General features: G+C 62.5%; 62 protein-coding genes and 1 pseudogene (1 of these 63 only partly in view). 30 read left to right on the forward strand and 33 right to left on the reverse strand.

Annotation, left to right across the window (positions count from 1 at the left end):
* Window positions 1-93 precede the first annotated feature (93 nt).
* Window positions 94-420, reverse strand: coding sequence for a LysR family transcriptional regulator (locus tag AB4136_RS28640; RefSeq protein WP_441931938.1), 327 nt, complete (start codon window positions 418-420; stop codon window positions 94-96).
* A gap of 375 nt (window positions 421-795) precedes the next feature.
* Between AB4136_RS28640 and AB4136_RS28645 the strand changes: the two genes are divergently transcribed.
* Window positions 796-1137, forward strand: coding sequence for a PepSY domain-containing protein (locus tag AB4136_RS28645; protein ID WP_137901515.1), 342 nt, complete (start codon window positions 796-798; stop codon window positions 1135-1137).
* A gap of 34 nt (window positions 1138-1171) precedes the next feature.
* Here AB4136_RS28645 and AB4136_RS28650 read toward each other — a convergent pair whose 3' ends face one another.
* A complete protein-coding gene (locus AB4136_RS28650; protein ID WP_137901514.1) occupies window positions 1172-1672 on the reverse strand; it encodes an SRPBCC family protein in 501 nt (166 codons plus the stop codon).
* Between the two features lie 228 nt (window positions 1673-1900).
* Here AB4136_RS28650 and AB4136_RS28655 point away from each other — a divergent pair, with 228 nt between their 5' ends.
* The gene (locus AB4136_RS28655) at window positions 1901-2302 is read left to right on the forward strand and encodes a c-type cytochrome (RefSeq protein WP_137901513.1); all 402 of its coding nucleotides are present in this window, start codon (window positions 1901-1903) and stop codon (window positions 2300-2302) included.
* Window positions 2303-2459: 157 nt separating this feature from the next.
* On the opposite strand, the gene AB4136_RS28660 is transcribed toward AB4136_RS28655, so the two are convergent.
* Window positions 2460-2795 (reverse strand): Rap1a/Tai family immunity protein, encoded by a 336-nt coding sequence (locus AB4136_RS28660; RefSeq protein ID WP_137901512.1) that lies wholly within the window; start codon window positions 2793-2795, stop codon window positions 2460-2462.
* 263 nt (window positions 2796-3058) lie between these two features.
* On the opposite strand from AB4136_RS28660, the gene AB4136_RS28665 reads away from it, so the two are divergent.
* Both AB4136_RS28665 and AB4136_RS28670 read left to right on the forward strand, forming a co-directional pair.
* Window positions 3059-3745, forward strand: coding sequence for a CBS domain-containing protein (locus AB4136_RS28665; RefSeq protein ID WP_137901511.1), 687 nt, complete (start codon window positions 3059-3061; stop codon window positions 3743-3745).
* A 154-nt stretch (window positions 3746-3899) separates the two neighbouring features.
* Entirely contained in the window at window positions 3900-5207 is a 1308-nt protein-coding gene (locus AB4136_RS28670; RefSeq protein ID WP_171021008.1) for a trypsin-like peptidase domain-containing protein, read from the forward strand.
* 63 nt (window positions 5208-5270) lie between these two features.
* Here the strand turns inward: AB4136_RS28670 and AB4136_RS28675 are convergent, their stop codons facing one another.
* Window positions 5271-6128, reverse strand: a complete 858-nt coding sequence (locus tag AB4136_RS28675; protein ID WP_441931942.1) for a YitT family protein — start codon at window positions 6126-6128, stop codon at window positions 5271-5273.
* Window positions 6129-6219: 91 nt separating this feature from the next.
* Between AB4136_RS28675 and AB4136_RS28680 the strand changes: the two genes are divergently transcribed.
* From AB4136_RS28680 to AB4136_RS28715, 8 genes are all read left to right on the forward strand, one after another.
* Window positions 6220-6666 carry a universal stress protein gene (locus AB4136_RS28680; protein ID WP_137901509.1) on the forward strand — a complete coding sequence of 149 codons (447 nt, stop codon included), beginning with the start codon at window positions 6220-6222 and terminating at the stop codon, window positions 6664-6666.
* 85 nt (window positions 6667-6751) lie between these two features.
* The gene (locus AB4136_RS28685; protein ID WP_137901508.1) at window positions 6752-7201 is read left to right on the forward strand and encodes a universal stress protein; all 450 of its coding nucleotides are present in this window, start codon (window positions 6752-6754) and stop codon (window positions 7199-7201) included.
* A 255-nt stretch (window positions 7202-7456) separates the two neighbouring features.
* Complete coding sequence (locus AB4136_RS28690) at window positions 7457-7861, forward strand: baeRF12 domain-containing protein (RefSeq protein WP_137901507.1); 405 nt, start codon at window positions 7457-7459, stop codon at window positions 7859-7861.
* Window positions 7862-7919: 58 nt separating this feature from the next.
* Window positions 7920-8369, forward strand: coding sequence for a universal stress protein (locus AB4136_RS28695; protein ID WP_137901506.1), 450 nt, complete (start codon window positions 7920-7922; stop codon window positions 8367-8369).
* A 114-nt stretch (window positions 8370-8483) separates the two neighbouring features.
* Window positions 8484-8963 carry an NUDIX domain-containing protein gene (locus tag AB4136_RS28700; protein ID WP_137901505.1) on the forward strand — a complete coding sequence of 160 codons (480 nt, stop codon included), beginning with the start codon at window positions 8484-8486 and terminating at the stop codon, window positions 8961-8963.
* A gap of 177 nt (window positions 8964-9140) precedes the next feature.
* The gene (locus AB4136_RS28705) at window positions 9141-9668 is read left to right on the forward strand and encodes a cytochrome b (RefSeq protein ID WP_137901527.1); all 528 of its coding nucleotides are present in this window, start codon (window positions 9141-9143) and stop codon (window positions 9666-9668) included.
* A gap of 40 nt (window positions 9669-9708) precedes the next feature.
* The gene (gene ric / locus AB4136_RS28710) at window positions 9709-10401 is read left to right on the forward strand and encodes an iron-sulfur cluster repair di-iron protein (RefSeq protein WP_137901504.1); all 693 of its coding nucleotides are present in this window, start codon (window positions 9709-9711) and stop codon (window positions 10399-10401) included.
* 29 nt (window positions 10402-10430) lie between these two features.
* Complete coding sequence (locus tag AB4136_RS28715; protein ID WP_137901503.1) at window positions 10431-10787, forward strand: YbaN family protein; 357 nt, start codon at window positions 10431-10433, stop codon at window positions 10785-10787.
* Window positions 10788-10817: 30 nt separating this feature from the next.
* Here the strand turns inward: AB4136_RS28715 and AB4136_RS28720 are convergent, their stop codons facing one another.
* The 7 genes from AB4136_RS28720 to AB4136_RS28750 form a co-directional block, all read right to left on the reverse strand.
* Entirely contained in the window at window positions 10818-11258 is a 441-nt protein-coding gene (locus AB4136_RS28720; RefSeq protein WP_137901502.1) for a hypothetical protein, read from the reverse strand.
* 14 nt (window positions 11259-11272) lie between these two features.
* Window positions 11273-12946, reverse strand: a complete 1674-nt coding sequence (gene ilvD / locus AB4136_RS28725; protein WP_137901501.1) for a dihydroxy-acid dehydratase — start codon at window positions 12944-12946, stop codon at window positions 11273-11275.
* A gap of 57 nt (window positions 12947-13003) precedes the next feature.
* Complete coding sequence (locus tag AB4136_RS28730) at window positions 13004-13291, reverse strand: DUF6522 family protein (protein ID WP_137901500.1); 288 nt, start codon at window positions 13289-13291, stop codon at window positions 13004-13006.
* Between the two features lie 357 nt (window positions 13292-13648).
* Entirely contained in the window at window positions 13649-13918 is a 270-nt protein-coding gene (locus AB4136_RS28735; protein WP_137901498.1) for a hypothetical protein, read from the reverse strand.
* A 224-nt stretch (window positions 13919-14142) separates the two neighbouring features.
* Window positions 14143-14838 carry a GGDEF domain-containing protein gene (locus AB4136_RS28740; RefSeq protein WP_171021007.1) on the reverse strand — a complete coding sequence of 232 codons (696 nt, stop codon included), beginning with the start codon at window positions 14836-14838 and terminating at the stop codon, window positions 14143-14145.
* Between the two features lie 521 nt (window positions 14839-15359).
* Entirely contained in the window at window positions 15360-15698 is a 339-nt protein-coding gene (locus AB4136_RS28745; protein ID WP_137901496.1) for a metal-sulfur cluster assembly factor, read from the reverse strand.
* 67 nt (window positions 15699-15765) lie between these two features.
* The gene (locus tag AB4136_RS28750) at window positions 15766-16023 is read right to left on the reverse strand and encodes a DUF2249 domain-containing protein (protein WP_137901495.1); all 258 of its coding nucleotides are present in this window, start codon (window positions 16021-16023) and stop codon (window positions 15766-15768) included.
* Between the two features lie 227 nt (window positions 16024-16250).
* Between AB4136_RS28750 and AB4136_RS28755 the strand changes: the two genes are divergently transcribed.
* The 8 genes from AB4136_RS28755 to AB4136_RS28790 all read left to right on the forward strand — a co-directional run bounded on the left by AB4136_RS28755 (window position 16251) and on the right by AB4136_RS28790 (window position 22603).
* A complete protein-coding gene (locus AB4136_RS28755) occupies window positions 16251-16679 on the forward strand; it encodes an RrF2 family transcriptional regulator (protein WP_136359529.1) in 429 nt (142 codons plus the stop codon).
* A 338-nt stretch (window positions 16680-17017) separates the two neighbouring features.
* A complete protein-coding gene (locus tag AB4136_RS28760) occupies window positions 17018-17254 on the forward strand; it encodes a hypothetical protein (RefSeq protein ID WP_137901526.1) in 237 nt (78 codons plus the stop codon).
* A gap of 18 nt (window positions 17255-17272) precedes the next feature.
* Window positions 17273-17614 carry a ferredoxin FdxA gene (gene fdxA, locus AB4136_RS28765; protein ID WP_137901494.1) on the forward strand — a complete coding sequence of 114 codons (342 nt, stop codon included), beginning with the start codon at window positions 17273-17275 and terminating at the stop codon, window positions 17612-17614.
* A 237-nt stretch (window positions 17615-17851) separates the two neighbouring features.
* Window positions 17852-19204 (forward strand): oxygen-independent coproporphyrinogen III oxidase, encoded by a 1353-nt coding sequence (gene hemN, locus AB4136_RS28770; protein ID WP_137901493.1) that lies wholly within the window; start codon window positions 17852-17854, stop codon window positions 19202-19204.
* A gap of 179 nt (window positions 19205-19383) precedes the next feature.
* The gene (locus tag AB4136_RS28775; RefSeq protein ID WP_137901492.1) at window positions 19384-19926 is read left to right on the forward strand and encodes an iron transporter; all 543 of its coding nucleotides are present in this window, start codon (window positions 19384-19386) and stop codon (window positions 19924-19926) included.
* Between the two features lie 51 nt (window positions 19927-19977).
* Window positions 19978-20331: a cupredoxin domain-containing protein gene (locus tag AB4136_RS28780; RefSeq protein WP_137901525.1), complete on the forward strand. Its 354-nt coding sequence runs from the start codon at window positions 19978-19980 to the stop codon at window positions 20329-20331.
* Window positions 20328-21182 carry an FTR1 family protein gene (locus AB4136_RS28785; protein ID WP_137901491.1) on the forward strand — a complete coding sequence of 285 codons (855 nt, stop codon included), beginning with the start codon at window positions 20328-20330 and terminating at the stop codon, window positions 21180-21182. Before AB4136_RS28780 ends, AB4136_RS28785 begins: the two co-directional genes overlap by 4 nt.
* Window positions 21179-22603 carry a 4Fe-4S binding protein gene (locus AB4136_RS28790; protein ID WP_137901490.1) on the forward strand — a complete coding sequence of 475 codons (1425 nt, stop codon included), beginning with the start codon at window positions 21179-21181 and terminating at the stop codon, window positions 22601-22603. Before AB4136_RS28785 ends, AB4136_RS28790 begins: the two co-directional genes overlap by 4 nt.
* 5 nt (window positions 22604-22608) lie before the next feature.
* On the opposite strand, the gene AB4136_RS28795 is transcribed toward AB4136_RS28790, so the two are convergent.
* Entirely contained in the window at window positions 22609-23721 is a 1113-nt protein-coding gene (locus tag AB4136_RS28795; RefSeq protein WP_137901489.1) for an NnrS family protein, read from the reverse strand.
* A 181-nt stretch (window positions 23722-23902) separates the two neighbouring features.
* On the opposite strand from AB4136_RS28795, the gene AB4136_RS28800 reads away from it, so the two are divergent.
* The gene (locus AB4136_RS28800; RefSeq protein WP_441931947.1) at window positions 23903-24340 is read left to right on the forward strand and encodes a hypothetical protein; all 438 of its coding nucleotides are present in this window, start codon (window positions 23903-23905) and stop codon (window positions 24338-24340) included.
* Window positions 24341-24376: 36 nt separating this feature from the next.
* Here AB4136_RS28800 and AB4136_RS28805 read toward each other — a convergent pair whose 3' ends face one another.
* The 4 genes from AB4136_RS28805 to AB4136_RS28820 all read right to left on the reverse strand — a co-directional run bounded on the left by AB4136_RS28805 (window position 24377) and on the right by AB4136_RS28820 (window position 27779).
* The gene (locus AB4136_RS28805; protein WP_171021006.1) at window positions 24377-24625 is read right to left on the reverse strand and encodes a DUF2249 domain-containing protein; all 249 of its coding nucleotides are present in this window, start codon (window positions 24623-24625) and stop codon (window positions 24377-24379) included.
* 649 nt (window positions 24626-25274) lie between these two features.
* The gene (locus AB4136_RS28810) at window positions 25275-25847 is read right to left on the reverse strand and encodes a UbiX family flavin prenyltransferase (RefSeq protein ID WP_137901487.1); all 573 of its coding nucleotides are present in this window, start codon (window positions 25845-25847) and stop codon (window positions 25275-25277) included.
* On the reverse strand, window positions 25832-27352 hold the full coding sequence (locus AB4136_RS28815) for a UbiD family decarboxylase (protein ID WP_137901486.1): 1521 nt from the start codon (window positions 27350-27352) through the stop codon (window positions 25832-25834). Before AB4136_RS28815 ends, AB4136_RS28810 begins: the two co-directional genes overlap by 16 nt.
* A gap of 142 nt (window positions 27353-27494) precedes the next feature.
* Window positions 27495-27779: a hypothetical protein gene (locus AB4136_RS28820; protein WP_171021005.1), complete on the reverse strand. Its 285-nt coding sequence runs from the start codon at window positions 27777-27779 to the stop codon at window positions 27495-27497.
* A 191-nt stretch (window positions 27780-27970) separates the two neighbouring features.
* Here AB4136_RS28820 and ubiT point away from each other — a divergent pair, with 191 nt between their 5' ends.
* From ubiT to mog, 4 genes are read left to right on the forward strand one after another with little or no spacing between them, the layout of a single operon-like run.
* A complete protein-coding gene (ubiT, locus tag AB4136_RS28825) occupies window positions 27971-28519 on the forward strand; it encodes a ubiquinone anaerobic biosynthesis accessory factor UbiT (protein ID WP_137901484.1) in 549 nt (182 codons plus the stop codon).
* Window positions 28520-28527: 8 nt separating this feature from the next.
* On the forward strand, window positions 28528-29511 hold the full coding sequence (gene ubiU / locus AB4136_RS28830) for a ubiquinone anaerobic biosynthesis protein UbiU (protein ID WP_441931978.1): 984 nt from the start codon (window positions 28528-28530) through the stop codon (window positions 29509-29511).
* Between the two features lie 3 nt (window positions 29512-29514).
* Window positions 29515-30414 carry a ubiquinone anaerobic biosynthesis protein UbiV gene (gene ubiV, locus AB4136_RS28835; protein ID WP_137901482.1) on the forward strand — a complete coding sequence of 300 codons (900 nt, stop codon included), beginning with the start codon at window positions 29515-29517 and terminating at the stop codon, window positions 30412-30414.
* Between the two features lie 10 nt (window positions 30415-30424).
* A complete protein-coding gene (mog, locus tag AB4136_RS28840; protein WP_137901481.1) occupies window positions 30425-30961 on the forward strand; it encodes a molybdopterin adenylyltransferase in 537 nt (178 codons plus the stop codon).
* A gap of 12 nt (window positions 30962-30973) precedes the next feature.
* Here the strand turns inward: mog and AB4136_RS28845 are convergent, their stop codons facing one another.
* The 7 genes from AB4136_RS28845 to AB4136_RS28875 are packed head-to-tail and all read right to left on the reverse strand — an operon-like array spanning window position 30974 to window position 39929.
* A complete protein-coding gene (locus AB4136_RS28845) occupies window positions 30974-31969 on the reverse strand; it encodes an FAD:protein FMN transferase (RefSeq protein ID WP_441931951.1) in 996 nt (331 codons plus the stop codon).
* Window position 31970: 1 nt separating this feature from the next.
* A complete protein-coding gene (locus AB4136_RS28850; RefSeq protein WP_441931952.1) occupies window positions 31971-32507 on the reverse strand; it encodes a nitrous oxide reductase accessory protein NosL in 537 nt (178 codons plus the stop codon).
* On the reverse strand, window positions 32504-33337 hold the full coding sequence (locus AB4136_RS28855) for an ABC transporter permease (RefSeq protein ID WP_137901479.1): 834 nt from the start codon (window positions 33335-33337) through the stop codon (window positions 32504-32506). Before AB4136_RS28855 ends, AB4136_RS28850 begins: the two co-directional genes overlap by 4 nt.
* Window positions 33334-34251 (reverse strand): ABC transporter ATP-binding protein, encoded by a 918-nt coding sequence (locus tag AB4136_RS28860; protein ID WP_137901478.1) that lies wholly within the window; start codon window positions 34249-34251, stop codon window positions 33334-33336. Before AB4136_RS28860 ends, AB4136_RS28855 begins: the two co-directional genes overlap by 4 nt.
* A complete protein-coding gene (locus tag AB4136_RS28865; RefSeq protein ID WP_137901522.1) occupies window positions 34248-35606 on the reverse strand; it encodes a right-handed parallel beta-helix repeat-containing protein in 1359 nt (452 codons plus the stop codon). Before AB4136_RS28865 ends, AB4136_RS28860 begins: the two co-directional genes overlap by 4 nt.
* Before the next feature lie 30 nt (window positions 35607-35636).
* Complete coding sequence (gene nosZ, locus AB4136_RS28870) at window positions 35637-37562, reverse strand: TAT-dependent nitrous-oxide reductase (RefSeq protein WP_137901477.1); 1926 nt, start codon at window positions 37560-37562, stop codon at window positions 35637-35639.
* 24 nt (window positions 37563-37586) lie between these two features.
* The gene (locus tag AB4136_RS28875; RefSeq protein WP_441931954.1) at window positions 37587-39929 is read right to left on the reverse strand and encodes a 4Fe-4S binding protein; all 2343 of its coding nucleotides are present in this window, start codon (window positions 39927-39929) and stop codon (window positions 37587-37589) included.
* Window positions 39930-40072: 143 nt separating this feature from the next.
* Here AB4136_RS28875 and AB4136_RS28880 point away from each other — a divergent pair, with 143 nt between their 5' ends.
* The 4 genes and pseudogenes from AB4136_RS28880 to AB4136_RS28895 all read left to right on the forward strand — a co-directional run bounded on the left by AB4136_RS28880 (window position 40073) and on the right by AB4136_RS28895 (window position 43750).
* Window positions 40073-40921, forward strand: a complete 849-nt coding sequence (locus tag AB4136_RS28880; RefSeq protein WP_171021004.1) for a ferritin-like domain-containing protein — start codon at window positions 40073-40075, stop codon at window positions 40919-40921.
* Window positions 40922-41145: 224 nt separating this feature from the next.
* On the forward strand, window positions 41146-41589 hold the full coding sequence (locus AB4136_RS28885) for a pseudoazurin (RefSeq protein ID WP_137901520.1): 444 nt from the start codon (window positions 41146-41148) through the stop codon (window positions 41587-41589).
* A gap of 86 nt (window positions 41590-41675) precedes the next feature.
* Window positions 41676-42908 (forward strand): NnrS family protein, encoded by a 1233-nt coding sequence (locus AB4136_RS28890; RefSeq protein WP_137901475.1) that lies wholly within the window; start codon window positions 41676-41678, stop codon window positions 42906-42908.
* Between the two features lie 170 nt (window positions 42909-43078).
* A pseudogene (locus AB4136_RS28895) lies at window positions 43079-43750 on the forward strand (DUF6544 family protein).
* Window positions 43751-43865: 115 nt separating this feature from the next.
* On the opposite strand, the gene AB4136_RS28900 reads toward AB4136_RS28895, so the two are convergent.
* Together AB4136_RS28900 and nirK are read right to left on the reverse strand one after the other, a co-directional pair.
* Window positions 43866-44741, reverse strand: coding sequence for an SUMF1/EgtB/PvdO family nonheme iron enzyme (locus AB4136_RS28900; protein ID WP_137901473.1), 876 nt, complete (start codon window positions 44739-44741; stop codon window positions 43866-43868).
* Window positions 44742-44814: 73 nt separating this feature from the next.
* Window positions 44815-45933 carry a copper-containing nitrite reductase gene (gene nirK / locus AB4136_RS28905; RefSeq protein ID WP_137901472.1) on the reverse strand — a complete coding sequence of 373 codons (1119 nt, stop codon included), beginning with the start codon at window positions 45931-45933 and terminating at the stop codon, window positions 44815-44817.
* Window positions 45934-46162: 229 nt separating this feature from the next.
* Between nirK and AB4136_RS28910 the strand changes: the two genes are divergently transcribed.
* A complete protein-coding gene (locus AB4136_RS28910; protein ID WP_137901471.1) occupies window positions 46163-46867 on the forward strand; it encodes a Crp/Fnr family transcriptional regulator in 705 nt (234 codons plus the stop codon).
* On the opposite strand, the gene AB4136_RS28915 is transcribed toward AB4136_RS28910, so the two are convergent.
* The 8 genes from AB4136_RS28915 to AB4136_RS28950 form a co-directional block, all read right to left on the reverse strand.
* Entirely contained in the window at window positions 46833-47087 is a 255-nt protein-coding gene (locus AB4136_RS28915; protein ID WP_137901470.1) for a DUF1858 domain-containing protein, read from the reverse strand. The genes AB4136_RS28910 and AB4136_RS28915 overlap by 35 nt on opposite strands.
* Window positions 47088-47176: 89 nt before the next feature.
* Window positions 47177-47701 carry a DUF2249 domain-containing protein gene (locus AB4136_RS28920; protein ID WP_137901469.1) on the reverse strand — a complete coding sequence of 175 codons (525 nt, stop codon included), beginning with the start codon at window positions 47699-47701 and terminating at the stop codon, window positions 47177-47179.
* A gap of 26 nt (window positions 47702-47727) precedes the next feature.
* Window positions 47728-49086: a hypothetical protein gene (locus AB4136_RS28925; RefSeq protein ID WP_441931957.1), complete on the reverse strand. Its 1359-nt coding sequence runs from the start codon at window positions 49084-49086 to the stop codon at window positions 47728-47730.
* A gap of 262 nt (window positions 49087-49348) precedes the next feature.
* Window positions 49349-50068, reverse strand: a complete 720-nt coding sequence (locus AB4136_RS28930; RefSeq protein WP_137901461.1) for a peptidylprolyl isomerase — start codon at window positions 50066-50068, stop codon at window positions 49349-49351.
* Window positions 50065-50784: a respiratory nitrate reductase subunit gamma gene (gene narI, locus AB4136_RS28935; RefSeq protein ID WP_137901460.1), complete on the reverse strand. Its 720-nt coding sequence runs from the start codon at window positions 50782-50784 to the stop codon at window positions 50065-50067. The genes AB4136_RS28930 and narI overlap by 4 nt, the downstream gene beginning before the upstream one ends.
* A gap of 18 nt (window positions 50785-50802) precedes the next feature.
* Window positions 50803-51432, reverse strand: a complete 630-nt coding sequence (gene narJ / locus AB4136_RS28940; protein WP_137901459.1) for a nitrate reductase molybdenum cofactor assembly chaperone — start codon at window positions 51430-51432, stop codon at window positions 50803-50805.
* A gap of 4 nt (window positions 51433-51436) precedes the next feature.
* Window positions 51437-52969 (reverse strand): nitrate reductase subunit beta, encoded by a 1533-nt coding sequence (gene narH / locus AB4136_RS28945; RefSeq protein ID WP_137901458.1) that lies wholly within the window; start codon window positions 52967-52969, stop codon window positions 51437-51439.
* Window positions 52966-54039, reverse strand: the 3' portion of a protein-coding gene (locus AB4136_RS28950; RefSeq protein WP_137901457.1) for a nitrate reductase subunit alpha. Its footprint extends 2706 nt past the window's final position; only the last 1074 of its 3780 coding nucleotides appear in the window; its start codon lies beyond the right edge, outside the window; the stop codon is at window positions 52966-52968. The genes narH and AB4136_RS28950 overlap by 4 nt, the downstream gene beginning before the upstream one ends.

Below are 54039 nucleotides of genomic sequence, written 5' to 3' on the forward strand. Positions count from 1 at the left end.
TCCAGCGGGAGGAATGATCGGCCTCGTGATCCAACACCAGCCGCACCGCACGCTCGCGCACCTCAGGGGAAAACTTGTTCGTCGTTTTGCTCGTCATGGCTCCATCCTATTTGGAAGTTGGAGCCTCCGGCAAACCCGGGGCGGTTCATCCTGCCCAGTGACCTTCAAGGCCAGCGCGGAGATTTCCTCCTCGATGCGGAGGACAGAATCACGCATCTCCTCGCCGGCTGTCGTCAGTGCATAGCCGCCGGACAACCGATCGAACAGCCGCGCACCCAATCGCGCCTCAAAGCCTCCGATGCGACGGAAAACGGTCGAATGGGTCACATCCAGCATGCGAGCCGCACCCGAAAGCGACCCGGCCCGTGCCACGGCCAAGAATATGCGAAGGTCGTCCCAATCCTGGCCCTGTGCGTTCATGCAATGGCTCCCTACTGGTCCCGCCGCGGTCGCCCTATGGATTTCTGGTCAAACCAGCGCGGGCCATCCGTGACGTTATCGCTTCCTTCGGACAGCACCCGCATCGGGATGCAATCCTGGATCGTACATCCAGTCTCGCCGAGGAACTCGATATCGCCAAGGGCGCGCACTCACACAAGAATACGTTTCAAAAAATACCAGAATACCAAGCTTCATGACGTGGTGGGTCTCTTATAGATGCAAACCCACACGTCTCGCTCTTCTATTTCTTCTTTCTGACCGAAAGCTGACGACAATTGTTGGCACGCTTCAGGAGCGCGTCAGCTTTGCGCCGCATCGTTGCTCTATCAACAACGACAGTTCAGGAGCGGAACCATGAAAAAGACGTTAGTGATGCTTGCTTTCCTTGCGGCCCTGCCGGCAACGGCTGCGTTGGCCGGAGAGAAATGCGATGTCATGCCCGAACAGAGGCAATCACTCGAAGCTTTGTCGAAGCTTGCTGGTGACTTCGGGTGGACCATCGACAAGATGAAGATCGACGATGGCTGCTATGGACTTCGCGTTACGGATGATAGCAGGAACATTCTCAAGGTGAAGATCGATCCGGCAACGCTGGACGTTGTCGATGGCAAGGTCATGCGTTTCGGCCATGGCAGCAATTCGCCCGCAACCGGCAACGCAGATGGCGCTGCACCGCACGAGAGTGAGGAAGATTAGCACAACAGATGTCCGGCGGGATAAGGCTGGGCCGCTATCGTGGCAAGATCTCCTGATAGGCGCGCCGTGCGGCGACGTAACGCTCGAAGGGGAACCGGATCGGAACCCCTTCAAGTGCCGCGGCAAGCATGTCGAGATGCGCCTCGAACCCCGCGCAGGCCTTAGCGATGTCCTCTTGCGCCGGCAACAGCACCGTCAGCGTCAGGACCGTGCCGCCGTCGACCGTGCCTAGTTCCCACCGCAACGGCCGCTCCGGTTCATCGCCGCTGCTCCAGGAATAAGCGAGCAGTTGCGGCGGATCGAACGCGAGCACGGTGCTGTCGATCACCACGCCGCTGTCGCCGAAATCGATATGAACCCGCCCCCCGCAGCGCAATTCGAACGAACCTGGCGCAAGCCACTGCACGAATTGCTGCCGTTCGGTCAGCATCCGCCAGACCGCTTCACGATCATGTTCAATCCAGCGTTCAAGGCGTCCTTCCCAGGCATCTGCGAGGCGCCGGATTCGCCCTGATACGATAATGTCATTATTCATAGGAATATCTCCCTCGTCGCTGCCTTCGATCGGCCAAGCGGTTAAGTCTCAGCAATCATGGGACTGGCGATACACCGCAAAACCCTGGCCAGCCAATGCCTTTCTGACGCAAGGGAATCCAACACGGCCTCACGACGGCATGGCACAGGTGACGATTGATTCAGATCAAGGCGGTGCGGCGGCCACAGCCCCAGTCTTTGGCTGTCTGCCGCACGGTCGGATATGGCGATGAAAAGGGTTATAGCTGCGTTGTTTATTAGCTTCAGCATTGCCGGCGCAGTTGCCGGCGAGCGGATGAGCTATGGCGAAGCCGAATATCTGAATTCCTGTGCAACCTGTCACGGTGTCGAAGGCAAGGGTGACGGGCCGCTGAGGGATTTGCTCGTCAAGCGTCCCGCCGATCTCACAAGCATCAGCAAGCGCAATGGAGGCAGGTTTCCATATGCCCGCGTCATCGCCGTGATCGATGGACGATATGACGTGCCGGGTCACGGCAATCGCGACATGCCTGTATGGGGACGTCAGTTCCTTGAGGATGACCAGCGCCTGTATGGTCCAGCCGGCGGAGAAATCGTCACGACCGAGCGCATCAACGAGCTCGCGGGCTACGTCCAGTCATTGCAAAGATAGGCGGCTCTTTCGAGGTCCGATTTCTGCCTGCAACGATCGGGCAGACCGTAGAGGCCGATGCATTCAGGGGCCGCCAATCGGGCGGTTGCGCGAGGCTGCTCTCTTCGACCTGCCGTCGAATCCTGGCATAAGTCAGCGTCCACCGCCGGTGGCAACCCTAGCGGCCAGAGCAGGGATAGGCAGCCATTAATGCAGACGTCGCAACCGACGCGATGTGCTCCTTGCCGGCGGAGGCATTCGCCTGAACGTAACGATCGAGGAACTCACGAAATTCCTCCACGGATGTGAAAAACCCCAGGGTGCAGAAGACAGGATGGCCTGTCTGGGCGAGAGCATTGGTGATCTCGATGCCGTCCATGAGACCTTCCAGATAACTGGTCTCCTCGCTGGTTGCTTTGCTTTTTCGGAACTCAGAAACGGTAAGGTCGGCACGAGCTGGACCAATCCCGCACCATAACAGGCCAGCGCTCAAAGCAAGGATTTCCACTTTCATTTTTCCTCCGAACAATTCGGCAGGAGTTGCAATTATCTTGGCAGGCTCGCGTCGACGGATCGCGGTGGATTTCGAGGCACGGCTCCAGCACTCGCGCCGGTTAGCTACCAATCAAAGGTACACGACCGGATTTTCCGCTGACCTTGATCCAGCGCAATGCGACCGGCTTGTCGCAAGTCAAAATGAACCAGCTTATCAAAAAGCAGACCGGATAGTTGTCGTGCTCGAGCAGGCACGGCTCAGTCTCGCCAGCGGAGTGAAAGATGCGCGTCAAGGATCTGATGAAATCCAATGTCGTCACCGTGAAGCCGGACAACAGCGTGAAACACGCTGCACAGATAATGCTGACCAAGGGAATAAGCGGACTTCCGGTGGTGGACGATCACGATGCGCTGGTAGGCATAATCACAGAAGGTGATCTCCTTGGCAGGAGCGAGATCGCCGCCGCGAGTCATCAGAGCGGGAAAGGAAGCGTCGAGGAAAGGGCGGCGGCTTTCGTCAAGAACCATAGCTGGAAAGTCGCCGATGTCATGACCCGAGGCGTCATCGCGGTCGAGGAAGAAGCTTCGATCGGTCGGGTCGCAGCGCTCATGAATGATTATCGTGTGAAGCGGTTACCGGTGACGCACGACGGGCGGCTCGTCGGTATCGTCAGCCGCGTCGATCTGCTGCATCTGATAGCGACGGCGGAACCGGATGACTGTGCGCCCGGCGATACCGCGATCAGACGCAGTATCCTCAGCCGCCTGGGCGAGATGGCGCTCGACGACTTCGTCAAACTTTCCGTTATCGTTTCGGACGGCGTGGTGCATTTGTGGGGTAACCTCGACTCGATCAGCGAGAGAGAGGCCGCGCGTGTCGTTTCTGAAGGTGTGCACGGCGTTGCCGGCGTTGCCGGCGTCGTCGACCACACCCGCGTTTCCCTTGTCAAAAGCGACGACGAGAAATAGCATTGCTCGGCCGCCCAATGACAACCGATTTCACCTAAGCGCCTGTCAGTGTCGCTATGCGTCGGTAGAACGGTTTTGACACCGGTCAATGCCAATCTTTGTGCGGTGCGCCAAAATAGTTAGTAGAAGAACGTCGTGCTGCGAGCGTCAACTGATGCCGTCGATCCAAGATCTAGTCGTGTTGGGCTGTGCCGTCGCCACGCTTGTCAGCCCGATGCCGGCCGCAGGCGAAAACTCTTTGGCTCCAATGCTCGCCCGGGTGATTCCGGCTGTCGTCAGCATCTCGAGCGAAGGCGCTATGTCGGACGGGCAGTCCATTCTATCTGACGCTCCGGTTTCGCCTTCCGTAGGTTCCGGCTCGATCATCGATGCAGCGAAAGGCCTCATCCTCACCGACTACCACGTCATCCAGGATGCCGAAACGATTTGGGTCACGCTTTCGGATAAACGCAGCTTCGAAGCGCAGACCGTCGGGATAGACACCGATTCCGATATCGCCGTCATCAAGATCGACGCCGCCGGCCTTAAGCAACTGCCCATCGGGGATTCGGATGGCCTTCAGGTGGGGGACTACGTCGTCGCGATTGGTAACCCGTTTGGCCTTTCCCAGACCGTTACGTACGGCATTGTCAGCGCGCTCGGGCGAACCGGCTTCGAGACCGGGGCCTATGAGGGCTACATTCAGACGGATGCCGCCATCAACCCGGGAAATTCCGGTGGTCCGTTGGTGGACCTCGATGGACGCATGGTCGGCGTCAACAGTGCTATCGTTGGTTCGTCGAGCGGCAGTGTCGGCCTCGGTTTTGCTATTCCGTCTGCCGCTGCAAAGCACATTCTTCCCGAACTGATCGCGCATGGAGAGGTCAAGCGCGGGCAACTCGGCATTGTGACGCAAGACTTGACCGAGGATCTCGCGATAGCGCTTCATGCCGGTACCTCAAGGGGCGCCGTCGTCAGTCAGGTGCTTCCGGGTTCCCCGGCTGAGACCGTCGGCTTGACTGCCGGCGACGTGATTGTCGGTATCGATGGTAACAGCGTGGCGGACGCCGGCGAATTGCGCCGCTTGATCGGCAACCTCGCTCCGCAAACGAGAATTCATGTCACTGCACTCAGAGATGGATCGCAAATCGGGCTTAATGCGACGGTGACGCTGAAGATCCGTCAGCCGACCACCTATGATGGAACGGGACTTCTCCGATCGGTCGTGCTGGCCAAAATCGCACCCGGTTCGCCGGCCTATGGGAAGATTCGAGGCGCGGCTGTTTTGTCTGTCAGTCCGGGCAGCGCCGCCGCAAACAGCGGTCTTTTGGAGGGCGACGTTATCGCGACGCTCGACCGCAAGCCGGTCGACGGGCCAGAACAGGTCGTGAGCCTCACCGCCAACGCTAGGGAGTTCCTTTTGGTAGGTATCTATCGAGACGATCAGATGCATTTTGTCGTTATTCGTCGGCGCAACGGTTAACGCGGCTCCGCTTTGTGAGAGCACCGCTATGCCGACCGGCGCCCGGCAAGCCTCCACGGATGGTCAGCTCACCCCAAGATAGCGGCCGGGTCGATGATTGAGCGCCAGGATGAGATTGAGAATCGTGGCACTCAGGACCGACAGAAAAACCTTGCCGGGCGCCAAGACCAAGAACGACGCGGACAAGATGGCGAGATCGACGGTAAGTTGAAAATAGCCAGCCCGCAGGCCAAAATTTTCCTGGAGGAAGATGGCGAGGATGTTGTTCCCTCCCAAGCTGCTTCGGTGCCGGAATAGCATCAGCATGCCGATACCGCACAACGTTCCAGCCATGATTGCGGCGTAGGTGGCATTCAACCGTGCGAATTCCACCCATTCGGCCGTAAAGCGTGAAAAAAGCGAGACAAGGCTGACCGCAACGAAAGTCCGTAAGATGAATGCAGCACCCAGCCGTCTCCAGCCGAGCAGATAGAATGGCAAGTTGATCAGCGAGAATCCGATCCAGAAATTGATCCCGATCGTGTACTGGAGCAGGAGCGCCACCCCCGCCACGCCGCCGACTACTAGGACCGCCTGGGCATAGATGGTCATACCCAGTGCCACCATGAGGCTGCCAAGGATCAGGGCAAGCGCGTCTTCGTGCAAGCCGTGCCTCATCACTATCATGCCTTCGACTTCGCGTTGAGACATCTGCTTGTTCCCATCTAAGGGAATTCTGGCCGGTCCAGAACATGCGGTCTTTGTCCGAGAGCAAACCCCGCGGCGAAAGGCGCCTTGCATGCTCAATCTGGCCCTCATCCGCAAACCGTCGCCGATCTTGATGCCGATCAATGCCTGGCATGCGTAGGCCTGATTTGTTGGAGCGACCGAAACAAGCTGAACGTCGAGCGAGAAGGGACGCCTCATGTCCAGCGCATACATGTCACTCCAGGCCCTTCGAAAAGCTATGACCGTTCCCAGGTTCTCGAGCAAAGGCCGAGTGCCTGTAACAGAACCATGCTGAGAGACGGAAATGTACAAGCACATCCTTATCGCCACCGATGGCTCAGAACTGGCAGCGAAGGGCGTTGATCAAGGCTTGGCGCTCGCCGTGCCACTTCATGCGAGTGTGACGGTTCTGACGGTCACTCGGCCATTGCCGCCGCAAGTAGCGCGTGCTGCGGTCGCTGGAGGCGTCCACGACCCGGTTATCCGCTATGACGAGCAGATCGACGAGCACATGAGAATGCACTTCACGCCGGTCAAACAGCGAGCCTCTCAACATGGCATTACCGTCGAGCTCGTGCATGAAATCGATGATTCCCCTGCAGGGGCCATCGTCAGGACCGCCAGGCTGAGAAATTGCGATCTGATCGTCATGTCGTCGCATGGCCGGCGCGGCGTAGATCGGCTTATTCTCGGAAGCCAGACCGCAGAAGTGCTCGCGCATACGATCCTTCCAGTTCTGGTTGTTCGGTAGCCCTCGGTTTGCGCTACCCACATGATCATGATCAAGGGTCCCGCTCTTCTTCATGGACTTGTACCGCAATGTCCGGAGACAGCAGATGCACAAGCATATCCTCGTCCCGACGGACGGATCGGAAACCGCCCAGAGGGGCGTCGACTATGCCTTGGCTCTCGCTAGAGATCTTGGTGCCAAGGTTACGGTCCTCACCATAACCGATCCGTATTCTCGCGACGGAATAACTGCTCGAGCGAGTTGGATACGTTCGGACGAGCAAGTAAATGAATTCAACAGGGGTCAGAAAGAAGCGGCCGACAAAGTCTTGAAAAAGGTGAAAGCCGACGCCGGCAAGATGGGCGTCGACATCGCGCTACTGCAGGTTTCCGAAGCGCGGCCCGCCGAGGCTATACTTCAGACGGCAGCGGTACGGGGCGCTCACCTGATCGTCATCGGCTCTCACGGTCGGCGTGGCATGAACAGATTTCTGCTCGGCAGCCAAACGGCAGAAGTCTTGGCGCATGCTGTCGTACCGGTTCTCGTCGTCAAATGAAGTCTACCCCCAACGCTCTGCGATACAACGAAATCACGCCGGCGGCGCGGGATGGCGGACTTTTCGGGATTCGGCCGTATGGCAGCGCGAGAAACCTGGCGGAAGATAGAGCGAGAGGAAAGACGGTTATCGACTCGCATGCAGACGCACCCCGGTCCCAGCCCCGACCGGGAACTTGACCGGGATCAATGATGCGTCAGCCGATGGCTGATAGTGGAGAGCATGCCAAGGCCCTACGAAAGCGCAGGACGGAAAATGATACTGCCAAACGATACTACAGTCGCCGTCGTGGATGGCGAGAAGCTGCGTTTGTTTCGCAATAAGGGCGTCGAGCCTTGTATCCGGCTTGTCGAAGAAACCGTGTCCGATGTTCAGCCAGTCAACCAGGGCTCGGGCGCACGGCATCGCAGCACGTCCGCCAACCCCGATCGGTGGCGGCTTGAGGAAGACGATTTTGCGGCGAGCGCGGCAGCACACCTGAACCGGTTGATGCTGGGCGGGGAGATCATCTCGCTGTTCGTCATCGCCGATTCACGGACGCTTGGGGAATTGCGACGCCACTACCACGGCGTGACCAGGGAAAACCTGCTCGGCGACCTTGCCAAGGATCTCACCGGCAGCAGCATCGAGACGATCGAGGCTGCACTCGCCAAGGCTTGACCACGTCTGGCCTTTCCAAAGGAAAGACACCGACGCCGCGCGACTGGAGACATTCCCCATGTACACGCATGTCCTCATCCCTACTGACGGCTCAGAGTTTGCCCAGGCTGGTGTGATCCACGGGCTGTCGCTCGCAAAAGAGCACGGTGCTCGGGTAACGGCGATAACGGCGACAGAAGCGCCCGGCGGGCAGTTCGCCTACTCGAGCGACCTGTGGACACTAGGTGAGACCGAAATGGCTGCGTATGAACGGGACCAGCACCGCGAGGCCGAAGCGATCCTCGCGCCCGTGAAGGCGAGCGCCGAGCAGTTGGGTCTCGAAATCGAGACCGTCCATGTGCCGGACCGCCGGGCAGCACCTGCCATCCTCGACACCGCCCGCAAATGCGGCTGCGATATCATCGTGATGGCCTCGCACGGCCGCACCGGTATGAGCCGGGTCATGCTGGGCAGCCATACCGCGGAAGTACTGACTCAGGCCGATATCCCTGTGATCGTATTTCGCTGAAAGCGAGCGCGCCGGGACAAAAGGTTGCACTCGATCCTGCACGAACGGGCGAAAGGCATTACCTATATCAGCAGCACGAGAGCCGAAGGGGGCTCACCGAGACCGGACAAGCACATGGCCCGACGCAGCGCCGGAATCCTTGCGTATCGGTGGGAAGGCCTGAGACTGGAAGTTCTTCTCGGTCATCCGGGCGGGCCATTCTGGAGCCGCCGCGATCAAGGTGCGTGGTCCATCCTGAAGGGTGAGTACGAGGAAAGCGAAGACCCGGAAACAGCGGCGCGGCGCGAGTTCACAGAAGAGTCGGGATGGATATTGGCAACGCCGCTGGAGCCACTCGGCGCGATCAGACAGCGCGGCGGGAAGATCGTCACCGCTTACGCCGCCCAAGCTGATTTCGACCCGGCGACGCTGCGCAGCAATGTATTCGAAATGGAATGGCCGCCGGGCAGCAAAAGGACGCAGTTGTTTCCCGAGATCGACCGCGCGGGTTGGTTCACATTGACGGAGGCCGGCATGAAAATCGTTCCCGGCCAGGCTGGATTCCTCGATCGGCTGCTCGCGGGCCTCGCGCTAACGCGCAACCGGGGTCGGTGAGCGGCCGGCACGTCCAATGCGTAATCGACTCTTATTGACCAAGCGCAAAGACCGCAGTCGAAACATCGGCGATTCATAGCGCCATGGACAAGACTTTCTACGTGCCCGACCGGTTGCCTGATGTTCAGCCGGGTAGTCAACCGCCCCCCCCCCGAAATGCGCAAGGGCTTGGAACTGATGGATGCAAGGAACGGACATGTCAGTCGCTATTCCAAGGGCATGATCGTCATTCATTGGGTGACTGCCGTACTGATCGTAGCGGCCTGGTTCACCGCGGAAGGGGGCCGCCACGTCGTCGCGAACCCACCCTTGCTGCACTTCTCGTTGGGGCTGGCGGTGCTTGCTCTCACGGTTCCCCGCTTGATCCTGCGCGTTGTCGGCCAGACGCCGCCACCACCGGACGAGCGGCGGGCATGGATGGCACTGGCAGCGAAAATCGGCCACGCTGTTCTCTATGCATTTTTGATCGGTTTGCCACTCAGCGGCTGGTACGCGGCTTCGCGCCTTGGCGTTCCCGTGTCCTTCTTCGGCATCAGTCTGCCGACAATCGCTGCCCCCGTTCAGGGCGCGCCCGGGATGATCGCCGACATCCATGAGAACGCCGGCACCGTCATCCTCTACCTGGCCGGCCTCCACGCCTTGATTGCAGGCTGGCATCACATCGTCCTGCGCGACGGCACGTTGCGCCGGATGAGCCCGCTCTGAGTTTCAGAGCTGTCGTCTTGAACATGTACGGAGCTTTATCATGAACACCCATATTCCCGATCCCGAACTTTGGGAGCGTACCGTCGGTGACATCGCCGCGACGCTCCCCGGCGCAACCGCGGTCTTTCGCAAGTACAAGATCGATTTCTGCTGTAACGGCGATCTTACCCTCGATAGCGCCGCGCAACGTCGCGGCGTCGATCCAAGCGCACTCGAACATGCGCTGGAGGTTCTCGGCTCCGGGGTGGAGGGAGCAGCTGTTCCGGCCGAGATGAGCAGCGACGAGCTGATCGATCATATCCAGGCCTGCTACCACGAGGCGCACCGCCGCGCCTTGCCCGAGCTCATTATGCTGTCGCGGAAGGTGGAGGCGGTTCATCGCGAGCATCCGAAGGTGCCTGCCGGGCTTTCCGACGCGCTGCGGCAGATGCAGAGCGACCTGGAAGAACATATGACGAAGGAGGAAGGCATCCTGTTTCCGGCGATGCGCCAGGGGGCCGACAAGTTCGACATATCGACTTCGGATTTCCGGCACGAGCACGACGACCAGGGTACGCAACTGCGGCTGCTCGAAAGCCTGACCGACGACTTCACTTTGCCCGAAGGCGCCTGCCGCTCGTGGCAGGCGCTCTATGTGGGCACGGCACAGCTTGCCGAGGACCTGATGGAGCACATCCACCTGGAAAACAACATCCTGTTTCCCAGGTTCGCGGCAACGGAAAGCCCTGCCTAGCCACCTGGAGCGGCCGTTGAGAAGACGGAATGCGGATCGTCTGGCTGATCGTCGGTCTGGCCAGCCTGGTGCTGGCGGGATTGGGCGTGGCGTTGCCGCTGATGCCGACAACGCCCTTCGTCATCCTGGCGGCCTTCTGCTTCGCGCGCTCATCGCCAGCCTTGCATGACCGGCTCCTCGACAGCCGCACGTTCGGCAAGGCGGTCGGCGACTGGCGCACACATCGCGCCATCAGCCGCAAGGGCAAGACAGCGAGCGTGCTCGCCATGGCGTTGTCGCTGGCCGCCTCGCTCGTTCTCGCCGTCGATCTTGTCGTTGTCGGCCTGCAGGCGCTGGCGGCATCTGCCGCCGTTGCCTTCATCTTGACCCGTAACACCTCAGCATAGGCCGTCGTCGCGCGACCACGACGTCCGCCTCTACCAAGCGATGTAAAACATCGCCTTGGCCAGAAAGACGATCAACACCACGTGGCAGAAGACGCTGAGGTGGATGAGCTTGAAGTGGCGGGACTTGAGCTTGCCGCGGGCGCTGAGCGTTATGGCGGTGATGAAGTGTACGAGGACGCTGAGCGCCAGCACGATCTTGATGGAAAGCAGCGTCGCGAAGCTGCTTTCGAAAGGATGCGCGAGGTCTTCGCGGTATTGCCAGGCCATGGCGATGCCCGCACCGTAAAGGATCGCCATTACGAACGGCATCAGACGGCGCGCGCGACGGCCGATCGCGGTTTCCACCGTTCGCATCGTCTCGCGCCCAACCGGCTTGCGGATACCTTCGAGGATGAGAACTTCGAAGAAGACGGTGCCGACGAACATGATGGCGGCAAAAAGATGCAAGGTGACGAGGACAAAATGGCTCATGATAGGCGCCGCCTTCAGCCGGTTACGGCTCCCTCGTTGGCGGGGCGGGCGAGCACTGCGAACTTCGCTAGCACCCCGTGCCGATAGCGGGGTGCCGGCTGCTTCCAGCTGGCGCGGCGGCGCGACATCTCGGCCTCGTCAACCTCCAGCTGCAGCAACAACCTGTGCGCGTCGATGGTGATGGTGTCGCCGTCCTCGACCAGCGCGATCGTGCCGCCGATATAGGCTTCCGGCGCGACATGGCCTACCACCATGCCCCACGTACCGCCGGAAAAGCGCCCGTCGGTGATCAGGCCGACGCTTTCGCCGAGGCCACGCCCGACCAGCGCCGAGGTTGGCGCCAGCATTTCCGGCATGCCGGGGCCGCCCTTCGGGCCGAGATAGCGCAATACGACCACGTCGCCCGGCCTGATCCTGTCGGCGAGGATCGCTTCCATGGCCGATTGCTCGTCGTCGAAGACGCGGGCGGGGCCGGTGATCGCCGGGCTTTTCAGACCTGTGATCTTTGCGACCGCGCCGTCCTCGGCGAGGTTGCCTTTGAGGATGGCGAGATGGCCCTCGCGGTAAAGCGCCTTGTCGATCGGCATGATGACCTGCTGGTCGGCGCGCGGCGTATCGGGCACACCGGCCAGTTCCTCGGCCAGTGTGCGACCGGTGACGGTCATGCAGTCACCATGGATCAGCCCGGCGTTGAGCAGAAGCTTCAGCACCTGTGGGATGCCGCCCGCCTGATGCAGATCGACCGCCATGAAGTGGCCGGACGGCTTCAGATCACACAACACCGGCACCTTGCGGCGCACGCGCTCGAAATCGTCCAGCGTCCACTCGACCCCGGCGGCGTGCGCAATGGCGAGGTAGTGCAGCACCGCGTTGGTCGAGCCGCCGATCGCCATGATGAGCGCCACCGCATTCTCGATGCTGTCGCGGGTGACGATGTCGAGCGGCTTGATGTTCTTCTTCACCGCCTCGACCAATACCCGGCCGGATTCGGCAGCGCTGTCGATTTTCTCGTGATCGGGGCTTGCCATGGTCGAGGAATATAGGAGCGACATGCCCAGTGCCTCGAACGAGGAACTCATGGTATTGGCCGTGTACATGCCGCCGCAGGAGCCGTTGCAGGGGCAGGCGTTGCGCTCGATGCCCTCGAAATCCTCCTCGCTCATGGTGCCGGCCATGAAGGCGCCCACGGCCTCGAAGGCGGAAACGATGGACAGGTCCTGCCCCTTCCACGTACCCGGCTTGATGGTACCGCCATAGACATAGATGGCCGGCGCGTTGGCACGCAGGATGCCGATCATGCCGCCCGGCATGTTCTTGTCGCAGCCGCCCAGAACCAGCACGCCGTCCATCCACTGGCCCTGCACGCAGGTTTCGACGCAATCGGCGATCACCTCGCGCGACACCAGCGAATATTTCATGCCTTCCGTGCCCATCGACATGCCGTCGGATATGGTCGGCGTACCGAACACCTGCGGATTGCCGCCGGCCTCCCTGATAGCGACGATTGCGGCGTCGGCGAGCGGCTGCAGGCCGGCGTTGCAGGGCGTTATGGTGGAATGGGCGTTGGCGACGCCGATCATCGGCTTGTCGAAATCGGCCTTCTCGTAGCCCAGCGCGTAATACATAGCCCGGTTGGGCGAACGGGCGACGCCTTGGGTGATGTGCTTCGAGCGCTCGTTGAAAGGCATGGTGAAGACCCTGGTTGAAGGCTGAAGACTGCCGCGGCGGTCCGGGAAAGCGCGCTGCTATGCGCCCGTGCGATGCAACTGGCGCGGCAAGGCGGCTTCTCCGAAGTCGATCATCGAGCGCTGGATGACGTTGCCGGCAGCATCGACATTCAGACGCGCGCGACGGTTGCCGTAGAAGAAACTCAATCGGTATTGGCCTTCGTGCTCCTCGATCCCGCGTTCGCAGAAGGACGTGATCTCCTGGGCTTTCATGAGCGCGTGCACGGTCGCCGGGTCAAGGCGCAGCAGGTCGGCGAGCAGCTTCGCATCGACGAGGATGCCATTCGTCCCAATCTCAATTTGCATCGGCCGACCCTAAGTGGGGGCCGGACGGACGGCGTCCACCGCCAATCCAACCAGGAGGGTCGCTGGCGGGGAAGGATTCCCACGAAGCCTGAGCCACTTCATCCCATTCTGTTTCATCGTAGCTGGAGACCGGCGTCGGTTTCCTCGGCACCTGCGGAGTGTCATCCGATAAAGCATTATGATCATATGCCATGGTCGTTCTTTGCATCGGAGTTATAAGATACATATAATCTACATCTTATCCGGGCGATTGCAAGGAATCCGATTTCCGCGGGGTCCGAGAGATGCTCGTTGCCGACAGGGATGCTTCGATCCCATCATCTCCTAGGGATGGGGCATGGGATAGGCGTTACAAAGCTATGTCCCTACGACCCAACGCAGTATCGTCTCGACGGCAGCAAGGCCGGGATCTTCTGATTTCCGCATTACGGTCACAAGTTGGAACCACAGATCGTCGTCAGCTTCGTCGAGAAACGCTCGCACGGCGCCGGCGGAAAAGTCACCCACTGGCATCGAGACTCGCGCTGCCCGTTCGTTGAGGTTCGCGGCAAGTTCAGGATCGAGAGTCGCTAAGACGTTGGAGATCACCTCTGGCCGATCGAGGGCAGCAATCAGATCTCCGAGCATATGGCATCTGCATCCAAATGAGGTCTTTGCGTCAACATTACAAAAAACATACCCGATTGCAAAAAATCGAATACGTCTCGTTGCAGCTAAGGCAAATACCATGAATTTGGCTTGGAGTATGCTGCGGCGAAAGTGCCAACCCAAAGAACGATGGCAATACGAGAGAAAGCCGTTTCCGAAAAGAACAATCGTGCCGCACCTTTATCCGTGATCACGACGGGCTCCTATGCGGCAGCCCGCACCTCCACCGCCTGAGCTGTGCAGTCTCGGCCCTTCGACTTGGCCACGTAGAGCGCACGATCCGCGGCCGATAGCAGAGCCTCAAGCTCCTGTCCGAATTCGTGAGCCGATAGACCTATGCTGACCGTTACGCTTCGGCTGCCGAGACCTAGTGTACGGGAAATTTCTTTCACCTTCTGGTGAATGCGTCCACAGAGCGCCGCTGCTTGGGCGAAGTCGGCCTTATCCACGAAAACGGCAAATTCCTCGCCTCCAAGGTGCCCCACAACGTCGGCCTCCCGAATACATGATTTCAGAGCAGAGCCGATTTCCCGCAGGACCGCATCGCCAATTGCATGACCGAAGCTGTCGTTGATCGCCTTGAAATGGTCCGCATCGATGAACAGCATCGCACCAGTTGAACCGTTCGTTCCCCTTGTCCCAACAAGGCGCCTAGTTTCAGCCATGAAAGTCTTTCTGTTTAGCAAACCGGTCAATTCGTCCGTCCTGTTGGCCTTCTCTAATTCCGCTGCAAGTTCGGCAAATTGCGCGCTTCGTCTTAAAAAGAAATAGGTCAGCGGAGATGCCACGAAGAGAACAATCACGCTGGTCAGCAGGAGGTCGAGTACCAACCGATCCGAGAAAAAGATCGAATAGAAAACCAGGGTCAGCAGATCAGCGCCAGCCGCCGCAACGGCCACTATGAGGCACGATTGCCCCAAAACGGAAAGCGCGTTGAAGCGCGCGGCTATGCGATCACACCCGAGCATCGCAGTTGAGGCTAACCGCCAATAGTAAATTGTCGCCTCATCGATTGTGTCAATTTTTCATTGAGGCGTACTCGTTACTCGAAGGCCGACGGCGTCGAGCTGCGACGGCCGCCAACCATGATCGTACGTGGAACCACCTGTCTTTACCGCGCGCTGGCAGGTGGGTTGCCGACACTGAAAATCATGTCGCTCATTCACGAAGCGCTTGTTGTTCGTCCGGCACGTGTCTGCTCAGCCGATGCAGCAGCGCGTTGAACTTTCGCCATTGGACTGGATTGGTTCCGCGCAGCACCGCACAGGCCTTGCCCGCCCCACGGCAGGCTGCATCGGCCTGTCCGAGTCTCGCTAGGGCCTCAAGATTTGCGACCAAGAGATCCGCCAACCCGGTAAGCTGAGCTTCTCCGCCGGTGCCTGCTTCCGGTCCCGTTGCATTCGGTTGATCCGCTTGCATGTCACCAGCCACCGCTGTCGGCTATACCGAGGTGTTCCTTGGCGCCCGAACTCATCTTCTCGGGCGACCAGGGCGGCTCATAGGTCAGCGTGACGTCGACGAACTCGACGCCGGGAACACTCCAGGCGGCGTCGCGGGCGCCCTCCTTCAGGTAATTGGTTGCGGGGCAGCCGCGCGTCGTCGTGGTCATCACGATGTTGACGACGCCGCCGTCATTGACCAGAACCGCATAGACCAGCCCAAGATCAACGATGTTGTAGCCGAGCTCCGGATCGATCACGAGACGAAGCGCATCCGTGACCTTCTCGTCGTCCAGTTTTAGTTCCGCTTCATCGGCCATGGCACGATCCCTGTCACATCGCCGCCCGCGCGGGTTGCGGGCGGCGTACGCGGTTGTGATGCCTGCTTCATGCGGCCTTTGAAAGACGGCCGATCTCGACGCGCCATACCTCCGGCCCGCGCTCGAGATAGGTCCAGGAAAACTGCTGCGGATGCTCGGCCTCGAGCTGGTAGTAAAGAGGCTTTGGATCGTGGTCGTTGACGAGAACGAACTTTCCTCCGGGCGCGAGCTGGTCGACAAGCTCGAAGATCTTCTGATGCCTGTGCATCGGCACCAGGGTTCGGACATCGATTTCGTTGGGGGCTGCATTTGCGGCCTGCGCCATGGGCTTGCTCCTTTAAGTGCGAGATGAACGGCCGACGCGACCTTGTCGCGGTGTACCGTAGCGGACAACTTCCGTTGCACCGACGATCGCAGATAGTTGGCGTTAAAAGATACATTGTCAATATATGTTTTATGAATCGCTTCAGCATCCCTTGCAAAAGATGTACTCAGCGTGCATCTTTGGGTCCGATCGCACCGACGGCGACTGCAATTCCACCTGAGGTCTGAATGAGGCTGACGGATTTTTCCGACTATTCGCTGCGACTGCTGATGTACGCCGCGGCCCGGGCTGATCAGCTGATCACCATCGAGGAAACCGCCCAGGTCTACGGAATATCGCGCGCGCACCTCATGAAGGTGGCGAACCAGCTGACGCGCGCGGGCTTCCTTAAGGCGGTGCGCGGCCGCTCCGGCGGGCTGGCTCTTGCCATGCGGCCCGAACGCATCGGGTTAGGCGATGTGCTGCGGGCGACAGAGCCGGACTTCGCTCTGGTCGAATGCTTCCGAAGCGACAACCGTTGCCTCATCACCCCGCGTTGCCGCTTGCGCGGCATGTTGAAGGAAGCGCTCGCCGCCTTCTCGGGCACACTCGACCGCTACACCCTGGCTGACCTCCTGCTCAATCCCGAAGATTTCGGCATACAGCCGGCGGCATAAGGCTGGTGGGAGGCTCCATCCCGCTTCACGACGTCGCATCAACACCCTCTTGCCAGATCGCATCCTAAAAGATACATTTCAAATACATCTTTTAGGATGCCTATGATGTCTATCCTGTCTCCCGTATTCGATCACGCCTTGCGCGTTGCCCGAGCCGCGCTGCCGCCCTTCAGGCAAAATGACTGCTCCTGCCGCCTGTCGCGGCAGGAGCGGCTCGGCCTGATCTTGTCGGCCATCGACCGCTGTGGCGCCGATTGCCCGGCCTGCGCGATCTGGGCGCTGGAGCAGGACAGATTCCGGACATCTGGGGATGCGGAACCAAACGAAAGGAGATTGCCATGCTGAGCAATTCTCACGAATTCGTCCAGCCTGTGGACGAAGCAGAACGCGCGTATCTCGAATCGCTGGTGCGCGCCGACTACGACAAGAGCCATCCCGGCGAAACGTTCGATGACATGAAGCTCCGTCGCTCCTTTTCGAGGGAAGACAAGGGCCTTTACCGCGATTGGCTAGCAATCGCCGCAGAGCGAGCCAAGGCTGCGCGCGCGGCGAACCCGACCCTGCTGGCCGCCTGACGTCCAGAGGCATACTCGATGGCTTACGTCGTTACCGACAATTGCATAAAATGCAAATACATGGACTGCGTGGAAGTGTGCCCCGTGGACTGCTTCTACGAAGGTGAGAACATGCTCGTCATTCATCCCGACGAGTGTATCGATTGTGGCGTTTGCGTTCCGGAATGCCCGGCGGAGGCGATCTATCCTGACACGGATCCATCCGCGACGCCGGCATGGCTTTCGCTCAACCATCAATATGCGTCGGCATGGCCCAACATAACACGCAAGAAGGATCCACCTGCCGACGCGGACGCATGGAACGGTGTGCCCGGAAAATTCGACGCGCATTTCAGCGACAATCCCGGCGAAGGCGAGTGAGCCGTCGCACTCGTTCTGGCGGCCGATGCCTGCAGGCGCCCCCTATCGGGGCGACAGCTTCTGACAGGTCATAGCGCCGACATGCGACCCACGAACGCATGCTGCCGCCGCTTGCGCCGCGGCAAGCTAAGTTGCTCCCGAGTCCCGCCTCCCTAACTCGATGTATTTGGTATTCCGCAAAGAAGCGGGACTGGAACGCGGTTAGGTTTTCGGCATTCACTGGAGGCGACCAAGGCCGTGCAACCATCCGTCCTGCAAAAGTATGGCGAGGCTCGCCTTCCACGCTACACCAGCTACCCGCCCTCCCCCGAGTTTTCGCCAGCCGTGGGCTTTGAAATTTATGGCGAATGGCTCTCGCGACTGCCACGCGACACCCCTTCTTCGCTCTATCTGCACGTCCCGTTCTGCCGTTCGATGTGCTGGTATTGCGGCTGCCACACCACAATCACCGCCAAGGATCAGCCCGTCGTCGAGTATCTGGACCTGCTGCGCAGGGAGATCGACATGGTCACAACGCAGGTGCCGCAGCCCCTGCGGGTCGAGCACGTGCATTTCGGCGGCGGCACGCCAACCATCGTTGCGCCAATGGATTTCGTCGCGCTGACGGATCTCCTTCGGGATCGCTTCGGCTTCTCGGCCGCTGCGGAGATCGCGATCGAGATCGATCCGCGCACGCTGTCGATCGAGATGGCGGGCGCGCTCGGCGGCGCAGGTGTCGGCCGCGCCAGCCTTGGCGTGCAAAGCTTCGACCCGATCGTCCAGAAGGCGGTGAATCGAATCCAGAGCGAGGAGACAACGATCGAAGCTGTCGACCGGCTACGCCAGTCGGGTGTAGAAAGCATCAACTTCGATCTGATCTATGGGCTTCCGCACCAGACCGTCCATTCCTGCATCGATACGGCCAAGGCCGCGGCAGCCATGCGCCCGGACCGGTTCGCCGTGTTCGGCTATGCGCATGTTCCCTCCTTCAAGAAGCACCAACGCATGATCGAGGAGGCAGCCCTGCCCAGCAGCGCCGCCCGCATGGAACAGGCATTGGCGATCGCCGAAACTCTTGTCAACGCCGGCTACGTCCAGATCGGTCTGGACCACTTTGCGCTTCCCGACGACGAGCTCGCGCGGGCGCAAGCAGCGGGAAAACTGCGGCGCAACTTCCAAGGCTACACCACCGACAATTGCGAAACACTGATCGGCTTCGGCGCCTCGGCCATAGGCCGGACGCAACAGGGCTACGTCCAGAACCAGGTGGGGCTCGGCTTCTACGCCGGGTCGATTTCAAGAGGAGAGCTCGCGACGGCGCGAGGCTATCGTCTGACCATCGAGGACCGCCTGCGCGCGGAAATCATTGAGCGCCTCATGTGCGATTTCGAAGTCGACGTACCGGCGGTCTGCGCCCGACACGGGTTCAACGCGGCTGAACTAATCATCGGAAACGGGAAGCTGCTCGAACTCGCCGAGGATGGAGTAGTCGATCTGGCCGAGGGCGTCATTCGTGTTCGGCGCGACCATCGCTTCCTGGTTCGGGCAGCGGCGGCCGCCTTCGATGGCTGTCTTTACAGGTCAGGCCGGAGCCATAGCCAGGCAGCCTGACCGCCATAGGGGCGGTTAACACGCGTTGAAGGGCGAAAACGCGAGCAAGAAAAATCGTGGTTCTTTGCGTCAGCGCAAAGATCGATGCGAGAGCGGCAATAAGTTGACTGGCATAGTCATGATTTGGCCCGTTACGTCCGTTCCAGGATCGGACGCCTCGCCACGATAGGAAGCAAACCATGTCCCGTCTCTCGACATTGATCTCTTCGACCGCAGCCGTCCTGCTCGCAGGAAGCGCGGCCGCGTCTGCGCTGGAATATCCGATCGGGCAGCCGGGCCTTCTGAACGGCATGGAGGTGGCGGCCGTCTACCTGCAGCCGATCGAGATGGAGCCGGCCGACATCATGCGTCCGGCAGCCGATTCCGACATCCATCTCGAAGCCGACATACATGCAACCGCGAACAATGCGAACGGCTTTGCCGAAGGCGACTGGATCCCGAATCTCAAGATCGAATACGTGCTGGTCCGGGTGGACGACAACAAGCGCATCGGCGGCATGCTGATGCCGATGGTCGCCAGCGACGGTCCGCACTATGGCGACAACGTCAAGCTGACGGGTCCGGGAAAGTACAGGCTGACCTTCACCATCGACACGACCAACGGTTCCGCGCATTTCGGCCGGCACGTAGACAAGGAGACCGGCGTCGGCGCATGGCCGGCGCCCTTCACCGTCGACTACGAGTTCATCTTCGCCGGCACCGGTAAGAAAGGCGGCTACTGACGCGAGCCCGCCGCAAAGGCCATCACAAGATCCAGAAAGCGTATGCAAGCCATGCCCACATGCGCCCGCCTGATATCGATCGTCCTCGTTGCCGTCCTTTCCGCAGGCACGGCCCAAGCGGACGAAGATCCCGTCTTCGTGATCGAATTCGCAAACGGGGCGATCAACCCGGCCGTTCTCGATGTTCCGGCCGGCAGCCGCTTCAAGCTGGAGTTGCGCAACAGCGGCGCCGATCCGATCGAATTCGAAAGCATCGAACTGCGCAAGGAGAAGGTGCTCGGCCCCAGCGTGACGTCCTTCATCGTCATCCGCCGGCTCGATCCCGGCGAATATCGTTTCTTCGACGATTTCCATCCGGACACCCCGCCAGCCAGGCTCGTCGCCCGCGAGGCAGGCGGCCAATGACCGGATCGCTTGGACAGATCGCCCTCGTCGTCGGGCGCGAGAGCGTGGAGGCGCTGCTGGTCGTCGGCATCCTCAACGCCTGGCTCGGCCACCACGCGGATCCCGCCTCCGCCAGAATGGGAAAGCGCTTTCTTTGGGCGGGCATCGGCGCCGGGCTGGCCGCGTCGGCGCTGCTGGCGGCGGCGATGCTGGGGTTCGCCAGCCTGCTCGAAGGGGACCGCGAAGACCTTTTCCAGCTTGTCGTCACCGGCCTCGCCGCCGCGCTCATCCTGCAGATGGTCACGTGGATGCACAGGCAGGGCGGCCACCTTCAGGAGGAACTGAACCGCGGCGCCGAGCGCGCCGTCAGCCGGCAGAACTGGTGGGGTCTCCTCTTTCTGGCCGCGATCGCCGTGGCCCGGGAAGGCAGCGAGACGGCCGTCTTTCTCTATGGCATCCTTGCTTCCGCCAGGGGAACCAGCTTGCCGGCAGGCATTGCCGCCGCAGCCGTGGGGTTGGCAGCGGCCGGCGCGCTCTACTGGCTACTGCAATTCGGCTCCCGGCGTTTTTCATGGCGCGTCTTTTTCCGAGTCACCGAAGTCCTGTTGCTGTTCCTCGCCGCCTCGCTGGTGATGACGGCGCTCGACCGGGCCATCGGTCTCGACCTGGCGCCGGCCCTGTCGCCGCCGCTATGGGACACGTCATGGCTGCTCGACGACATGGCGGGGATCGGCGGTTTCGTTTCGGCGATGACCGGCTACAGGGCGAGGCCCGAATTGGCGTCCGTTCTCGTCTATGTGCTCTATTGGCTGGTCGTGGCCGCATTGCTGTCGCTTCCGAAGCGCACCCGTGCCGTCGCAAGCGCCCCATGACCATTCGGATCATACCGGATATCGCCGGGCGACCGGTGACGGTTGCGCCGCCGCCCGATGTCTGGGCGCGGATCGGAGATTGGCTCCAGCTCCACCAGCGGACGATCCGGACCGTCCAGTGGGGCGTCGTGTCGGTCTATGCGGTGCTGCTGATCGTCCCTGTGCTGCTGCCGCTGCCGGACAGGACGGCCTATCTGTGGTCGAACCTCGCACGCTTCGCGCAGTTCGTCTTCTGGGGGATATGGTGGCCGTTCGTGCTCGTGGGCACGGCGCTGGTCGGGCGCATGTGGTGCGGCCTGCTTTGCCCCGAAGGCTCGATCACTGAATTCGCCAGCGGCCACGGTCTGGGCAAGGCAACGCCGAGATGGATGACATGGCCGGGTTGGCCGACCGTGGCTTTCGCCTCGACCACGCTCTACGGCCAGATGATCAGCGTCTACCAGTATCCGCGACCGACGCTGCTGATCCTCGGCGGTTCGACCGCTGCCGCCGCGCTGGTAGGCTATCTCTACGGCCGCAACAAGCGCATCTGGTGTCGTTATCTCTGCCCGGCAGGCGGCGTCTTCGCCCTTCTCGCCAAGATCGCGCCGCTGCATTTCCGCGTCGAGCCTGCGCTGTGGGAGCGCTCGCAACTCGCCAGGGAAAAGCCCGGCCCGGTGAATTGCGCGCCGCTGGTGCCGCTCCGGACGATGCGCGGCGGATCCGACTGTCACATGTGTGGCCGTTGCAGCGGCTTCCGCGGGGCGATCCGACTGGCGCGCCGCTCGCCAAACCACGAGATCATTCATGTCGCAGGCCAGACGGCAAAGCCCTGGGAAACCGTGCTCATCGTCTTTGGCCTCATGGGCTTGGCGCTCGGCGCCTTCCAATGGTCTGTCAGCCCCTGGTTCGTCGCCGCAAAGCAGTGGGCGGCGACGCGACTGGCCGAAGCAGGTGTCCTTTGGCCGCTCGACGCGACCGCACCGTGGTGGGTTCTGACCAACTATCCGGATCGCAACGACGTGCTTACGCTGCTCGACGGCGCCTTGCTGGTTGCGTATGTGGCCACAGTCGCACTGGCGAGCGGCGCAGCGACGCTGCTGATGCTCCTGGTGTCTGGGCGGTGCCTGGGAAGATGGAACCCCTCGCGTTTCCATCATCTCGCGCAGGCCCTGATCCCGCTGGCCGGCGCCGGAGTTTTTCTCGGCCTTTCCAGCTTGACCATCGGCCAGCTTCGTTCCGATGGCATCATCGTTCCTTTCGTCGGCGAAACGCGCGCGGTTCTGCTGGCGATAGCGACCCTGTGGTCCGCGGTGCTCTCCTCACAGATAACGGCGCTCTACACGACCCGGCGGGTCCGTCGCGTGCTGGCTCTATTTGCGTTCTGTGCGGCGATGGCGCCGGCCAATATCGGCTGGTTCCTGCTTTTCGCGGCATGGTGACCGGTTCACCTGCGCAACAGCACATCACGGAAAGCCCAGAGGAACAGAACGAAGGCCGCGATCCAGAAGATCGCCGACGATTGCGTTCCCACTGACGCCGAGTCCGGGAATGCTTCCGCCAGAATGCGCGCGACGGCAGAGACCGTGATGGAGACAAAAGCTGTCGCCGCCGCCCCATTTCGCGAGAATGGCCGGCGGCTGTGCTTGCGGATCATGCTCGACATGATGGCGATGCTCATCGTGCCGATCGCTCCTATCGTCCAGGCGTGCACCGCCGCAGCCTGCGAAAAGCGATCAGGATTCAAGACATACAGGCCAAGCAGGATGAAACCGACGACAATCCAGCCGTAACCGAAATGCAGCGCCGTCACCGACGCGGAGGCCCGGCTTCGCCAGCCTCGCCACCGAAGGAGCCGGACGGCGTGCGCCACAGCCGCCCCGGCGCCCAGAATGCCGGTCGCTGGATGCTGCGGCGCCAGAACCCAGACTATCAAAGCCCCGCCGGCCGATGCCGCCGAGAGACCTTCGACCGCCCTCGACGGCTCAGGGTCGACGGAGACCCCTCGTCCACCGAGGAATGCGCATGTCAGGGCGGGTGTCACCCTGCCCCCGATCACCATGACGAGTCCGAGGAGCGACGCGACGGCAAGCCGGTAGCTCGCGGGAGCGCCGCCCGTTGCGGTCAGCATGATGCTGCCGCAAAAGGCGCAGAGCAGTCCGAGGATCTTGAAGTCGCGGCGATCGCGCGCGGCAATGATCTGTGCCGCCGCTATGGAGGAAACCGCCAGCATGAAAGTGGCCGAAAGTGCAAGCCCAGCCGCTGTCGAGATCAGCGACGCCACGCGAGCGCCGAGCCACAATCCGACGAGCCCCCTGGGCAATGGCGGCGGTACGACCGGCCGGCCGGTCCAGCGCGGCAGAGCGGTGAGAAGAAAGCCGGCCAGGATGGCGGGGATCGTGCCGAACAGGAGCACGTTTCTGTGCCAGTCACCCGTATTCGTTCCCGTCGTGTCGATACGGCCGCTCATCGATACCCACGGCAGCCAGACTACGATGCCCAACATGGCGTCGAGGGCCGCAATCAAGAAGAACGGCTTGTAGGGATGGGACGGCGGCATTCAGAGCCTCCCTTGGAGCGGGCATGCCCGCGTGATGGACGCGGAGAAAGCGAACGAAGTCGAAGACAGAATCGCACGGCGCAATGGAAATGTTTGCGCAAACGCAAACTCGCGACGGAATGGACCGATAGGCTATCGCTCGAGGCAAACGGGCGGTGCGCTCCCTGGCGGTCATCGGTCGATGGTATCGCCCGTCTGGAAGCGACTGATTGGGAACGCTGGAAACAGTGGCGGGTTCACCATGAAAATCCTTGTGTCGAACGCGACGTCGCCGAGACAGAGGAACGGCACGGACAGGGATATCGTCACCAGGCTGACGGCGGCCATGAAGAACGCACGGTTCGACTGTGAGTGCCGTTCCCAGCTTGACGAGGCGCTGGATCGGTTTGCGGTGATGGAACGAAGGCGTACGATGCGCAGCGATCTTTCCAATGCTTGCAGCCAGCGCCGAAAGATCGAGGCGATCCTGCTCTTTCTTCAGGATCTGGACGATTTGAAAGCGACGGAACAGGACTACAGCGTATTCAGAGACGTTGCGCTTCTCTTCGATGATATCGCCGACGCGGCCAAGCAGGGCTCGGACGCGATGCGTCGGCTCTACTCGTCGAATGACGAATAGCAAAGCCCCACTATCGACTTGACCCAGACGAACCCTTTATTTGCACCCGCACTCCGGAAGGGTCGACAACTTCCCTATCTCAATCTGCCAGTCCGGCGGCCCGCTCCGCAAGCATGTCCATTCGTATCCCTCGGCGAAGAAGGCCCTGAACTTGCGCTCGAGGCGTGATGGGTCGAAATCGCAGACCACCTGCACCGCCTCGCCGGTATGCAAACCGTCGAACATCGACAGGATGGCGGAATCCTTGTTCGCAGAAGCCAGTCTGCGCACATCATAGACCATCATCTTCGTTCTCGCTGCCGATCTCCAAGTTGCGACAGTCTTGTGACAACCAACAATCGCTTCTTTGCGAATCTGCAAAGACGGATGCAGCGGGCTGCCTATTTTCGTCGAAGAGGTTCGGGCCATGGGTAACGATGGAGCGTTCGGATTGTTAGAGGTTCTGCGGCTGATGGCGTGCCACCCGGCGGCGATGGCCTCGACCGAACGGTACGCCGATAGAAGGCGGCGGCTTGGGAATGACGTGCGCCGTCACGAGCGTCCGTTGCTGGTTGTCTTATCCGGACTGGGACGGGTCTCTCGGGTCCTGCGCTGGTCATTGACGAAGCACTGATCGAAAGCGAGGCTAGGCGCGCGGCTTAACCCCGTTTGTGGGGGCTTTTGAGAACCGGATTCGCCATGGCTTACTGAGCACCACGCTAGCCACTCTGAAGCGTTACAAAGTCCCTCGATCCTTGCAATGCCACGATCTTCTGAACAACCCGGGCGGCGCGTTTTCGCTGTCTGCGCCCGATGCGGCAAGTCTGCGCCTGTGCTAATCTTGATCAAGCCGTACGCCTATATGTGTCCATCCTGCCTAGGTGAAGACGAGGAGCAGGCGGATCCTTGCGAGGCATCGAACCGAAAAAAGTCCGACGTGCCGCCACCGGAGAACTCATGAGCCGCCGCTCCAACGCGTCATCCGCTCACCGGGATCGACGCCCGCCCAATTGACGAGCCGTGCCGCGATCTCGCGTATGATGTCGTCCATAGATAGGGGACGGGCGTAGAATGGCGGCACAGGCGGCGCCACGACGGCACCCATACGCGCGAGGCGCAACATGGCCTCGAGATGCCCTTCGTGTAGCGGCGCCTCGCGCGGAGCGATCACCAACCGTCGCTTCTCTTTCAACACCACGTCGGCCGCCCGCACCAGCAGGTTGTCGCCGAGCCCGTATGCCATGGCGGCGAGGCTGCGCATCGAACACGGCACCACGATCATGCCGTCGGTGCGGAAGGATCCACTGGCGATGGGCGCTCCCAGATTGCCGGCTTGATGCACATGCTCGGCAATAGCCGTAAACTGAACGATGCCGTCAGCGCCGAGCTCATGCGCGATTGTCGCTCGAGCACCGTCAGAAATGACCAGGTGCGTCTCAATATCTGCGGCAGCCAGCTGCCTGAGCGTTTCGAGCGCAAGGGCTGAACCGGAAGCGCCGGCCACGCCGACAATCAAGCGTTTTCGCATGGCGCTTCGCGCTTCGCACGGTCCGTAAACAATTCCCGCCAGCGCTCATCGACGCGCCGCTCCACGGCGGCATCCATGCCGAGTTCGACGCCCCATTCGCGTGAGGTCTCGGCGCCGATCTTGCGGGTGGCGTCAAAGCCTATTTTGCCGCCGAGTCCCTCAAGCGGCGAGGCGAAGTCGAGCTGGTCGATGGGCATGCGGTCCACCTGCATGACGTCGCGACCCGGATCCATGCGGGTGGCGAGCGCCCACATGACCTCCGGCCACGAGCGGATATCTATATCGTCGTCGACCACGACGATCATCTTGGTCATGGAGAATTGAGGCAACGTCGACCAGAAGCCCATCATGACGCGTCGGGCCTGACCCGCATATCTCTTGGCGATCGAGATCACCGCGATCCGGTAGGAACAGGCTTCCGGCGGGAGCCAGATATCCAGAATCTCCGGCATCTGCTTTCGCAGCAGCGGCTTGAACACCTCTAACAGGGCGCTTCCCAGCACGGCGGGTTCGTCGGGCGCACGCCCGGTGAAGGTTGTCAGATAACTGGCTCCGTCGCGGATGCGCATGCGTTTGAGCTTGAAGACGGGATAGCGCTCCGGCGCGTTGTAATAGCCGGTATGGTCGCCGAACGGGCCTTCGAGCGCCGTTTCCGTGGGCGACACTGTCCCTTCCAGGACGATCTCAGCGCTTGCCGGTACATGTAGCATGATGTCCCTGCAGGGCACCATCCGCACGCGGCGATCGCTGATCATGCCTGACAGCGCGAGTTCCGACACGCCTTCCGGGGCCGGCATCACCGAAGCAAGCAGTGTCGCGGGATCCGCCCCGATCACGACCGCCACTGGCATCTCAAGACCCCTCGCCTGCCAGGTTCGATGATGCGCCGCACCGCCGCGCATGGGTAGCCAGCGCAGGATGGCGCGGTCGCGGCCGATCACCTGCATGCGGTAAATTCCCAGATTGTAGGCGCTGAAGTCGTCGTCGCCCGGCGGCCGGGTGACGACAATCGGCCAGGTGATCAGAGGTCCGGCGTCGCCCGGCCAGCAGGTCTGGACAGGCAGAGACGAGAAGTCCGGCTCAGCCTCTTTCCACTCCTTCGTCGCAGAAACGATCTTCGGCCGCGTCTGGAACGCTCTGCGGGCGGCTGGCAGCATTGTGCTGAACTGCTTCAGATTCTGCGGCGGTTGCGGCGACCGCATCCAGGCCAGCAGTTCGCCTAGCCTGGCGAGTCCCTCGACGTCCGTGCCGAGCCCCCACGCGACCCGTTCGACAGTACCGAAAAGGTTGGTGACCACCGGCAGGTTCGACACGAGGCCGCTTTGGTCCAGCGGCTGCGTCAGCCGCAGCGCCGGCCCGCCGGTAGCGATCACCCTGCGGTGAATCTCGGTGATCTCCAGCCGCATCGAGACCGGCGCCCGGATCGTATCCAGACGCCCCATACTTTCCAGATGAAAAAGGTAGGCGCCGAGAGTAAGAAACCGGGGAAGATTGCGCTCGTGCATTGGAAGATATCCGGCGCCAGCAACTCACCGGCGCCGTTCCGATGCCATGGACTCCCGAACCGGTCGTTGAGATTCCGCAAACAGGACGCCGAGACGGCTACGGTTCGAGCCACTGCCGCCGTTGCGCACGCAACCGGGCGCGTCATCTGTCTGGCTGGATGCACTCCTTGAGAAACTCGGCGTTCGGGCAGAATTCGAGGATAGTGACGACCTGCTGCTCTCCTTGCAGCCGTTGGCTGCACTCGCGCTGATGGATACACGCCAGGCAGACGTTGCGTGCCGTCGCCATCGCTGTCCCGCCGGATTTGCGGGCAGCGAACATAGGATCGATCTCCAGCCGCTCCAGGACAATGTCCAATCGCGCAAACTGCCGCCACACCCGTTCGGTCTGCGGCCAATGTTCAACAGACCGCATGATGACCTCCATGCGTCGCACTGAACTTCACGAACAACATCTACTCCAAAGCCGCGTCCCGAATCCATGTGTCCAGTCGCCGCGCTATCTTGCTACGAGGGGGGCCGGCAATGTGGTCCTTCGCACCCATCTTTGATCCTGCGCAAACTTCTTCCGCGCAACTCGACCTATCGTCACCCGTCCACAATGGACCGGAGGGCAGAATGGCGGCGGGAAACGAAGAAATCAGTTTGCCGGCTTCGGTCCGGCGCCTTCTGCCGCCATTTGCCGCCGCTCCGTTCGGTCCACTGCTAACCCTTTCGTTGCGATCGCTTGCCCGGCGTCGCCCGGGTCTGTTCGAACGGCTCGGCGAACATAGTACCGCCCACTTCTTGATCGATCCGACAGACCTGTCCTTTGCCTTCAGCGTCGTGCCTGACGGTGCATCAGCTGTCGTCCGCGTCACCGGCAAGAGCGGCTCCGCTCCATCCGACGTGGTGATACGCGGTCCGCTGCTAATGTTGCTCGGCATCCTCGACGGCACGCTGGACGGCGACGCGCTGTTCTTCCACCGCGCCATCGCGGTCGCCGGCAAGACCGAAGCCGTGGTGGCCCTGCGCAACGCCATCGAGGACGCCGAGCTTCGCCCCTCTGACCTGCTCGGGCTGCGCGGCGCGCTCGCGCGTCTTGCCGACGCAGGTATCCTGGGTGGCCTCAGCGCGGCACGACACTTCGCGGCAGACACGCCTGTCGCCAAGGCGAGGCAGGCATGAGCGGCCGCATGGAACTGGTCTGCCCGGCGGGAACCCCGGCCACACTCCGGGCCGCCGTGCTGGCGGGCGCGGACGCCGTCTATTGCGGTTTCCGTAACGAGACCAACGCCCGCAACTTTCCCGGTCTCAACTTCTCGTCCCAGGAAATGGCCGAAGGCATCCGCTTCGCGCATGGCAACGGCAGCAAGGTTCTGGTCGCGATCAACACCTTCGCGCGCGCGGAGAACACCGACCTCTGGCGCAAGGCGGCGGACACGGCGGCGGCCTGCGGCGCGGACGCCGTCATCGCCGCGGACATCGCCGTACTCGACCACATGGCGAACAGCCACCCGCGCACGCGCTTGCACCTTTCCGTACAGGCCGCCGCGGCGACGCCGGAAGCGATCAGTTTCTACGCGCAGGCGTTCGGCGTGCGCCGCGTCGTGCTGCCGCGCGTGCTTTCGGTGCAGGAGATTGCCGGGCTCAACCGGGCGATCGACGTGGAAACGGAAGCCTTCGTCTTCGGCGGCCTGTGCGTGATGATGGAAGGCCGCTGCCATCTGTCGTCCTACGCCACGGGCAAGTCGCCCAATCTCAACGGCGTCTGTTCGCCGCCAGAGGCGGTGAGCTACGTCGAGAACGCTGAAAGCACCACCGCGCGGCTGGCTGGCTTTACAATCGACCGTTTCGCCGCCGGCGAACCTGCAGGCTACCCGACGCTCTGCAAAGGCAGATTCACGGCTGGGGACAAGACCGGCTACCTGTTCGAGGATCCGGTCAGCCTCAACGCCGGTTCGATGATCGTGGCGCTCAAGGATGCCGGCGTCACCGCCTTAAAGATCGAGGGCCGCCAACGCGGGAAGGGCTACGTCACGGAGGTGGTGCGCGCCTTCCGGCGGGCGGTCGACGCGGCCGAGAACGGCGGCGACCCGGTCGAGATCGACGGCATCCTGGCCAACCTGTCCGAAGGCGGCCGGCAGACCACCGGCGCCTACCGCAAGACGTGGAGGTAAGCCGTGCCATCGCTCAAGCTCACTTTGGGGCCGCTGTTCTTCCATTGGCCGGCAGACCGGCTGTCGACCTTCTACAGCCGCGTCGCCGACGAAGCGCCGGTGGACCGCGTCCATGTCGGCGAGGTCGTCTGCGGCAAGCGCATGCCCTTCTCCGACCCGGCTTGGCCGGACATCATCGAACGGCTCGAGCGCGGCGGCAAGGAAGTCGTGCTCTCAACGCTGGCGGCGCCCGCCACGGTGCGGGAACGCCGCGCCGTCGAAGAGTTGTGCGCCGATGGCCGGCTGGTGGAGATCAACGACATCACCGCCCTGCCCGCCCGCTCCGGCAGGCCGTTTGTAACGGGACCGTTCGTTAACGTCTACAACGCGGCTACCGCCAGTTTTCTGGTGCGGCACGGCGCGCGCACGATCTGCCCGCCGGTCGAACTCCCGCTGGCGACGATCGGAGCGATCGCGGCGGGATGTGCCGAAGCCGAGTTCGAACTCTTCACCTTTGGCCGGCTGCCACTGGCTCTGTCTGGACGCTGCTACCATGCGCGCCTACATGGCCTTCACAAGGACTCGTGCCAGTTCACCTGTGAACAGGATCCCGATGGACTCGCCGTCGATACGCTCGACGGGCAGAAATTCCTGGCTATCAACGGCGTACAGACGCTTTCGGCGCAGGTGCAGGCAGTCGTTCTCGATCCGGCCGAATTCGCCGCGCACAACATCTGGCGGCTGCGGCTGTCGCCACACGGCTGTGACATGGTCGAAGTGGCCCGAACCTACCGGGAACTTGTCGAACGGCGGGTTGAGCCGAACGAAGCGCGCTTCCTCCTGTCCTGTCTCGATCTCCCAGGTCCAATGGTTGATGGCTATGTTCGGGGCGAGCCCGGATCGCAGCCGCCGGTGCCCGCGTGAAGGGACAGGAATGACTCGGATCGCCATTCTCACCGTCTCGGACCGCGCCAGCCGCGGCGAGTACGAAGATCTCGGCGGACCCGCAGTCGAAAACTGGCTGCGCGCCGTGGTGACCAACTCATGTGACTATATCCGCCGCATCGTGCCGGACGGACTGGAAAGCGTACGGGATGCCTTAATCGAGCTTTGCGACCGCGATGGCGCCGACCTTGTGCTGACGACCGGAGGAACCGGCCCCGCGCCGCGAGACCTGACGCCCGAAGCGATGGAGCAGGTCTTCAGCAAGGGACTGCCAGGCTTCGGGGAACTGATGCGCCGGGCAAGCCTCATGCAGGTGCCCACGGCCATCCTCTCGCGCCAGACTGCCGGCATCAGGGGCCGCTCGCTGATCGTTAATCTGCCCGGAAAGCCGTCCGCCATCGCGATCTGCCTGGCCGCCGTCTTTCCTGCTGTGCCCTATTGCCTCGAACTGATCGGTGCAGGACGGATCGAGCTGTCGCCAGAGTTCGGGGTCACTGGTCGGGCCCTCCAAATGGCCGCCTCCTAGACGTCGATCATCTCAGGACGTGAACTTCGTCCATTCGCCTTGCAAGGATAGGACATGCGCTTCGACGTCGGTCTGCGTGCGGACGGCGGCGGCAATCGTGTCCGTGTCCATCAGGTTGAAGGCGGTCGACAGTGCGTCCGCCAGCGCAGCCTTGTCGGCGACCACGGTGACGCTGGCATGGCGCTGGGGCGTCGCGCCGCTGCGCGGGTCGATTATGTGGCTGAATCTTCCCTCTCGGTCGAAGCGGAAGCCGAACGGGCTCGACGTGGCGACCGCGCGATCCTCCACGTAGAGCACCTTCAGGATACTGGCCGAATCGAGCGGATCGGAAAGACCGACGCGCCACGGCCGGTTTCCTGGCGCCGAGCCGATGGCGCGGCTTTCTCCCATGTCGACCATGGAGCGTTCGATACCGCCAGCCTTCAGAAGATCCACAACCCGGTCGGTGACGTAGCCTTGCGCGATGCCGTTGAGCGTCAGCGCCGATCCGAACAAAGGCAGGTCGATGCGGTCGGGCGAACAGGCGATCCGGTCGAGGCCGACGCGAGCCAGGCCGTCGGCCACCGCTTCGGATGCGGGTCCGGCTTCGGCAGCGCCGGGCATGGAGAAATGGCGCCGATAAAGCTCCCATAGCGGCTGCACTGTGGGGTCGAAGGCACCGCCGGTTAGTTCCCATGCCGCCCAGCTCTGCCGGACGATGTCCACCATTTCCGGCGGCGGCATGACGAGAAAGCCCTGCCTGTTGAGTAGCGTGAGGTCGGAATCCTCGCGGTAGAGGCTGAGGATGCGTTCCAGCCGGCGCACCTCGGCGACGGTCGCTTCCGCCAGCCTTTCTGCCCTGGCGCGGTCGGGGTGATGGATGACCAGCGAGGCCTGCGCGCCCATCGCCTCGCCCTGCCAGGTCACCGCTTCCGCAGTTGCGTCGGCGTGCGGCGGCAGCAGCGCCATACCGGCGGCCGCAGCGCTGATGCCGATCATGCGGCGGCGGGTTATCATGCCGGTCATCATGTCAGTCAACCTCCCCGGAGGGCGTTTGCGCGCCGCCTCCGGCCTGTTGTTCAAGAATGTAGCCGCGCGGAACAGCGTCGAAGCGCACCGTCGTTCCGCCATGGCCTTTGGCAAAGGCCACAGCCGCCGCCTCAGTGGAGAAAGGCACGGCCTCGGCCGTGCCCATGCCGCTTTTGGCGTCGCTGTCGATGACGAAGAAAGCTTGCCGGGCATCGACCCAGTTGTCGGCGCCAGGCTTGTTCCAGCTCGGTGCTCTAGCCATATCGGAGACGTATATCGCACGGATGTCCTTCGGCTCCTCGGGCAGCATGGTGAAGGCGATGGCGTCGCGCGCCGACGAGAACCAGATCGGCTCGTCATATGTGGCGAGGATGATCTGTCCCTTCGGCCCGGCGTGCTCAAGAATGTTCATGCCGCAATAGCGGCCCATCGCCTCCTCGGTCATAGCGAAGGGCGGGGGCGGGGCTTCGGCCTCGCGCTGGCAGGCGCCAAGGAGGAGCAGGCCGGCGAGCAGCGCCACGGTCAGGCGCACCCTCACAGCTCCCTCCTCGAAAAGGCGACTGCGGCAAGCGCCATCGGCGCGACGACCCATGCCGCGAGCGCCGCAAGCAGCGCGGCCGGCGCCAGCACCGCGGTCTGCACGGTCCCCGCCATGCCGGAAGCGGCCGCGATGTCGCCGGAGTCGGCAAGGTTGAGCAGCCGGTAGGCATCCGTCGGATTGAACAGAAGCAGCGCGTCGAGCGTGCCGCCGCTGATCATGCGGCCCTGATCGGCGACAAGCAGCCCCAGGAGCGCCATGTCATAGAGGACGACGAAAACGAGCCAGATACCGATAGCAATGCCGCCGGCCGTGGCGCGGTCGGCCACCAGTGCGCTGACCAGATAGCCGATCGCGACGAACACGGCGCCGAGCAGCGCGGAGGAGGCCGTCATCGTCATGAATGCCGCCCAGCTTCCGACGCCGATCATCGCCTTGCCGGTGGCCAGCAGCGCTATCGCCGCTAGGCCGTAGCCGACACAGGTGGCGAAGGCGAGGATCGCGAGGTGGCCGAGGAACTTGCCGAACAGCACCTGCCGCCGCCTCACCGGATAGGAGAGCAGCAGGGTCATGGTTCCGCGCTCGATCTCGCCGACGATGGCGTCGTGGGAGATCAGCAGCGCAATCAGCGGCACGATGAAGATGGTAAGGCTGGCAAGGCTGATGACCACGACGTCGAGCGCGCCGGCTCCGACCGTGCCGGTGGGCGCGCTGCCGAGGAAAGCGAGCGTCAACGCCAGCGCCGCCAGCAGGCCGGTCGCGGCGACGACCCAGCGGTTGCGCAGGCCCTCGCGCACCTCCTTGGCCGAAAGCAGAAGGATCGTCTTCATCTGGAAGCCCTCCCGGAAAGGAAATGGGCATAGAGATCGTCGAGCCCCGGCGGCACCATCTCGAGGTCCTCGAAGGGCGCGCCCTCGCCGGCTGTCCTTCGCAGGAAAGCGGCCTTGTCCTCCGGCGTCGCGTCCAGTTCGATGACGTGGCCGTTGATTTGTCTCAGCCCTGCCGGCTCGCCCATCCATGCGCGCAGGCGCTCGGCGCCGCCCTCGGCTGTCTTCAGCCGGATCCGGGTCGGCAGTTGCGCGATGTGGCGCAGTTCGTCCAGCGTTCCGTCGGCGATCTTGCGACCTTCGTTCAGAATGACGACACGCGAGGCGTTGCCTTCCAGTTCGTTGAGTGCATGGGAGGAAAGCAGCACCGTCGCCCCCGCCGCCTGCATCTCGCGCACGATGGCGTAGAATTGCTGGCGCAGTTCCGGGTCGAGCCCGGTCGTCGGCTCGTCCAGCAGCAGTATGGCCGGCGTTCCGATCATCGCCTGCGCAAGGCCCAGCCGTTGACGCATGCCCTTCGAATAGGTGCCGATGCGCCGGTCGGCGGCGTGGGCGAGGCCGATGCGTTCCAGCAACGCGTTTTCCTCGTCTTTCCGTCCGCCCTTGAGCCGGACATAGAAACGCAACGTTTCGCGGCCGGTCAGCGCCGGGTTGAAGGAGACCGTCTCGGGCAGGTAGCCGAGCCGCCGCCGCACGGCGGCATCGCCCGCCGCCGGATCCTGCCCCAGCACGGCGACCGTCCCGGCAGTCGGCCGTGCAAGGCCAAGCATCAGCTTGATGAGCGTGGTCTTGCCGGCGCCGTTGTGACCGACCAGCGCGATTACCTCGCCGGGCGCCGCCGAGAAGGAAACACCGTCCACCGCCTTGACCTGGCCGTAGTGCCGGGCAACCGATCTGAGTTCGACGTTGAGGCTCATGGCCGCTCCGTTTGGTTCGCGCCGTCCGGCTTCATGAGGGGATGGCTGTCGACCACGCCGCCGGGGAACACCGCCGGGAAGCGCGCCTGTGCCCAACGGATCACCTGCACGGCCGGGCTGTTGACCAGCACCTTGGCTGCCGGCGCCTCCCACAGCACCTTGTCTATGACGTCGTTCGGCCGGTACGGCTTGTCGGCGACGCCGTCGCCGTCGAGGTCGAAGGCGGGATTGTCGCTCCAGTAGTTTCCTCGTCCCCCACTTGACCAGTCGAGCGAGCGGGTGCCGACATATTTGACCTGGTTGCGGTTGCGGATGAAGGCGTTGCCGCTCATGGCGTTGCCCTCGGAGCCGGCGGTGAAATGCACGCCGATCTCGCAGCCCTCGAAAGTGTTGCCGCTGAAACGGTTCTTGTTGGCGTTGTAGATGAACACGCATTTTTCCGGCCCGATGCGCGACCCCGTGCGCGGCGTCGCCAGTGTAACCTCGCCTGACGCCGGCATGCCGGCATCCGCCGAAAAGCGCTCGCCGTTGCTGGTCCAGCGGCCGGCCGGCTGCGGACCGCCGCGCACCACATTGCCGCTGATCTCGGAGCCGTTGGCGTAGTTGAACAGGAGACCGTTGTCGCGGTCGCCGTCGGAGACATTGCCGGTAACTGTCAGGCGGTTGGAATACATGATCGCGTAGCCGACGATATTGCCGGTCGAGACGTTGTCGGCGATCACGCTGTCGTTGGTGTACATATAGTGGACGGCGAAACGCAGGTTGCTGAAGGTGTTGCCCCTGAATTCGTTCTTTTTGCTCGCATTGGCGAAGATGCCGTCCCGGCCGAAGCTGACGTCGTTGCCGATCACCTTCGCGCCGGGCGCGTTCCACACCGAAACGCCGCTGCCCGAACGGCTGGTGCGTCCCTCACGCAGGCCTTCGATGTGGTTGTTACGGGCGATCGCGCCGCGCGAGCCATGTAGATAGATGCCGTAGAGATTCCCGAGGATCACATTGTCCTCGACCACCGCGCCAGTCGCCGCTTCGGTCGCGAACACGCCGGCATCCATGGCGTCGAGATCCATGCCCGAGCCTTCGATGGTAAGGCCACGCACCGCGGTCCCAGGCGCTTCGAGGGTCACGACACTGCCCTGCCCCACGCCCTGCAGCACCGCATCCTGTTCACCCTCCAGCGTCAAGGCCTTGGAGACAACAACGGGACCGCGATGCGATCCCGGCGCGAGCCGAAGCACGTCGCCGGGGGCGGCGGCATCCACAGCGGCCTGGAGCGGTGCTGCACCGGCCGGCACGACGATCTCCGCCGCGCCAGCCGGGCAACCGGAAACGGCGGAGGCAAGAACCGCCGTTCCCATTGCTGCGATGTGGAGAAAACGGCCCACGCCCTACGCGCCTTGCGGCTCGACGAACATGCGGCCCTGCATCTCCATATGCATGGCGTGGCAGAACCATGAGCAGTAGTACCAGTACACGCCTGGCTTGCTCGCCGTGAATGTCACCGACGCCGTGGCGTGCGGCGCCACCTCCATGTTGATGCCGTAGTTGATGATGGCGAAGCCGTGGGTCAGGTCCTCCACCTCGTCGATATTGGTGACATAGACGGTGACCTCGTCGCCCTGTTTGACGTTAAAGCTCTCCAGCCCGAACGCCGGTGCCGACGAGGTCATGTAGACGCGCACCTTGTTGCCGTCGCGGATCACCTCGCTGTCGACCATCAGGTCGATGCCGTCGGCCTTCGCCTGCTTGACCGCATCCGCGAAGAACGGGTCGTCGCGGTCCCAGATCGAGACCGGGTTGATTTTCGAGCGGTGGACAAGGGTGGCGTCGTGCGGCTCGGCGAAGCTCGGACCGTCATGCACCAGCACCATCTGGTCGCCGGAAATGTCGATCAGCTGGTCGTTCTCCGGCTTGAGCGGACCGACATTGAGGTAGCGATCCTTGGAGAACTTGTTGAGCGAGATCAGCCATTTGCCATCCGCTTCCTTGGTCTGGCCCATGGAGGTGTGGTTGTGGCCGGGCTGGTAGTGGACGTCGAGCTTCTGGCGAATCGGGTCGACCTTCTCGCCGGCGTAGGAGCGCTTGGCGTCGTCGATGTTCCACTTGCAGACCTGGCTGTCGATGAACAGCGTGGTGTAGGCGTTGCCACGACCGTCATAGGCGGTGTGGAGCGGGCCGAGACCCAGTTCCGGCTCGGCCACCACCGTGTCCCGCGGCTTGATCTTGTCGTCGAACAGATCGTCGAACTTGCGCACGTCGAACACGGTCACCGTCGGCGACAGCTTGCCGTTGGCGACGACATGGATGCCGTCCGGCGCGGTGTTGATGCCGTGCGGGCTGTTGGCCACCGGCACGTAGCGGGTGTAGGGCGAGCCGTGGCGACCGTCGATGACCGGAACCCCGCCCATCTCCTTGAAGTCGCCCTTCTTCACGGCATCCTCGATGCGCTTCAGGTTGAAGATGACGATCCAGTCCTGCTCCTTGGACATCATCTGCTCGAGGTTCACGCCCTCCTCGGAATTGTAGCAGGTGGCGAAGGCGTACTTGCCCTGGTAGTCGGCATCGACGTTGTCGAGGTTGCCATCGACCATCACCTGCCATGCGACTTTCATCGTCTCGCCGTCCACGGCGGTGAAGATCGCATGATACTGCTTGGGATCATCGAGGATCTTGCCGTCGTTCGGGATCGGAACGCGATCCTCGCCGTTGGCGAACACATAGCCGGTCTTCGGGTACTTCTGCACGCGCAGCCCGTGCACCGTATGCTGGTTGGGCAACTGGATGATCTTGTCGCACTTCATCACGTCGAGCCGAATGCGTGCCACGCGCGTGTTGGCCTTGTCGTTGACGTAGAGGTAGCGGCCGTCATAGGTCCCATCCGTCTGGGAGGGATGCGGATGGTGCAGGTCGCCATTGAGGTAGATGCCGCCCCTGTCCTTCAGGAACTCGACCGTCTCCGGCAACAACCCTTCGGTGAGGACCTTGCGGCTCTCGTTGGTCAGGCCCCAACCGGTGGCGCTGCAGCGGTTGAAGACGGGGATGCGCATCATCTCGCGCATTGACGGCGCGCCGATGATGCGAACCTCGCCAGTCTGGCCGCTGGAGAAGAAGACGTAGTATTCGTCCAGTTCGCCGGGCTTCACCTCGGCTTCCTGTTCGCCCTTCTCGTCGGCAGCGGCCGACGAAATCATGCCGCCGTTCAGCGCCAGCCCGCCGCCGACACCGGCAGCACCGGCAGCTGCCATCATGGCGCTCGTGCCCAGCAATTGGCGCCTGCTTAAGATTGCTTTGCGTTCCTGTTCGTCCTGCGACATGGTCATTCTCCTTGTTGTGGCCTGTCAGCCGGTTGAAGTGGTTTCTTGTCCGGAGGCCGCGACCGGCGCGCCCTTGTGCGTAATGATCGGCGGCTTCGGCGAGCCCTTGCCCTGTTTCGTAGGACCACGGGTTGCCGGCGAAGACAGCGCCTCGAACTTCTCGCGCTTCAGCCGCACCTGGATCATGTGCGGGCAGCGGTGGTCGTCGTGGTAGAGTTCCTGGCAGTGCATGCAGTAGATGCACTCGTTGACGTTGATCTCGCCTTCGGGATGGATCGCCTGGACCGGGCACTCCTTGGCGCAGCGCTGGCAGGGCGAACCGCATTCGGGATAGCGCTTGAGCCACTCGAACATGCGGATACGGCCGGGAATTGCGAGCGCGGCGCCGAGCGGGCATAGGTACCGGCAGTAGAAGCGCTCGATGAACAGACCGGCCCCGAGCAGCGCCAGCGCAAAGACGACGAAGGGCCAGCCGCGCGCGAACTTCAGGATGATGGCGGTCTTGAATGGTTCGACCTCGGCATAGGTCTCGGCCAGCGCGACGGAATAGAGGGACAGGCCGAACAGGCCGAGGAAGATCATGTACTTGATCGGCCACAGCCGCTCGTGCAGGCCAAAAGGCAGCTTGACCTGCGGGATTTTCAGCCATTGGGCGAGGTTGTTGGTGAGTTCCTGCAAGGCACCGAACGGGCAAAGCCAGCCGCAGAAAGGTCCCCTGCCCCAGAACAGCAGGCCCGCCGCCACGGCCGCCCACAGGATGAAGATCAGCGGTGCGGCAAGGAAGAACTCCCAACTGAAGCCGGTGACCAGCGAATTGACGAAGGTCAGAACATTGACCACGGAAAGCTGGGCGTTGGCGTACCAGCCGAGCCACACCAGTGTGAACAGCAGGTAGCCGCGCCTGACCCAGGCGAACAGGCGCGGCCGGCTTACCAGCCAGTTCTGGAAGAAAAAGATGACGGTCAGGACCAGGAGAGCGGCGACGGTGACGCCGATCTTGACTGTGTTCAGCTTCCAGATCTTCACCCACAGGGGTTCTTCGTCGGCGGGGGCCTGCGCGGCTTTTCCGGCGGGCGCTTCGGATGCGGCAGCGGCCGGCGGCTGCTCGGGGGCGGGCTCGGCCGCCGGCGCCGCCTTCAGGTAGCGGGCTGGCAACGTGTAACCGAGATCGAAGGGCAAGGTCGCCTTGTCGCGCGCACCGAAGCTGCGCTGCACCAGCAGTTGCAATTCCCACGGCTCGGAAAGGTCGAGTGAGAATTCGTCCGGCACCGTGAACAGTGCGATCTCGCGCAGGTGCGGCGCGCCCTCGGCGGCGAGATCGCCGAGCCGCGTGTGGTTGCGGTCGCGGAAGCGCACGCCCTGGCCGTCCTGCATCAGTTCGATGCGGTCGAAGATGCCGCCCCGCACATAACCCGAGCCCTTGAAGGAATAGGCCCCGTCGCCGGCCACAACGATCGCCTGCTGACCGGGCTTCAGCTTCTTCTGCAACCGGTCGTAGACGACGTCGCCCAACAGGCTGCGGCCGATGGCGGGCACGCTGACCGGCGCGACATAGAGGTCGATGAAACGGTCGTCAGGGTTGCTCGTTTCCGCCCTTTCGGCCGCTTGATTCTGGCCGGCGTCGGCGAAAGCCTTGGTCACCTCGCCCACGGTAAGCCTGAGGCTGCGCACGGAGCCGTCGCCGACCAGCGTGTTCCAGTCGCTTGTCCCCGATCCGGCCATGTCCACGACCATGGCCGGTTTGGCGGAAGGGCCGGCAGCGCCTGCGCCCGTCTGGCCCAGACGGCCGCTGCGGATCAGCTTCACGGCCGAGCGCACCACACTGTCGCCCATCACCAGCACGGTGACCGTGGCGCCGCTGACGATGTCCACCTGCGGAAGCTGCTCCTGCCCCGCCGCGACCCGGCCGAGATCCTTGCCGATCAGCGAATTCAGCGCGGCGACGACCTTTTCCTGCGGGATGCCGATCAGCACGATCGGCTCCTTGTGCTCGACCAGCTTGATGCCGCGGATAATCCCCTTGACATCGATGCCGACCAAGATGCGTATCGGCTTGCCGGAGTAGCCGACTGCGCTGGAGAAATCGGTGTTGAGATAGGCGTAGCCGACCGCCTTGCCGTCGGACAGGACGGGAACGAGCGGCGGGCTGCCCTGGGCCGCGCCATAGGCGTCGGCGCCCTTAATCAGTTCGTTCGCCGGCGTGCCGGAAAGAAAGTGCTGCAGACTCTCGTCGGCCAGCGCATGCGCCGCCAAAAGAAAAAGCGACGACACCGCGACGAACACGAACGCCACGACACGCAGCGATGCGCAGCCGGCATGGCGCGACGCGGTGGCCCTCGTCCCGGGCATGAGCGTGTGTAACGGCATGCATTCCCTTCCGCCGGCCGCTCCTGGCGTGACCGGTCTCAGGGCGCACATGTCGATGATTTTGGCGGACGATTCTTTGATCCAACGCAAACGTAGATTCGGAAAGCGTCAGTATGTTGTGCGTCAGCGAAGAGGACCACCTGATGACCCGCCTGACATCTGAGCCGACGGCATCGATCCGCTCGATGGACGAACTTCTGGCTGTCGCCATGGCAATGGAAAAGGAATCTGCAGAACGATATGCCGCCTTGGGAGAGCGCATGCGAGCTGCCGGCCGCCAGGAACTGTCCGAAGTATTCGATCGTCTCGTGCGCGAAGAGACAAGTCATATCGAGATGGTCTCGGATTGGACCGAGCAGGTTTTGCATCATGCCCCAAGCCCTCCGGCTCACGGGGCGGACACCGAAGGTGTGTTTGACGATGAGAACCTGGAACTCGTAGCGCCCGAACTAATAGACGCCTATCGTTCGTGGGCCGTTGCGGTACGCAACGAGGAACGCGCCTTTGCCTTCTGGTCCTATGTCGCAGCGCATGGACCATCGCCGGAAATACGGCAGGCCGCCGAGCGAATGGCGCGCGAGGAGCTCGAGCATGCCAAAACGCTGCGACGCGAGCGACGGAAGGCCTTTTTCAAGCAACACCGCCCAGGGCGGGTCATCTGGGAAACCTGCGACTTGGCCAGCCTCGAAATGGAGGTCTGCACCCGTCTTGAGGAATATGCCGACATGAATGCGAACAAGAACAGGTACCGCGACCTCGCTCTTGAGGCGCGTATGATCTCACTCGATCTCGCATCGGACCCGCTCCAGGATCCCGCCCCGGTTGCCCCCACGCCGCCACGCTCGCTGGATGCGCTCTGCGAATGGCTGGCGGATTATTATATCGATGCCGGTGAACACCTGCTTTCGCAGGCGGCCCGGGATCGGGCGCAGGCTCTCGCGACCATCGCGGTAAAGCGTCTCGCCATTGTGAGAGATCTCGAGGGCGAATGAGCCGGAAGCCCCTCTTCCGTCAACTATTCCACAATTAAACCCCTGAACTCACGGCGCCAGCGTCCTGGGCTACCCGGCGCGTATTGCGCGCATGAAGCGCCGTCACTCCACCCTCCCGCAGGCGTGCCACGTCGCCCGTGTTTGCGCTTAAGCAAAGTTGACCATGGATGTCCGCTATAGAAGCAGCGCAACAAACAATTGTTGCAACGCAGAAAGGCATGACAATGAGACATATAACCTTCATCGCAACGGCTGTGGCTGCCATGATGGCAACCGGCGTAGCGAATGCGGCGGACCATCAGGTCCAACTTCTCAACAAGGGCGAACACGGCGTCATGGTTTTCGAGCCGAACTACATCGAAGCCGCTCCCGGCGATACCGTGACGTTCGTCCCGACCGACAAAGGCCACGATGCCGCCAGCATCGACGGGATGGTCCCGGAGGGCGCACAGTCCTTCAAGGGCGAGATCAGCAAGCCGATTACCGTCACGGTCGACAAGGAAGGCGTCTACGGCGTCAAATGCGTACCGCACTATGGTATGGGCATGGTGGCACTGATTGTCGTCGGCAAACCCGTGAACCTGGACCAGGCAAAGACAGCCAAGCAGCCCGGCAAGGCGAAAAAAGTCATGGCCGGGCTTCTCGAAAAGGCTGCAGGCGGCCATTGACCGGTCGATCGTTCTGACAGAAGGCTGCCTCGACGTTGTCTGGGGCAGCCCCGTCTCCAACTCCCGATTTCTTAAACGAAGCTTGCATGGCGATCCCGCGCACAAAGCCAGGGAACTACCCGGCCATTCTTTCTTACGGCTTCCGGCCTTTTTTCCTGCTTGGCGCGCTTAACGCTGGCACAGCGATCTTGTTCTGGTTGCCCTTGTTCTATGGGTTCCTGGATACCGCAAGCCTGTTCGCGCCCGTCGACTGGCACATTCACGAGATGCTGTTCGGCTATATCGCCGCAGTGGTGACCGGCTTCCTCCTGACCGCGATCCCGAACTGGACGGGCCGCCTGCCTGTGCAGGGCATGCCCCTACTGGTGCTCGTGCTTCTGTGGCTTGCCGGCCGCTTCGCAGTATTTTTCTCGGCGGACATCGGGTGGATCGCCGCTGCGGCTTTGGACGGCGCTTTCTTGCTCGCAGTCGCGGCTGCCGCGACGAGGGAAATTGTCGCCGGCCGAAATTGGCGCAACCTCAAGGTCCTTATTCCGCTCATCCTGCTGCTCGCAGCCAACCTCCTGTTCCACCTGGAAGCGCATTTCAACGGGCTGTCCGATTTCAGCCGGCGTCTCGGCATCGGCGCGGTGGTCCTCCTCATTATGATCATAGGCGGGCGCATCATTCCGAGCTTTACCCGAAACTGGCTCGTGCGGCGAAATCCAGGTCGGCTGCCTGTTCCAGTCGGGCGTTATGACACCGTTGTTATCGCGATCTCCGCTATCTCCCTGATCGCATGGACCGCTTTTCCCAATGGCGTGATTACAGGGGCAGCCTTGCTCACTTCCGCCTTGCTCAACGCCGTCCGCCTGGCCCGCTGGGCTGGCGATCGTACTTTGCGCGATCCGCTGGTGCTTATGCTGCATCTGGCCTATGTCTTCCTGCCTGTCGGACTTCTTTTTGCCGGCTTAGCAGCCATCTTACCGTCAGTTCCACTCGCCGCCGGTTTGCACGCCTTCGGCGTTGGCGCGATCGGGTGCATGACACTTGCGGTGATGATGCGCGCCACGCTTGGGCATACCGGGCGCGAACTGCGGGCAGGCGTGGATGGCTGTTCAATCTTCGCAGCGGTCCTGCTCGCCGGCGTTCTGCGCGTGTGCGCTGCTTTTCACCCCGCGCAGGAGATTTTGCTATACCTCTCCGCTGCCGCATGGTCGGCAGGCTTCCTCGGATATGTTGCGCTTTTCGGCGGCATGCTGTTGCGGTCGAAAGTGCGCGTCGGAGAGGATGAAGGTCGCGATCTACTCGTGCGAATGGTCGCGGGGAAGCGAAGTTGAAATCACCCAATCGTCCAATATGGGTTGTGCGGTAACTGTTGGAGCCGGGCGCACGACTTGTCGAGTCATCGGCTCCACGTTGCCCGGCGGACATCAGCTGGGAAGGGTGTGTAGTCGCGCGAGCGGATAGCCGTTCCCATCGAGGCGATTTCCGAGATCACGGCTCCTGAATGAATCTACCTACAGCAGTGATGGACCTGGCACATCGGCTCGGCGCCAGCCCCGAATTCTGCATCGCGGTCCGACTGACGCAATCCGGAACCATGCAGGATAAACCCGAAGCGCGCACAATGCATTTTTCGGCGGTCCAAAGGATTCTGCTGCAGCGTCCGGAATTCGAATGGACCGCCCGAACCGGTCCGCTCGGCCTTATTTCCGTGACGGATGCTCTGAAAGGAGGAGAACCGCATTTGGCGGTCTAAGCCCTCGGATGGATTCCCGTTGCGAGCGCTCCGCCCGACCCGCAAGTGGCGAAGGGCGAAATGATGCGATACCTGGCGGAACTTGCTTCGGCGCCGGACGCCATCCTGCAGAACCCGTATCTAGTTTGGCGAGTTCTTCACCAAGATAGGCTTTCCGTCTCTCTCGACTCAGGGTCGGCTCGTGCCGAGATTGAAATCGGCCTTGACCGCGAAGGCAGGATCTTTTCGGTTTTCGCGCCGGATCGCCCTCGCAAAGAAGATGCTCGCTTCGTCGAACGACCTTGGAGCGGCCGATTTTCCAACTACAGAAGACATGCGGGCCGATGGTTACCCTTCTCGGGCGAAGTGGGCTGGGAGTTGGGCGGAGAAGAATTCATCGCCTGGCGCGGAGAACTGACGAGTTGGTCATTCGAACGGTGAGCCTGACTGGAGAGTAGAGCCACGGCGGTCGGTATTTTGCTGGACGGAGCTTAAAATCGAGCCAGACACCGTCAACGATGGAGACTGCGTGCAAGGATACGCTTTCCATTATAGCTTAGCCTGCGCGCTTTGCTCGCAGCCATTTCAGCACGGCCATCGACGAAGGCGGATCGCGCACCAAGCGGATGCCGAGATTGTCTGGGGCCAGCCCGGCGGCACAACCACCGCTCTTGCCGTCGCGGATGAAGGTCGACATGTAGCCGCGGTGCCGGCCGTCTGCGACCCTCACGCCGCAATTCTCCACGCTCTGCTCGACAGTCGCGTCAGCCCTGAGGCCGGCGCTCATATAGCATGTCGACGTCCATTCCCAGACATTGCCGGCGATATCGAAGACGCCCTTGCTGTTGGCGCCGAAATGGCCGCGTGGCTCCGGCCGCGGGTCGCGCTCGGCCTTGCCTGCGGCCTCGCTGCGGTAGCGCGCCAGCCAGCGGGTGGCCGGATTGCCGTCGTCGATCAGGCCAAGCGCGTCGTCATGCAGCCGTTCGGCGGCGGCGAAGCTCCATTCCTCGTCGCTCGGCAGACGCCACGGCTCGCCGGTCCGGCCGGAGAGCCAGGCCGCGTAGGCTTGCGCGTCGCGATAGCTGACCCCGGTTACCGGCGTGTCGCCTGCGGCATTGCCGTCCGGCGTTTCACAGGCGCCGTCAGCGACGCAGCGCCCATAGTCGCCCGCGCTGACTTGGTACTTCATGACCTCGAAGCCGGCTCGAAACCTGACGGTGCGCGTCGGCGCGTCGACCGGTCGGCCGTTCCGAAGATATTCGCCGGGCAACCGAAAGGTAAATTCTCCCGGCACGATAGCGATGGTCTCGACCGGCGCAAGCTTGGCGGCGATCTGCGCGCGACCGGGATGCCGGACGATCGAAAGGCCGGATGTGGCCGCGGCGAGTGCCGTCGCAACGAAAGCGATGGTAGCCGGAACACGAGCTTTCATGATGGTGTCCATTCCAGGAAAAAGGCGGCCGCCGAACGTGCGACAGGCCGCCCCGCTTTCCCCGCTGCTCCTATCAGTAGCTGGCGATCGGTGCCGGCGCCCTGACCTGCGCCATGAGATCGTCGTTCCACTTGCCTTCCACCATGATGTGGGCGGTGGCGCCGAGTTCGGCGGCCTCGATGAGGTTATGGTTCACGTAGGCGTAGATGCCCGGCTGCAGGAAGGTATAGAGCGCCGCTCCCGCCGATCCACCGCGCACGAACCAGGTTTCCAGATCCTTGGCCGGCGGGTTGGCGAACTTGCCCTGCTCCCATACATGGTCGCCATGACCACCGATGATGTGCGGGCGCGTGTCGCGATTGGCCTGCGAATGCACGAACAGAACCGTCTCGCCGACGTTGGCCTTCATCGCATTGTCGCCGGTGAGCGCTCCCACCTTGCCGTTGAAGACGACGTGGGTGGGGATCAGCCCGCGCATCACCTTCAGCGTCTCGTCGTAGCTGTCGCCGAGGGAGTCGAACTTCTTGAACTTCCCATTCTCGTCGCGTGGAATGTAGAACTCGTTCTCGCCGACATAGTAGATGCGGTCGTACTTCAAAGGCTTGCCCGCCTCGTCCTTCAGGCCATCGCGAGGCAGCACCATCACCGTGCCGCTCATGCCCGACACAACATGCCAGGGGATCATCCCCGCAGGCGCGCAATGATAGACGAAGGTGCCGGCTCTCGTCGCCTTGAAGCGGATCGTCGCCTGCTCGCCGGGGTTGACGTCCAGCAGCTTGGCGCCGCCGAGCGCGCCCGTGGCGGCGTGGAAGTCGACATTGTGCGGCATCTCGTTCGTTTCGGGGTTGACCAGCGTCAGTTCGAGGTAGTCGCCCTCGTGCACCACCATCATCGGCGCAGGGATCGATCCGTTGTAGGTCATGGCCTGCATGGTCGTGCCGTCATCGTCGATGACCATCGGCTGCTCCTTGACCGTCAACTGGAACTCGACGACCTTCGGGCCGCCAATGGCGACCTGCTGATGTTCATGAACGAAAGGCGGCGCGACCAGCGTGACCTTCTCGCGCGGTAGGGTTGAAATGTCTCCCGCCCGCACCTCGGCCAAAACCGGAGTTGCCGCCATGGCGGCGAACAAGGCGGCCGTCGCCGCGCCGGCGGCGGTACCCAAGAGAGCTTCGCGTCTGGTCAACATCTCAAATCTCCTTCGTGAAGTTGCCCGTTGCTATGGCTGGGAGAATAATTGTTGCAGCGCACTCTTCTTTGATGCGGCGCAAAATACTTGCTCGATTCAATCGGAGAAATGGATGCGACGAGGAACCGCGCGGAAAACGCCGCAGCCCGGACCGCTTGCAGCGACCGGCGTGCGCATGACATGCTAGGCTGCACTCGCAGACCAAATTGTGGAAGAATCGGAACGCATAATGAGTCGCCTCGATCGCTCACTGATCGCCCATATGGCGCCATTCGAGGGTTTGAACCCGACGGAACTCGACCGCATGATCGGTCAGGCGCGTGCGTTGCGCATTACAAAGGACCACGCGGTCTTCGACCAGGAACAAGATGCGCATTCGTTCTTTCTTTTGTTGGACGGATATGTACGCGTCATCAAGACCACGCCTGACGGCGAAGAAGTCACCGTGCGCTATATCAGCCCAGGCGAACTGATGGGAATCGCGAGCGCGCTCGGGCGCACGACCTATCCAGCCAGCGCCATCGCCGTCGTTGATTGCGTGGCGCTGGCGTGGCCGAGTGGCATGTGGTCGGAATTTGCTTCGGCTTTCCCGAATTTCGGCGCCAACACTTACCGGACCGTCGGCAACAGGCTGCAGGATGCCCATGCGCGCGTGGTCGAGATGTCAACGGAGCAGGTCGATCAGCGGGTTGCCCACGCCTTGCTCAAACTCGTGCGCCAGTCAGGCAAACGGACGGAAGAGGGCTTTCTGATCGACTTTCCGCTTTCGCGGCAAGATATTGCGGAAATGACCGGCACGACCTTGCATACGGTCAGCCGCCTTCTCACGGCCTGGGAGGAACAGGGCCTGGTAAGAAGCGGACGTCAGAAGGTGACTGTAGTCGAGCCGCATCGCCTGCTTATGCTCGCTGAAGGCCGGACGGAGAAGACATAACCGCCCTCGATTTCGTTTTGGAAGAGACCTCTGCTTCCAGCGCACGGCGTAACGCCACCTCATCCAGCTCGTGCTCGCGCGCAGCCTCTGCAAGCGTATGAAAGGGGGCGATTGGACAGCCAACACACAGCATGCCGCTACGAAGGACCACACGGATGGTTGCCGGCCATCTGCGCATGATCTCGTCCATCGTCATGTCGCGGTCAAAGAGGCTTCCCATTTTCGCTATCCTGGTCAAAGCAATGCACACTTTAGCGAAGGGACGCAGAAGATCGTTGCGTATCGACAAACTCCGCAGGGAGATCCCGGTCAGCCTCGCCGTATCACAATTCGATAGTGCCCTTCGGGATCGAAAGAGCCACGCCACAGATGACCACGCGACTCAAGTTCCTTGAACAAAAACAGCGGCTCGCGCGGCAGGAGCGCCGCCAGCGTCTGCCCAGGCGATAGAGTCTCGACGCCTTCGAGTGTCCTAACCATTGGTTCGGGCGGATCGAGATCGCAATTGTTAAGTTCTATGACGGGTTCAGGCCAAGCTTCGTCTGCCTTGTCGACCCTATTGTTTGCCGACTCGGCTTGTGAAGCCTCGCCGCCGGACTGACTGTCGGTCGGCGTGAAGATCACCTCCCAGTCGCCGTTGCCGATCTCGCGTGCCGTAGGCTCGAAACCGCGGCTGCCGAGAACATGAAACAGCGGAATCGGCTTGAAGGTCGCCAGCAGTCGCAGGCTCTGGCCGGGAGCAAGCGCGTCCACCGCCTGCATGACGGCGAGGAAAGGCTCCCCGCCTTCCCGAAGGATCGGCCGGACGTCGAGTTCGTAGTGGGGTTGGGTCATTGCTGTCTCCGGTTCGTCTGTCGTCACTATGGACTGGGAAGGAAAAGGCGCGGCCGGGACGTCCCGTCGGGCAGGCGCTTGCCGTCCTCCACATTGTAGAGGCGGCGCGCCAGAACAAGCTCGACGACAATGGCCAGCGTCGCGAGCAGTGTCGCGCCGGCTGCGAGACGGAATACGTCAGGCTGGTTGACGAGCAGGGCTCCCGTGCCGCTCAGCACGCCGAGGAAATAAAGCGCGAACCAGACGCGGTCTCGCCGCTCCACAACGAGATCCTGCACGCGCGGCGTCGGCTTTTTTCCCATGACCGGACCGTAGCATTCCAGCCACGTCAGGAACGGCACGATTTTGTAGAGTTGCGAGAGACCGAGTCCGGACAGCCAGCCGAACGCGACGAGGTAGAGAAGCGCACCGACGTGCTGACCCAACGTCCCGGTCGCAAGAAGCGCAAGCAGCAATAGCGCCGACAATATCAGAGCAAGGAAGGCGCCCTGGGCGGCACGGCTGTTCAATTCAATGACACGGCGCTTGCGATGACGATAGAAGAAGGCGAGATCGACACCGTAGAGGATAAGGGAGACCAATCCCAGCGTCGCGGCTAACCCGGTCGCCGTGTCGGGTGCCGCCGTGAAACCCGTCTTTTCAACAAGGGCGACGATCGGCGAGGCCAAGGCGATCAGGACCAGGGCGGCGATCCCGCTCCACCAGACCACCCGGCTGCTGGCGCGCTCTCCATCCGGTGACAGCATGAACATGGGCAGCAGGCGATAGGAGACGCCGATCGCGGTGAATGTCAGCCATCCGCCAAGCCCGACCGCGATATGGACGGGGAGCGCGTGGGCCCGAAAGTCGAGCCCCGCCAGCGCAGGCAGAAAGCCCGAAAGCAGCAACGCGAAAAGCGTACCGAGTGTCACGGTGACGAGCACGCAAACCAGACCCGCGGCGACGAAACGCGCCGGAAGAGTCAGGTTCGCGCGCACTAGCGTGCCGACGAGTACGCCGACGACGAGCAGGAAACCCGCCGGCAGGAGCATGCCCGCGACGGCGAGCAGCGGAAGGTCGGTGTCGATCGTGCCCGCCAGCTGCAGGAACCCGGCCAGAAGGAAGGCGAGCCCGCTCAAAAGGCACATCAGCGCCGGCAGCACCAGCCGTCCCCCGCGTAGCGGCTGCGCGATCAGCACCGGCACGAACTGGAACAGCGCCCCGCACATCAAAAGGCTGAGCCACCCGATCGTGACCATGTGAACGAGGATTAGCGTCTCGGGCGCCTCAGCCGGCACCGCGGGAAAGCCGTATCCGGCGATCATCAGCACCTGGGTGCCGACAAGGAAGGCCAGGGCTGCTGTGAAATACGACATTGTCCAGCGCGATAGCGCGGTGCCCATCATAGCCGTTTCCTCGCATCGCCTTCCATGATGGACGGCGCGTCAAAACCATCGAGACGTCGCCAGGGACGTTTCGGCGGCCGGCCTGGGCGACGCCATTAGGCACCGGCCTTTACCCGACGAACGCCCGCGCTGAAGGATATTCGTTGAAGATATCCCATCGGGCTGGCTTGGCCCGAACTCTAGCCGCCTCACCTCGCTCGACTTTGTTTAAGCGCAAACTTCTTCACCAGCGAAGTGGTTTCCGTTCGCCGGTTTGCGGGCCTTACTGCACCAGCGGCGATTCGCTCGCCTCGAGCTGAACCCCCTCGATCTCGGCCTGTCCGGCGAGAACGCAGACATACTGGCGCAGCGCTTTTTCCTCTACGCGGGATCGAAGCCGCGCGGCGATCTGTTCCTGGACGACGTCGAACGGCAGCCTGTGGCCCGGAATGCGCTGGTCGACGGCGACGATGTGGAAACCGTAGCGCGTCTTGACGAGATCGCGCAGGATTCCCGAAGCTCCGAACTTGAAAAGAGCTTTTTCGAACTCGGGCACCATGTCGCCGCGGCTGACCTGGCCGAGATTGCCACCCTGCTCGCCGGACGGGCAGTTCGACAGTTCGGCGGCCATGGCGGCGAAGCGGTCCGGCTCGGCAAGCAGCGTGTTCAGCGCTTCTTCGGCGCGCGCTCGCATCTGTGGCACGTTCACCTGCGGCGTCACCTGGAACAGGATGTGGCGAGCATGGACGAGATCGCCGCTCTCGAACTCGGTTGGATTCTGCTCGTAGTAGCGGCGGCACTCGGCCTCGGTGGGAACCGGCGTCGCCACTTCCTTCTCCAGCAGCGCCTCGATCGCACCGTCGATCTCTGCTTCGTCCTCGACAGCCGCGTCAAGCAGGCCGACCTCCACCGCCCGTTGCCGCAGGAGTTCGCGCGCGGCGACGAATTCTGGCGGGGCATCGGCCCCGACCGCCACCGCCATGCCGTTCACCGACAGAATCATGGCCGTGTCGGTTCCTCGGCGCGGGTCTTCGGCGTGCGCACGATCTGGTAGGGCCGGAACAGGTAGGAGAGCGCCCCTGCCCCGCTCCAGATATGGATCATGCGTGTGAACGGCGAGACCAGGAACAGCGTGAAGCCGAGCAGGATGTGCAGCTTGTAGGTCAACGGCACGCCCACCATCAGGGCTGCCGCTCCGCCGTCGAGGGTGACGATGCCCTTGACGTAGCCGGTCAGAGTCTCGAACAACTCGCCATCCATGTGGAAGGCCGACAGCGGCACGGTGAGCAGGCCGAGCAGAAGCTGCAGCCATAGCATCAGGGTAATGGCGATATCCCATTTGCGGCTATTGAGCCGGATGCGCGGATCGGAAAGGCGCCGGTGGATGAGGATCGTCAGGCCGACAATGGCGGTCAGCCCGGCGATGCCGCCCACCACCATCGCCAGCAGCTGGTGGGCGACCGGCGACAGCGCCCAGTCCACCGCCCAGTGCGGCGCCAGGAAGCCGGCGAAATGGCCGAGAATGACGACGATGACGCCGTAGTGAAAGAGGTTTGAGCCAAGGCGCAGTTCGCGCTTGCGCAACATCTGCGAGGAATCGCTTTTCCAGGTGTAGGGCTCGCGATCGAAGCGGATGAGGCTACCAATCAGCAGCACGACGAGGCAGATATAGGGGTAGACCCCGAACAACAGCGTGTTGACGTAGGAATTGGTGAGCATGAGGAGCCTCCTTCCCTATCAGGCCGTGGAACCGCCGCCGGATGGGCCGGCGTCGGCAAAGGCGGGCCGTTCGGCCCAGTCGCGGTCGAGCATATCCGCCGGTTCCCGGACCGGCTTCACGTCCACTGCCTCCAGCGGCTTCTCGCCGGCGATGACGAGAAGCGCCTGCGGCACGGCCGCATAGCGGCTCTGTCGCGCCAATAGCGAGCGGGCGATGGAGGCCAGGATCTTGGCGCAGTCGGCGAGCATATCGCGGGCCTCCGCCATGTCGCGCTGGCTCAGATATTCCAGCACCACCGGCAGATAATCGGGCAATTCCGAAGCAGTCAGTTCGAAACCAGCTCCGGCGTAGAGCGCCTTCAGCTCGACCATGGCGGCACCCCGGTCGCGGCCGTCGCCATGCAGGTGCTCGAACAGATGCAGCGAAAGCGCCCGGCCGCGGTCGAAGAGATCGACATAGCGTTCTTCCGCTACCAGCAGGTCGCCCTCGCCAATCTCGGCGACCAGGGCAAGCAGCGCCTTGCGCTCTGCTGGGCCGACGAGCTTCGAGGCGCGTATCACCCCGGCGATCTCGGGCAGCGCCTGGCGCATCTCGGCGCTCGGATAGGACAACAGCGCGCTGAACGCCTTGAAGATCAGCATCGCCATGCCCTCACGTATCCAGCGGCCGGAACGGGGTGAGCTTGCGCCGCCCCATCTTGCCGCCGAACAGCGAGGAATGCGGCGGGCCGTAGTCGCAGCCGTTGCCAAAGGTGAAACCGCACGAGCCCTTCAGGCCGTAAGCATCCTCCGCCTCCTCGCGGTGGCTGGTCGGAATGACGAAGCGGTCTTCATAGTTGGCGATGGCGAGGTAGCGGTGCATGTCCTCGACCTGTGCCTTCGACAGCTCGGCCTGCGCCAGCACGGCTGCACCGTCGCCCTCGCCCAACTGCCGCTGGCGGAAGTAGATGCGCATCGCCAATAGCCGCTCGAGCGCCGAGACGATTGGAGCCTCGGCGCCGGCAGTAAGCAGATTGGCGAGGTAGCGCACCGGTATGCGAAGCGAACGAACGTCCGGGATCTCGCCGATCGTGTCGATGGCACCGGCATTGGCGTGAGACTGGATCGGTGATAGCGGCGGCACGTACCAGACCATCGGCAGCGTGCGGTATTCCGGATGCAGCGGGAAGGCAATCTTCCAATCCACCGCCATTTTGTAGGCCGGCGAGCGCTTAGCCGCCTCGATCCAGTTATCGGCGATGCCGTCCGCACGGGCCTGTTCCACCACTGCCGGATCGTTGGGGTCGAGGAACAGCTTGAGCTGTGCCTCGTAAAGGTCCTGTTCGTCCTCGACCGAGGCCGCCTTCTCGATGCCGTCGGCATCGTAAAGCAGCACACCGAGATAGCGGATGCGGCCGACGCAGGTTTCCGAGCAGACCGTCGGCTGGCCGGCCTCGATGCGCGGATAGCAGAAGATGCACTTCTCCGCCTTTCCCGAGGTCCAGTTGTAGTAGATCTTCTTGTAGGGGCAGCCCGACACGCACATGCGCCAACCCCGGCACTTGTCCTGGTCGATGAGGACAATGCCGTCCTCCTCACGCTTGTAGATCGAGCCGGACGGGCAGGAGGCGACGCAACTTGGATTGAGGCAGTGCTCGCATAGCCTCGGCAGGTACATCATGAAGGTGTTCTCGAATTGGCCGTAGATATCCTTCTGCACCGCCTCGAAATTGTAGTCCTGGCTTCGCTTGTCGAACTCGCCGCCCAGGATTTCCTCCCAGTTCGGCCCCCACTCGATCTTCTCCATCGGCCTTCCGGTGACGAGCGACAGCGGCCGCGCCACCGGCGCGGTCGGCAGTTCGGGCGCCTTTTGCAGGTGCTCGTAGTCGAAGGTGAAGGGTTCGTAGTAGTCGTCGATCTCGGGCAGGTTCGGATTGGCGAAGATGTTGGCGAGCACGGCCAGCTTGCCGCCCTGCTTCGGCACGATCTTGCCGTTCTTCCTGCGCTTCCAGCCGCCCTTCCAGCGCTCCTGGTTCTCCCAGTCCTTGGGATAGCCGATGCCGGGCTTGGTCTCGACGTTGTTGAACCAGGCGTATTCCATGCCCTGCCGCGAGGTCCACACCTGCTTGCAGGTCACGGAGCAGGTATGGCAGCCGATGCACTTGTCGAGATTGAGCACCATCGCGATCTGCGCGCGGATCTTCATGATGCGGCCTCCTCGGCAACCGGATCGACGGGATTGGAATGGTCGAGCCATTCGACCTTGGCGAGCTTGCGGACCACCACGAACTCGTCGCGGTTGGAGCCGACGGTGCCGTAGTAGTTGAAGCCGTAGGAAAGCTGCGCGTAGCCGCCGACCATGTGGGTGGGCTTCAAGACCGTGCGCGTCACCGAATTGTGGATGCCGCCGCGCTGGCCGGTGATCTGCGAGCCCGGCACGTTCACGATTTTCTCCTGCGCGTGGTACATCATGCACATGCCTTCCTGCACACGCTGGCTGACCACGGCGCGCGCAGCGATCGCGCCGTTCAGGTTGAACAGCTCGATCCAGTCGTTGTCGACGATACCGGCCTGTTTCGCATCCGTCTCCGACAGCCACACGATCGGGCCGCCGCGCGAAAGCGTCAGCATGATGAGGTTGTCGGTGTAGGTGGAATGGATGCCCCATTTCTGGTGCGGGGTGATGAAGTTGAGGACGATCTCGGTTTCGCCGTTCGCCTTCTTGCCGAGCATGGCGGCGGCCGTGCGCGTGTCGATGGGCGGCCGATAGACGGCGAAGCTCTCGCCGAAGTCGCGGAACCAGCGGTGGTCCTGGTAGAACTGCTGGCGGCCGCTGATCGTGCGCCAAGGGATCAGCTCGTTCACATTGGTGTAGCCGGCCGTGTAGGAGACGTGCTCGCTCTCGATGCCCGACCAGGTCGGGGAGGAGATGATCTTGCGCGGCTGCGCCTGGATATCGCGGAACCGGATCTTCTCATCCTCGCGCGTCTCGGCGAGATGCGCGTGATCGCGCCCGGTGATTTTCCCCAGCGCCTCCCATGCCTTGACCGCCACTTCGCCGTTCGTTTCCGGCGCGAGGTACATGATGGTTTCGGCGGCATCGATGTCGGTATCGATACGCGGCCGCCCGTCGGTCGGGCCGCCGTCGTTCACGCGATGGTTCAGCGCCCCAAGTCCCTTCACCTCGGCCTCGGTGTTCCACGAAATGCCCTTGCCGCCGTTGCCGAGCTTGTCGGCGAGCGGCCCGAGCGCGGTATAGCGCCGATACGTATTAGG

Origin of the sequence: Mesorhizobium sp. 2RAF21 (assembly GCF_052115345.1) — a bacterium.
Lineage (GTDB): Bacteria > Pseudomonadota > Alphaproteobacteria > Rhizobiales > Rhizobiaceae > Mesorhizobium > Mesorhizobium terrae.

What these genes read in the sequence shown, in the direction of transcription:
- AB4136_RS28640 (WP_441931938.1), bottom strand. Translation starts at nt 420, where the DNA reads ATGAACGCACAGGGCCAGGATTGGGACGACCTTCGCATATTCTTGGCC.
- AB4136_RS28645 (WP_137901515.1), top strand. Translation starts at nt 796, where the DNA reads ATGAAAAAGACGTTAGTGATGCTTGCTTTCCTTGCGGCCCTGCCGGCA.
- AB4136_RS28650 (WP_137901514.1), bottom strand. Translation starts at nt 1,672, where the DNA reads ATGAATAATGACATTATCGTATCAGGGCGAATCCGGCGCCTCGCAGAT.
- AB4136_RS28655 (WP_137901513.1), top strand. Translation starts at nt 1,901, where the DNA reads ATGAAAAGGGTTATAGCTGCGTTGTTTATTAGCTTCAGCATTGCCGGC.
- AB4136_RS28660 (WP_137901512.1), bottom strand. Translation starts at nt 2,795, where the DNA reads ATGAAAGTGGAAATCCTTGCTTTGAGCGCTGGCCTGTTATGGTGCGGG.
- AB4136_RS28665 (WP_137901511.1), top strand. Translation starts at nt 3,059, where the DNA reads ATGCGCGTCAAGGATCTGATGAAATCCAATGTCGTCACCGTGAAGCCG.
- AB4136_RS28670 (WP_171021008.1), top strand. Translation starts at nt 3,900, where the DNA reads ATGCCGTCGATCCAAGATCTAGTCGTGTTGGGCTGTGCCGTCGCCACG.
- AB4136_RS28675 (WP_441931942.1), bottom strand. Translation starts at nt 6,128, where the DNA reads ATGTATGCGCTGGACATGAGGCGTCCCTTCTCGCTCGACGTTCAGCTT.
- AB4136_RS28680 (WP_137901509.1), top strand. Translation starts at nt 6,220, where the DNA reads ATGTACAAGCACATCCTTATCGCCACCGATGGCTCAGAACTGGCAGCG.
- AB4136_RS28685 (WP_137901508.1), top strand. Translation starts at nt 6,752, where the DNA reads ATGCACAAGCATATCCTCGTCCCGACGGACGGATCGGAAACCGCCCAG.
- AB4136_RS28690 (WP_137901507.1), top strand. Translation starts at nt 7,457, where the DNA reads ATGATACTGCCAAACGATACTACAGTCGCCGTCGTGGATGGCGAGAAG.
- AB4136_RS28695 (WP_137901506.1), top strand. Translation starts at nt 7,920, where the DNA reads ATGTACACGCATGTCCTCATCCCTACTGACGGCTCAGAGTTTGCCCAG.
- AB4136_RS28700 (WP_137901505.1), top strand. Translation starts at nt 8,484, where the DNA reads ATGGCCCGACGCAGCGCCGGAATCCTTGCGTATCGGTGGGAAGGCCTG.
- AB4136_RS28705 (WP_137901527.1), top strand. Translation starts at nt 9,141, where the DNA reads ATGGATGCAAGGAACGGACATGTCAGTCGCTATTCCAAGGGCATGATC.
- ric (WP_137901504.1), top strand. Translation starts at nt 9,709, where the DNA reads ATGAACACCCATATTCCCGATCCCGAACTTTGGGAGCGTACCGTCGGT.
- AB4136_RS28715 (WP_137901503.1), top strand. Translation starts at nt 10,431, where the DNA reads ATGCGGATCGTCTGGCTGATCGTCGGTCTGGCCAGCCTGGTGCTGGCG.
- AB4136_RS28720 (WP_137901502.1), bottom strand. Translation starts at nt 11,258, where the DNA reads ATGAGCCATTTTGTCCTCGTCACCTTGCATCTTTTTGCCGCCATCATG.
- ilvD (WP_137901501.1), bottom strand. Translation starts at nt 12,946, where the DNA reads ATGCCTTTCAACGAGCGCTCGAAGCACATCACCCAAGGCGTCGCCCGT.
- AB4136_RS28730 (WP_137901500.1), bottom strand. Translation starts at nt 13,291, where the DNA reads ATGCAAATTGAGATTGGGACGAATGGCATCCTCGTCGATGCGAAGCTG.
- AB4136_RS28735 (WP_137901498.1), bottom strand. Translation starts at nt 13,918, where the DNA reads ATGCTCGGAGATCTGATTGCTGCCCTCGATCGGCCAGAGGTGATCTCC.
- AB4136_RS28745 (WP_137901496.1), bottom strand. Translation starts at nt 15,698, where the DNA reads ATGGCCGATGAAGCGGAACTAAAACTGGACGACGAGAAGGTCACGGAT.
- AB4136_RS28750 (WP_137901495.1), bottom strand. Translation starts at nt 16,023, where the DNA reads ATGGCGCAGGCCGCAAATGCAGCCCCCAACGAAATCGATGTCCGAACC.
- AB4136_RS28755 (WP_136359529.1), top strand. Translation starts at nt 16,251, where the DNA reads ATGAGGCTGACGGATTTTTCCGACTATTCGCTGCGACTGCTGATGTAC.
- AB4136_RS28760 (WP_137901526.1), top strand. Translation starts at nt 17,018, where the DNA reads ATGCTGAGCAATTCTCACGAATTCGTCCAGCCTGTGGACGAAGCAGAA.
- fdxA (WP_137901494.1), top strand. Translation starts at nt 17,273, where the DNA reads ATGGCTTACGTCGTTACCGACAATTGCATAAAATGCAAATACATGGAC.
- AB4136_RS28775 (WP_137901492.1), top strand. Translation starts at nt 19,384, where the DNA reads ATGTCCCGTCTCTCGACATTGATCTCTTCGACCGCAGCCGTCCTGCTC.
- AB4136_RS28780 (WP_137901525.1), top strand. Translation starts at nt 19,978, where the DNA reads ATGCCCACATGCGCCCGCCTGATATCGATCGTCCTCGTTGCCGTCCTT.
- AB4136_RS28785 (WP_137901491.1), top strand. Translation starts at nt 20,328, where the DNA reads ATGACCGGATCGCTTGGACAGATCGCCCTCGTCGTCGGGCGCGAGAGC.
- AB4136_RS28790 (WP_137901490.1), top strand. Translation starts at nt 21,179, where the DNA reads ATGACCATTCGGATCATACCGGATATCGCCGGGCGACCGGTGACGGTT.
- AB4136_RS28795 (WP_137901489.1), bottom strand. Translation starts at nt 23,721, where the DNA reads ATGCCGCCGTCCCATCCCTACAAGCCGTTCTTCTTGATTGCGGCCCTC.
- AB4136_RS28800 (WP_441931947.1), top strand. Translation starts at nt 23,903, where the DNA reads ATGGTATCGCCCGTCTGGAAGCGACTGATTGGGAACGCTGGAAACAGT.
- AB4136_RS28805 (WP_171021006.1), bottom strand. Translation starts at nt 24,625, where the DNA reads ATGATGGTCTATGATGTGCGCAGACTGGCTTCTGCGAACAAGGATTCC.
- AB4136_RS28810 (WP_137901487.1), bottom strand. Translation starts at nt 25,847, where the DNA reads ATGCGAAAACGCTTGATTGTCGGCGTGGCCGGCGCTTCCGGTTCAGCC.
- AB4136_RS28815 (WP_137901486.1), bottom strand. Translation starts at nt 27,352, where the DNA reads ATGCACGAGCGCAATCTTCCCCGGTTTCTTACTCTCGGCGCCTACCTT.
- AB4136_RS28820 (WP_171021005.1), bottom strand. Translation starts at nt 27,779, where the DNA reads ATGGAGGTCATCATGCGGTCTGTTGAACATTGGCCGCAGACCGAACGG.
- ubiT (WP_137901484.1), top strand. Translation starts at nt 27,971, where the DNA reads ATGGCGGCGGGAAACGAAGAAATCAGTTTGCCGGCTTCGGTCCGGCGC.
- ubiU (WP_441931978.1), top strand. Translation starts at nt 28,528, where the DNA reads ATGGAACTGGTCTGCCCGGCGGGAACCCCGGCCACACTCCGGGCCGCC.
- mog (WP_137901481.1), top strand. Translation starts at nt 30,425, where the DNA reads ATGACTCGGATCGCCATTCTCACCGTCTCGGACCGCGCCAGCCGCGGC.
- AB4136_RS28845 (WP_441931951.1), bottom strand. Translation starts at nt 31,969, where the DNA reads ATGATGACCGGCATGATAACCCGCCGCCGCATGATCGGCATCAGCGCT.
- AB4136_RS28855 (WP_137901479.1), bottom strand. Translation starts at nt 33,337, where the DNA reads ATGAAGACGATCCTTCTGCTTTCGGCCAAGGAGGTGCGCGAGGGCCTG.
- AB4136_RS28860 (WP_137901478.1), bottom strand. Translation starts at nt 34,251, where the DNA reads ATGAGCCTCAACGTCGAACTCAGATCGGTTGCCCGGCACTACGGCCAG.
- AB4136_RS28865 (WP_137901522.1), bottom strand. Translation starts at nt 35,606, where the DNA reads ATGGGAACGGCGGTTCTTGCCTCCGCCGTTTCCGGTTGCCCGGCTGGC.
- nosZ (WP_137901477.1), bottom strand. Translation starts at nt 37,562, where the DNA reads ATGTCGCAGGACGAACAGGAACGCAAAGCAATCTTAAGCAGGCGCCAA.
- AB4136_RS28875 (WP_441931954.1), bottom strand. Translation starts at nt 39,929, where the DNA reads ATGCCGTTACACACGCTCATGCCCGGGACGAGGGCCACCGCGTCGCGC.
- AB4136_RS28880 (WP_171021004.1), top strand. Translation starts at nt 40,073, where the DNA reads ATGACCCGCCTGACATCTGAGCCGACGGCATCGATCCGCTCGATGGAC.
- AB4136_RS28885 (WP_137901520.1), top strand. Translation starts at nt 41,146, where the DNA reads ATGAGACATATAACCTTCATCGCAACGGCTGTGGCTGCCATGATGGCA.
- AB4136_RS28890 (WP_137901475.1), top strand. Translation starts at nt 41,676, where the DNA reads ATGGCGATCCCGCGCACAAAGCCAGGGAACTACCCGGCCATTCTTTCT.
- AB4136_RS28900 (WP_137901473.1), bottom strand. Translation starts at nt 44,741, where the DNA reads ATGAAAGCTCGTGTTCCGGCTACCATCGCTTTCGTTGCGACGGCACTC.
- nirK (WP_137901472.1), bottom strand. Translation starts at nt 45,933, where the DNA reads ATGTTGACCAGACGCGAAGCTCTCTTGGGTACCGCCGCCGGCGCGGCG.
- AB4136_RS28910 (WP_137901471.1), top strand. Translation starts at nt 46,163, where the DNA reads ATGAGTCGCCTCGATCGCTCACTGATCGCCCATATGGCGCCATTCGAG.
- AB4136_RS28915 (WP_137901470.1), bottom strand. Translation starts at nt 47,087, where the DNA reads ATGGGAAGCCTCTTTGACCGCGACATGACGATGGACGAGATCATGCGC.
- AB4136_RS28920 (WP_137901469.1), bottom strand. Translation starts at nt 47,701, where the DNA reads ATGACCCAACCCCACTACGAACTCGACGTCCGGCCGATCCTTCGGGAA.
- AB4136_RS28925 (WP_441931957.1), bottom strand. Translation starts at nt 49,086, where the DNA reads ATGATGGGCACCGCGCTATCGCGCTGGACAATGTCGTATTTCACAGCA.
- AB4136_RS28930 (WP_137901461.1), bottom strand. Translation starts at nt 50,068, where the DNA reads ATGATTCTGTCGGTGAACGGCATGGCGGTGGCGGTCGGGGCCGATGCC.
- narI (WP_137901460.1), bottom strand. Translation starts at nt 50,784, where the DNA reads ATGCTCACCAATTCCTACGTCAACACGCTGTTGTTCGGGGTCTACCCC.
- narJ (WP_137901459.1), bottom strand. Translation starts at nt 51,432, where the DNA reads ATGGCGATGCTGATCTTCAAGGCGTTCAGCGCGCTGTTGTCCTATCCG.
- narH (WP_137901458.1), bottom strand. Translation starts at nt 52,969, where the DNA reads ATGAAGATCCGCGCGCAGATCGCGATGGTGCTCAATCTCGACAAGTGC.